The 57671-nt window shown below is 37.4% G+C and carries 63 protein-coding genes and 1 pseudogene (1 of these 64 running past the window's edge); 19 read left to right on the top strand and 45 right to left on the bottom strand.

Annotated elements, in window-relative coordinates:
* The 19 genes from H6A28_RS09810 to H6A28_RS09720 form a co-directional block, all read right to left on the bottom strand.
* Positions 1-2725, bottom strand: the 5' portion of a protein-coding gene (locus H6A28_RS09810; protein ID WP_204480026.1) for a trifunctional MMPL family transporter/lysophospholipid acyltransferase/class I SAM-dependent methyltransferase. Its footprint begins 1091 nt before the window's first position; 2725 of the gene's 3816 nt are visible here — the first part of the coding sequence; it begins with the start codon at positions 2723-2725; the stop codon falls past the left edge of the window.
* A 5-nt stretch (positions 2726-2730) separates the two neighbouring features.
* The gene (locus H6A28_RS09805; protein ID WP_204480024.1) at positions 2731-3900 is read right to left on the bottom strand and encodes a DUF2062 domain-containing protein; all 1170 of its coding nucleotides are present in this window, start codon (positions 3898-3900) and stop codon (positions 2731-2733) included.
* A gap of 7 nt (positions 3901-3907) precedes the next feature.
* Positions 3908-4261, bottom strand: a complete 354-nt coding sequence (locus H6A28_RS09800; RefSeq protein ID WP_204433729.1) for a beta-hydroxyacyl-ACP dehydratase — start codon at positions 4259-4261, stop codon at positions 3908-3910.
* Positions 4258-4872 (bottom strand): LolA family protein, encoded by a 615-nt coding sequence (locus tag H6A28_RS09795; RefSeq protein WP_204433727.1) that lies wholly within the window; start codon positions 4870-4872, stop codon positions 4258-4260. The genes H6A28_RS09800 and H6A28_RS09795 overlap by 4 nt, the downstream gene beginning before the upstream one ends.
* On the bottom strand, positions 4865-5548 hold the full coding sequence (locus H6A28_RS09790) for a polysaccharide deacetylase family protein (RefSeq protein ID WP_204480022.1): 684 nt from the start codon (positions 5546-5548) through the stop codon (positions 4865-4867). The genes H6A28_RS09795 and H6A28_RS09790 overlap by 8 nt, the downstream gene beginning before the upstream one ends.
* A gap of 1 nt (position 5549) precedes the next feature.
* Entirely contained in the window at positions 5550-6356 is an 807-nt protein-coding gene (locus H6A28_RS09785; protein WP_204480021.1) for a beta-ketoacyl synthase chain length factor, read from the bottom strand.
* Positions 6356-7531, bottom strand: coding sequence for a beta-ketoacyl-[acyl-carrier-protein] synthase family protein (locus H6A28_RS09780; protein WP_204433720.1), 1176 nt, complete (start codon positions 7529-7531; stop codon positions 6356-6358). Before H6A28_RS09780 ends, H6A28_RS09785 begins: the two co-directional genes overlap by 1 nt.
* A gap of 9 nt (positions 7532-7540) precedes the next feature.
* Complete coding sequence (locus tag H6A28_RS09775) at positions 7541-7795, bottom strand: phosphopantetheine-binding protein (protein WP_181215779.1); 255 nt, start codon at positions 7793-7795, stop codon at positions 7541-7543.
* Between the two features lie 6 nt (positions 7796-7801).
* Positions 7802-9475: a beta-ketoacyl synthase N-terminal-like domain-containing protein gene (locus tag H6A28_RS09770; protein WP_204480020.1), complete on the bottom strand. Its 1674-nt coding sequence runs from the start codon at positions 9473-9475 to the stop codon at positions 7802-7804.
* Positions 9463-9906: an acyl-CoA thioesterase gene (locus H6A28_RS09765; protein ID WP_204433716.1), complete on the bottom strand. Its 444-nt coding sequence runs from the start codon at positions 9904-9906 to the stop codon at positions 9463-9465. The genes H6A28_RS09770 and H6A28_RS09765 overlap by 13 nt, the downstream gene beginning before the upstream one ends.
* Positions 9903-10307: a hydroxymyristoyl-ACP dehydratase gene (locus tag H6A28_RS09760; RefSeq protein WP_204433714.1), complete on the bottom strand. Its 405-nt coding sequence runs from the start codon at positions 10305-10307 to the stop codon at positions 9903-9905. The genes H6A28_RS09765 and H6A28_RS09760 overlap by 4 nt, the downstream gene beginning before the upstream one ends.
* Entirely contained in the window at positions 10294-11400 is a 1107-nt protein-coding gene (locus tag H6A28_RS09755) for a methyltransferase (RefSeq protein WP_204480019.1), read from the bottom strand. Before H6A28_RS09755 ends, H6A28_RS09760 begins: the two co-directional genes overlap by 14 nt.
* Before the next feature lie 10 nt (positions 11401-11410).
* Positions 11411-12283, bottom strand: coding sequence for an acyltransferase (locus H6A28_RS09750; RefSeq protein ID WP_204480018.1), 873 nt, complete (start codon positions 12281-12283; stop codon positions 11411-11413).
* A 4-nt stretch (positions 12284-12287) separates the two neighbouring features.
* Positions 12288-12533, bottom strand: coding sequence for an acyl carrier protein (locus tag H6A28_RS09745; protein WP_204480017.1), 246 nt, complete (start codon positions 12531-12533; stop codon positions 12288-12290).
* Positions 12534-12539: 6 nt separating this feature from the next.
* Positions 12540-13763, bottom strand: a complete 1224-nt coding sequence (locus H6A28_RS09740) for a beta-ketoacyl-[acyl-carrier-protein] synthase family protein (protein WP_204480016.1) — start codon at positions 13761-13763, stop codon at positions 12540-12542.
* A gap of 6 nt (positions 13764-13769) precedes the next feature.
* Complete coding sequence (gene fabG, locus H6A28_RS09735; protein WP_204480015.1) at positions 13770-14513, bottom strand: 3-oxoacyl-ACP reductase FabG; 744 nt, start codon at positions 14511-14513, stop codon at positions 13770-13772.
* Between the two features lie 17 nt (positions 14514-14530).
* Complete coding sequence (locus H6A28_RS09730; protein WP_204480013.1) at positions 14531-16042, bottom strand: HAL/PAL/TAL family ammonia-lyase; 1512 nt, start codon at positions 16040-16042, stop codon at positions 14531-14533.
* 57 nt (positions 16043-16099) lie between these two features.
* Complete coding sequence (locus H6A28_RS09725) at positions 16100-16306, bottom strand: helix-turn-helix transcriptional regulator (protein ID WP_204480011.1); 207 nt, start codon at positions 16304-16306, stop codon at positions 16100-16102.
* Positions 16307-16906: 600 nt separating this feature from the next.
* Entirely contained in the window at positions 16907-17203 is a 297-nt protein-coding gene (locus H6A28_RS09720) for a hypothetical protein (protein ID WP_204480009.1), read from the bottom strand.
* A gap of 22 nt (positions 17204-17225) precedes the next feature.
* Between H6A28_RS09720 and H6A28_RS09715 the strand changes: the two genes are divergently transcribed.
* The 3 genes from H6A28_RS09715 to H6A28_RS09705 all read left to right on the top strand — a co-directional run bounded on the left by H6A28_RS09715 (position 17226) and on the right by H6A28_RS09705 (position 18531).
* Positions 17226-17552, top strand: a complete 327-nt coding sequence (locus tag H6A28_RS09715; protein WP_204480007.1) for a molybdenum ABC transporter ATP-binding protein — start codon at positions 17226-17228, stop codon at positions 17550-17552.
* Positions 17553-17565: 13 nt separating this feature from the next.
* Positions 17566-17802 (top strand): DUF6926 domain-containing protein, encoded by a 237-nt coding sequence (locus H6A28_RS09710; RefSeq protein WP_204480005.1) that lies wholly within the window; start codon positions 17566-17568, stop codon positions 17800-17802.
* A 105-nt stretch (positions 17803-17907) separates the two neighbouring features.
* A complete protein-coding gene (locus H6A28_RS09705; RefSeq protein ID WP_204480003.1) occupies positions 17908-18531 on the top strand; it encodes a TetR/AcrR family transcriptional regulator in 624 nt (207 codons plus the stop codon).
* 3 nt (positions 18532-18534) lie between these two features.
* Here H6A28_RS09705 and H6A28_RS09700 read toward each other — a convergent pair whose 3' ends face one another.
* The gene (locus H6A28_RS09700; protein ID WP_204480001.1) at positions 18535-19110 is read right to left on the bottom strand and encodes a hypothetical protein; all 576 of its coding nucleotides are present in this window, start codon (positions 19108-19110) and stop codon (positions 18535-18537) included.
* Between the two features lie 482 nt (positions 19111-19592).
* A complete protein-coding gene (locus H6A28_RS09695; protein WP_204479999.1) occupies positions 19593-19739 on the bottom strand; it encodes a hypothetical protein in 147 nt (48 codons plus the stop codon).
* 698 nt (positions 19740-20437) lie between these two features.
* Here H6A28_RS09695 and H6A28_RS09690 point away from each other — a divergent pair.
* The 4 genes from H6A28_RS09690 to H6A28_RS09675 all read left to right on the top strand — a co-directional run bounded on the left by H6A28_RS09690 (position 20438) and on the right by H6A28_RS09675 (position 23767).
* Positions 20438-20617 (top strand): hypothetical protein, encoded by a 180-nt coding sequence (locus H6A28_RS09690; RefSeq protein WP_087213572.1) that lies wholly within the window; start codon positions 20438-20440, stop codon positions 20615-20617.
* A gap of 2 nt (positions 20618-20619) precedes the next feature.
* Entirely contained in the window at positions 20620-21033 is a 414-nt protein-coding gene (locus H6A28_RS09685; RefSeq protein ID WP_117893660.1) for a PcfK-like family protein, read from the top strand.
* Position 21034: 1 nt separating this feature from the next.
* A complete protein-coding gene (locus H6A28_RS09680; protein ID WP_204479998.1) occupies positions 21035-22315 on the top strand; it encodes a PcfJ domain-containing protein in 1281 nt (426 codons plus the stop codon).
* Between the two features lie 1050 nt (positions 22316-23365).
* Entirely contained in the window at positions 23366-23767 is a 402-nt protein-coding gene (locus H6A28_RS09675; protein ID WP_195651903.1) for a single-stranded DNA-binding protein, read from the top strand.
* Between the two features lie 401 nt (positions 23768-24168).
* Here the strand turns inward: H6A28_RS09675 and H6A28_RS09670 are convergent, their stop codons facing one another.
* Positions 24169-24417 carry a hypothetical protein gene (locus H6A28_RS09670; RefSeq protein ID WP_204479996.1) on the bottom strand — a complete coding sequence of 83 codons (249 nt, stop codon included), beginning with the start codon at positions 24415-24417 and terminating at the stop codon, positions 24169-24171.
* A 191-nt stretch (positions 24418-24608) separates the two neighbouring features.
* Between H6A28_RS09670 and H6A28_RS09665 the strand changes: the two genes are divergently transcribed.
* Together H6A28_RS09665 and H6A28_RS09660 are read left to right on the top strand one after the other, a co-directional pair.
* Positions 24609-25175: a phosphoribosyltransferase gene (locus tag H6A28_RS09665; protein WP_087208975.1), complete on the top strand. Its 567-nt coding sequence runs from the start codon at positions 24609-24611 to the stop codon at positions 25173-25175.
* A gap of 1 nt (position 25176) precedes the next feature.
* Positions 25177-25794, top strand: coding sequence for an SLOG family protein (locus tag H6A28_RS09660; RefSeq protein WP_087208977.1), 618 nt, complete (start codon positions 25177-25179; stop codon positions 25792-25794).
* Positions 25795-26378: 584 nt separating this feature from the next.
* On the opposite strand, the gene H6A28_RS09655 is transcribed toward H6A28_RS09660, so the two are convergent.
* The 21 genes from H6A28_RS09655 to H6A28_RS09555 all read right to left on the bottom strand — a co-directional run bounded on the left by H6A28_RS09655 (position 26379) and on the right by H6A28_RS09555 (position 46939).
* Positions 26379-27392, bottom strand: coding sequence for a toprim domain-containing protein (locus tag H6A28_RS09655; RefSeq protein ID WP_195391542.1), 1014 nt, complete (start codon positions 27390-27392; stop codon positions 26379-26381).
* 94 nt (positions 27393-27486) lie between these two features.
* The gene (locus H6A28_RS09650; protein WP_087208987.1) at positions 27487-27915 is read right to left on the bottom strand and encodes a beta-barrel fold lipoprotein; all 429 of its coding nucleotides are present in this window, start codon (positions 27913-27915) and stop codon (positions 27487-27489) included.
* An 18-nt stretch (positions 27916-27933) separates the two neighbouring features.
* The gene (locus H6A28_RS09645) at positions 27934-29877 is read right to left on the bottom strand and encodes a type IV secretory system conjugative DNA transfer family protein (protein ID WP_204479994.1); all 1944 of its coding nucleotides are present in this window, start codon (positions 29875-29877) and stop codon (positions 27934-27936) included.
* A gap of 10 nt (positions 29878-29887) precedes the next feature.
* Positions 29888-30211, bottom strand: a complete 324-nt coding sequence (locus H6A28_RS09640) for a single-stranded DNA-binding protein (RefSeq protein WP_087208994.1) — start codon at positions 30209-30211, stop codon at positions 29888-29890.
* Between the two features lie 18 nt (positions 30212-30229).
* Positions 30230-31441 carry an ArdC family protein gene (locus tag H6A28_RS09635; protein ID WP_149917514.1) on the bottom strand — a complete coding sequence of 404 codons (1212 nt, stop codon included), beginning with the start codon at positions 31439-31441 and terminating at the stop codon, positions 30230-30232.
* Positions 31438-31629 (bottom strand): hypothetical protein, encoded by a 192-nt coding sequence (locus tag H6A28_RS09630; protein ID WP_117893481.1) that lies wholly within the window; start codon positions 31627-31629, stop codon positions 31438-31440. The genes H6A28_RS09635 and H6A28_RS09630 overlap by 4 nt, the downstream gene beginning before the upstream one ends.
* Positions 31630-31639: 10 nt before the next feature.
* Positions 31640-33106 (bottom strand): DUF3945 domain-containing protein, encoded by a 1467-nt coding sequence (locus tag H6A28_RS09625; RefSeq protein ID WP_204479986.1) that lies wholly within the window; start codon positions 33104-33106, stop codon positions 31640-31642.
* Position 33107: 1 nt separating this feature from the next.
* Complete coding sequence (locus H6A28_RS09620; protein ID WP_118038418.1) at positions 33108-34202, bottom strand: DUF4138 domain-containing protein; 1095 nt, start codon at positions 34200-34202, stop codon at positions 33108-33110.
* Positions 34203-34383: 181 nt separating this feature from the next.
* Positions 34384-35661 (bottom strand): conjugative transposon protein TraM, encoded by a 1278-nt coding sequence (gene traM / locus H6A28_RS09615; RefSeq protein ID WP_117893493.1) that lies wholly within the window; start codon positions 35659-35661, stop codon positions 34384-34386.
* Positions 35651-36313 carry a hypothetical protein gene (locus H6A28_RS09610; RefSeq protein ID WP_175631595.1) on the bottom strand — a complete coding sequence of 221 codons (663 nt, stop codon included), beginning with the start codon at positions 36311-36313 and terminating at the stop codon, positions 35651-35653. Before H6A28_RS09610 ends, traM begins: the two co-directional genes overlap by 11 nt.
* Before the next feature lie 5 nt (positions 36314-36318).
* Positions 36319-37368 (bottom strand): hypothetical protein, encoded by a 1050-nt coding sequence (locus H6A28_RS09605; RefSeq protein WP_087209016.1) that lies wholly within the window; start codon positions 37366-37368, stop codon positions 36319-36321.
* A 4-nt stretch (positions 37369-37372) separates the two neighbouring features.
* Positions 37373-37969: a hypothetical protein gene (locus tag H6A28_RS09600; RefSeq protein ID WP_087209021.1), complete on the bottom strand. Its 597-nt coding sequence runs from the start codon at positions 37967-37969 to the stop codon at positions 37373-37375.
* Positions 37970-38181: 212 nt separating this feature from the next.
* Positions 38182-40788, bottom strand: a complete 2607-nt coding sequence (locus H6A28_RS09595; protein ID WP_117893499.1) for a TraG family conjugative transposon ATPase — start codon at positions 40786-40788, stop codon at positions 38182-38184.
* 313 nt (positions 40789-41101) lie between these two features.
* Positions 41102-41443 carry a hypothetical protein gene (locus tag H6A28_RS09590; RefSeq protein ID WP_117893505.1) on the bottom strand — a complete coding sequence of 114 codons (342 nt, stop codon included), beginning with the start codon at positions 41441-41443 and terminating at the stop codon, positions 41102-41104.
* Positions 41444-41462: 19 nt separating this feature from the next.
* Entirely contained in the window at positions 41463-41828 is a 366-nt protein-coding gene (locus H6A28_RS09585; protein ID WP_204479981.1) for a hypothetical protein, read from the bottom strand.
* A complete protein-coding gene (locus H6A28_RS09580) occupies positions 41825-42040 on the bottom strand; it encodes a hypothetical protein (RefSeq protein WP_204479979.1) in 216 nt (71 codons plus the stop codon). Before H6A28_RS09580 ends, H6A28_RS09585 begins: the two co-directional genes overlap by 4 nt.
* 5 nt (positions 42041-42045) lie before the next feature.
* Positions 42046-42633: a hypothetical protein gene (locus tag H6A28_RS09575; protein ID WP_204479978.1), complete on the bottom strand. Its 588-nt coding sequence runs from the start codon at positions 42631-42633 to the stop codon at positions 42046-42048.
* 289 nt (positions 42634-42922) lie between these two features.
* Positions 42923-43528, bottom strand: coding sequence for a Crp/Fnr family transcriptional regulator (locus tag H6A28_RS09570; protein WP_204479976.1), 606 nt, complete (start codon positions 43526-43528; stop codon positions 42923-42925).
* Positions 43529-43753: 225 nt separating this feature from the next.
* Positions 43754-44896, bottom strand: coding sequence for a hypothetical protein (locus H6A28_RS09565; RefSeq protein ID WP_204479974.1), 1143 nt, complete (start codon positions 44894-44896; stop codon positions 43754-43756).
* Positions 44897-45786: 890 nt separating this feature from the next.
* The gene (locus tag H6A28_RS09560) at positions 45787-46245 is read right to left on the bottom strand and encodes a DUF3408 domain-containing protein (protein WP_204479972.1); all 459 of its coding nucleotides are present in this window, start codon (positions 46243-46245) and stop codon (positions 45787-45789) included.
* Between the two features lies 1 nt (position 46246).
* The gene (locus H6A28_RS09555; RefSeq protein WP_204479971.1) at positions 46247-46939 is read right to left on the bottom strand and encodes a ParA family protein; all 693 of its coding nucleotides are present in this window, start codon (positions 46937-46939) and stop codon (positions 46247-46249) included.
* A 510-nt stretch (positions 46940-47449) separates the two neighbouring features.
* Here H6A28_RS09555 and H6A28_RS09550 point away from each other — a divergent pair.
* The 7 genes and pseudogenes from H6A28_RS09550 to H6A28_RS09520 all read left to right on the top strand — a co-directional run.
* On the top strand, positions 47450-47758 hold the full coding sequence (locus H6A28_RS09550) for a plasmid mobilization protein (RefSeq protein WP_175631611.1): 309 nt from the start codon (positions 47450-47452) through the stop codon (positions 47756-47758).
* A 1-nt stretch (position 47759) separates the two neighbouring features.
* Complete coding sequence (locus H6A28_RS09545) at positions 47760-49157, top strand: relaxase/mobilization nuclease domain-containing protein (protein ID WP_204479969.1); 1398 nt, start codon at positions 47760-47762, stop codon at positions 49155-49157.
* 11 nt (positions 49158-49168) lie between these two features.
* A complete protein-coding gene (locus tag H6A28_RS09540) occupies positions 49169-50122 on the top strand; it encodes a hypothetical protein (protein ID WP_204479967.1) in 954 nt (317 codons plus the stop codon).
* 56 nt (positions 50123-50178) lie between these two features.
* On the top strand, positions 50179-50466 hold the full coding sequence (locus tag H6A28_RS09535) for an HU family DNA-binding protein (protein ID WP_204479965.1): 288 nt from the start codon (positions 50179-50181) through the stop codon (positions 50464-50466).
* A gap of 127 nt (positions 50467-50593) precedes the next feature.
* A complete protein-coding gene (locus H6A28_RS09530; protein WP_195298399.1) occupies positions 50594-50878 on the top strand; it encodes a hypothetical protein in 285 nt (94 codons plus the stop codon).
* The gene (locus H6A28_RS09525; protein WP_087209068.1) at positions 50875-51324 is read left to right on the top strand and encodes a LexA family protein; all 450 of its coding nucleotides are present in this window, start codon (positions 50875-50877) and stop codon (positions 51322-51324) included. The genes H6A28_RS09530 and H6A28_RS09525 overlap by 4 nt, the downstream gene beginning before the upstream one ends.
* Positions 51321-51602 (top strand): annotated as a pseudogene (locus H6A28_RS09520) (SOS mutagenesis and repair protein UmuC); the annotation flags it as partial. The gene H6A28_RS09525 and the pseudogene H6A28_RS09520, both read left to right, overlap by 4 nt.
* On the opposite strand, the gene H6A28_RS09515 reads toward H6A28_RS09520, so the two are convergent.
* Complete coding sequence (locus H6A28_RS09515; RefSeq protein WP_430641275.1) at positions 51585-52241, bottom strand: DUF6624 domain-containing protein; 657 nt, start codon at positions 52239-52241, stop codon at positions 51585-51587. The pseudogene H6A28_RS09520 and the gene H6A28_RS09515 sit on opposite strands and share 18 nt — an antisense overlap.
* A gap of 279 nt (positions 52242-52520) precedes the next feature.
* Between H6A28_RS09515 and H6A28_RS09510 the strand changes: the two genes are divergently transcribed.
* Positions 52521-53792 (top strand): Y-family DNA polymerase, encoded by a 1272-nt coding sequence (locus tag H6A28_RS09510; RefSeq protein WP_204479961.1) that lies wholly within the window; start codon positions 52521-52523, stop codon positions 53790-53792.
* A gap of 695 nt (positions 53793-54487) precedes the next feature.
* On the opposite strand, the gene H6A28_RS09505 is transcribed toward H6A28_RS09510, so the two are convergent.
* Entirely contained in the window at positions 54488-55318 is an 831-nt protein-coding gene (locus H6A28_RS09505) for a hypothetical protein (protein WP_204479959.1), read from the bottom strand.
* A 572-nt stretch (positions 55319-55890) separates the two neighbouring features.
* Here H6A28_RS09505 and H6A28_RS09500 point away from each other — a divergent pair.
* Both H6A28_RS09500 and H6A28_RS09495 read left to right on the top strand, forming a co-directional pair.
* Positions 55891-56106 carry a winged helix-turn-helix domain-containing protein gene (locus H6A28_RS09500; protein WP_087213221.1) on the top strand — a complete coding sequence of 72 codons (216 nt, stop codon included), beginning with the start codon at positions 55891-55893 and terminating at the stop codon, positions 56104-56106.
* A gap of 165 nt (positions 56107-56271) precedes the next feature.
* Positions 56272-56844: a hypothetical protein gene (locus tag H6A28_RS09495; RefSeq protein WP_118419706.1), complete on the top strand. Its 573-nt coding sequence runs from the start codon at positions 56272-56274 to the stop codon at positions 56842-56844.
* The last annotated feature ends 827 nt before the right edge of the window (positions 56845-57671 follow it).

The following is a 57671-nucleotide window of genomic DNA, read 5'->3' as shown; positions in this document are numbered from 1 at the left end:
TGACAATCTTTGGTGATAGAGATAGAAGTATCAATATATCTACAAATGATTGGTGGTTTGATATTATTACAGAAGGTTTGTTAAAGTCAATTTCCTTAATATTCTGGTATTTCGTATTCACCATATACATTGACTTAAGGAATATCTTAATAAAATAATAGATTATATAATGGAATACACTCCGCTTGCGTTTATCACTAATAAATGTAAATTTAAGGAGAACATAAATTGCATTAAGGACTATACATCCTATTGTAAAATACAAGAACGCATATATAGTATTAATGCATGATAATATAGTGTAAGGTTGTCCTCCTCGTTGAGTTGGTCTTAAAATCAGTAAATTAAATAAATACGGTTGGACTGTATAAGAAACAATAACAACTATACACAAACCAAGGACTGAAATTGCACCAATTGATTGAAGAGCTGGATGCTTTGCAAAAACAAGAACCCCCATTCCTATGACAGTAGTCAGTGCCGAGAAGAATATAGCAGACTTATGAGCCTCGAATAGTTTGCTTCCATTCTTATACTTGTTCAGCAAACCATCCATAGTGAATATACTGAAATCATCTCCTATACCAAAGATAAATGTTGCCAATATGATATTTACTATATTAAACTTTATATTTAATAAGGACATGATACCTAATATTATTATCCAGCTTATGCACATAGGTAAGAATGTAAGTATGGCTATTTCTATTCTTCCGTAAGTAACGAGTAAGGTAAAGAATACTAAAAATGATGTTACCAGTAGTATAAAATTAAAATCATTACTAGTTGTTTCTATCATTTTAGAAGAAAAATATGCCCTGTCAATAATTGTTGTATTTTCAATATTGCTTATTTCCTTATAAACTTTGTCCTTATTTTTCTGTTGTATAGAAATTTTACTTATCAAAGTAAGAGATGAAGAAGATGTATATATCCAATCGTCAAGTATTGATTTGCCGCAATCATGCATATTATAATCACAAACTTCATAATGTTGACTCAGGGTTTTCTTTAGTTCATCGAAAGCAGTCTCATTAAAACCGAATGACTCTCCAGCTTTGATGACCTTGGTCATACTCTCATCGGCTCTCTTTTCCCAAAATTGTGACCATTTAGATATACGAGCCCTTTGAACTTCATCATCAATGATGAAGTCCTTTATATCTGTATATTTATCTATGCAGTCCTCGTTCTTTAAGGATTCATACAGCTCATGAAGTTGTGTATATGCTTTTATTACTTCTTTATGATCATTTCCACTTGTTACGATATATATTTGTTGTTTGCTGTCTCCCAATATAGATGTGGCTTTTTTTTCTGCTTCCTTGATGGAAGGGCTTTCAAAATTGATAGAAGACATATCACTGTCAAATTCTACCTTGTTGTAATGAAAAAGGCATATAATTGTGGCAACAGCAACCCCGATTATTATATATCTGTTTTTCTCGAAAGCATAACCATTATATTTTTCAATTCCTTTTAATAGCTTACTGGTTTTATTATTATTGTTAAATCTAAGGAAATGCGGTAAAAAGACCAGACTGAATACAGTTGTTCCAATAAGCGTTAATGATGCAAAAAGCCCCATGTCTTGCAGTAAAGACGAATCTGTGAACATTAAAGCTATAAATGCTCCTATGGTTGTAAAACAACCTACAGTAAGAGGATAAGCCAAATCCCTTATAATATCTCTTGGATTTTTAATATGATTGTTATGTGATATTATATGTATGGAGTAACTTAATGAAATACCTAATACAACAGCTCCTGCTCCAATTGCTATTGCAGATATAGAACTTTTCGTTACAGATATAATGGCCAGTGCTAATATTGCTCCAAAAATTGGTGGCAATATAATGAATAAAAGACTTAATTTATTTCTGAAACTCAGATAAAGTAAAGGGAGAATTATTATAAATGCAAGAGATAAAGTTAGTACTGTATCATTCTTTATCTGTCTTGCATTTCCCACTGCTACTATTGGCCCTCCTATACATTCAACTTTAATCTGGTCATTTGAAAGTTGATTGCATTTTTTTTCAAGTTCTCTTACGAGTTCCTCATTTTCACCTGTATTCGTCATACTTTTTGTAGGCTCCAAATACATATATAGTGTCGTCATATCTTTATTAAAGATATAATCATCGTAAATCTCGTAATCGAAATCAACACTGAATCGCTCAAACTTTTTCAACATATGAGTCCCAAGATTAAGGGGATCTTTGTGCAGAATATCACTTAAAGCAAAGCCAGATGGGGATGTCAGCAAGGTGTAATATCGGTTCAAGGATTTTTCTATACAACTGTCCGCTAAATCATTCTCTATTCGGATATAATCATTCTCTTCAAGAAAGATAGGCAGGTATTTGTAAATAAAATCTGAGCTGTTATTTATTATTTCCTGATTCACACCAGTTATTACTGCATTAACCAGTCCCCTACTAATAAGAGGCTGTATGCTGTCTGAAAAGGATGAAGCCGTTTCAACCATTTCATCAGGTTCCGAACCGGAAACCATAACCAGTATTCTGTCCTTTAGTCTGAAGTTCTCTAGAATGTTGCTATCATTTTTATCCCCATCATCAAAAAAACTGGAGATATTCTCTTGCAGCTTTATTTGTGAAGCATAAAAACCACTTGCCCCAATTATAAGAATTAATAGAATATAAAGAAGAATACGTCGTTTCTCAAACCAGTCATATATATGAATGAATATATTATACATGCGTTCTATTTTTTTCTTATTATTGCCAAAACTAAGTAACTCAAAATGAAAAGTGCTAATCCTGATACGATAGCCAATAATATACTTCCTACAATATATTGAAATAAGGATGTATAGGCACTCTCGAATGTAATGTTATCAAAAGATATTTTTGTATCTGAAGGATAAATGACATATCCTATTTTCATACTTCCATATAGGATGAAAGGTATCATAGGTGGTATGCTTATATTCGAAAACATTAGTGCTATAACCTTATTTAGTTTGAAGATATGAGCTGATATTGCAGCAAATATCATCTGATAGCCCCATATCGGTATTATACCGCAGAAAATACCCCAGCCGATTGACATGGATAATCTCATATTGCTTTCCTTATTATTTATAATCTGCTCTTTAATAACTTTCTTTATATTCTCTTTTGTCAGAAACTTCAAGCATTTCCAAGGATAGTAGAAAAGCAATGCATAAATGACCAGAAAAGTATTCAATATACTAATTCTAGTAAAGTCTCTTAATGGCCTAAAATGGGAAACTCTTTCTTCTTTAGGTGGATAGTAAACATTGATAGGTACATTTTCAACGTTAATGCCTTTCCATGCTGCTCGTACAATAATCTCTACCTCAAATTCATATTTACGCGTCAGTAAATGTATTCCTTTTATCAATTTTAATGGATATAATCTGAAACCGGACTGTGTGTCCTGAAGTGTATTTCCTGTTTCTATCTTATACCAGAAATTAGAAAATTTATTGGCGAATGTATTCTTGCCAGGCATATTATCTGCCCTTAGGTTTCTAGCCCCTATCAGAATGCTTCCAGGCTTTTTCTCAATTCTATCTATAAAGGTTGGGATATCATCTGCAAAGTGTTGGCCATCAGAATCCAAAGTGATAGCATAATCAAATCCTTTCTCTGTAGCATATCTCAGACCAGTTAATAAGGCATATCCTTTCCCTTTATTTTCTTTATATGAGATATACTGTATTCCGGAATACTCACCGAGTATTGCAGATGTATGATCTGTAGAACCATCATTGACAACAATAACATCATCACAGTAATCCCTAACACTGTCAACAACTTTCTTTATAGTCTTCTCATTATTATAAGTAGGTATTATAACAGCACACTTTAACTGCTTTAACCGGTCCTTATATACAGTATATTCCATATTTATATTATTTGATTGTTGCTTTTAGTTTTAAGACTGTATTGTTGTTATTATATACTATAGCTGATATTGTATCTTCTTTTAAAAATGTAATGTCTATTGATATTAAAAGCCCTGCTTTTGGCTTAATAACTGATATAAACTTGCACTCCTTTATTTTACTGAAAGATATATTCTTATCAGAATAAACACTTAAGCAGCTTCTTATAATAGCCAAAGTACAGACTCCAGGAACGATGGGTTCAAACGGAAAATGCCCCTCATATATAGGGTGTTTCTCCATTATTTCAACAGTACACTTAAATCCATTCTCTCCTTCAACAACATGTTTGATTCTGTAGAAGTTATTTTCCCAATTCATCGTTTATCAAACTGTTTAATTTGTTTGTTAAATTCTTTATCCAAAAATTCATATAGTGTATAATCACCATTAGGTTGTGTCATTTTCATCTTATTAAGACACATATTTCGCCTGTCAAATTCAAGCATAATCTCTTTTATTTTAGATGCTACTCTCTTTTTTTTAGGCGTCATTATAATTGTATATTTAAGTTCCTCTTTCTTCAACTCATGATTAAAATCTTTTGTAGAATTCATTACCTCTCCTGTCATGCAAGCTGATAATATATTCTTCAGCTCACGAAGCATTGGATTAGATTCTACCTTCATCTCGTTTATTTTGTCTCCATTTTTCATCTGGAAATCTTCTGATGTCATCTTTATATAGTCTCCGTCATTGAACAAGAGTAATATCTGTTCTGGCCTTTGATAATAGAAGACACCTTTTTTCGACACTTTATTTGACAGAACAGATAAAGATTGAGTTTGTGTAAATTTACAGGTTATTGTTTGTATTTTGGATGTCTTACTTTCTAATTCATTTATAAATTCTTTATCATTTCCTTGGTTTCCTTGTGCATTTACTGACAAGAACATGCCCAAGCACATTAAAATACATATTATTCTATTCATAAGCATTTTTATTTATAAGTCTATTTAGTGGCACTATTTCAATACCTTTCTTTTTAATTCCTTCTATAACTGATTCCAGAAGTATATCAGATCCTTCTCTGTTATCATGTAGTAGAACGATATCACCACTCTTTATATTGCGTATTATTCTCTTGCTTATAGAAGTACGCTTTAAAAACTTTAATGTATCATATGAGCGTATATTCCATCCTATGCATACAAATCCATTGTTTACTGCTCTTCGTATAAGCGGATTGGTAACTCCGAATGGTGGTCTAAAAAAAAACGGAAACTTACCTGTTATTTTATATATAATATCATTTGTCTTCCGTATATCTTCATAAATTTTGTTACTATTCCAAAGAGTATATGATGGAGAATGAGAAAAGGTATGATTTCCTATTATATGCCCTTCCTCATAAATCCTCTTTACTAGTTCTGGATATGTTTCAATCTTTGAACCGATAAGGAAGAAAGTTGCTTTAATATTATTCTCTTCAAGTATATTAAGTATTCTGGGGGTATGAATAGGATCTGGTCCATCATCGAATGTTAATGCTACTGCTTTCTCCACACTACTCCCTCTACAAATACATCTTAAGTATATTCCACTTCTTATATCAGCGGAAGCCCATACAAAGAATAGCAAGATAAAGGAAATTATTATAATAAGCATATTACACTCCTTTCACTATAATTATTGAGGAACTCATACCAAGATAATTATTGCAAAATATCATTTCTTCATCTCTCTCCAAATCCTTGGTGAACTCATAGAATATTCGTGCAGAAACAGTTGGATAAATACCATATTCCGTAAAATTGTTATAGACGATTTTTTCTTCTTTAGATTTGGCATATCGATTGATACATTCATCCTGACTGAGTACATTACTTGAAAACTCAATGTGCTCAATTTTTATTTTACATGCCTCTGTATAATTTGATGTCAATTCCATGAAAATAGCACCTTCTCCATTCTTTTGTCCCTTATGAAAAGCCCCTAGTCGTTCTAATATATTGTTGGAACTTTCAGTTATTTCATCAAAAGTTCCTAGTAATATTCTTTCTTTTCCCTCAATGCCTATCTGCAAATATGCATCTAGTAATGCATCCTCAAAACTGTGAGATCTGTTTACATATGTAATATTCTCACAATGGTTCTTTGAAAGTAAGGCAATTTGGCCTCCTACCGTGTTAAATGTAGATTGGATAAAGGGTGTCGGATTTAATAGCTCCTCATTATTCTCTATTACATTTCTCAGGAATCTTTCGCTGTCTGCCAAACATCCGTATCCGGTTGCTGTTACTATGCTGTCAATTTCTTTAATATTATCAATATTGCCACAACATTCTACAGCAGTTGTAACAGCCATTTTTAAGATACGAGACATTCGTCTCCTCACGGCAGCTTCAGGGATTAATGCCTTGATATCTGATATAACATCATCATCAGCAATTATATTTTTTACATAACAACTCATTATTGCTTAGAGAATATTAAAGTTGAACAATTACCTCCAAATCCAAAAGAATTAGAGAGAACAGTTTTTATTTCTTGTCTATGAAGGCTTGTATTTGGTATTACTCCATTATGCATTGGCACAGCAAAATTAAGTGATTCAGGTACAAAACCTTCCTTAATTGATAATATGGAAAATACAGCTTCTATACCTCCCGATGCTGCTAATGTATGTCCTGTATAAGACTTTGTGGAGCATATTAGAGGCATTTTCTGATTAAATATGCGTGATATAGCTATTGATTCCGTTAAGTCGTTATTCGGTGTACCTGTACCATGAGCATTTATATAATCTATCGATTCCGGGTGTAAACCTGCCATCGATAGTGCTTTATTCATAGCAAGATAAGCACCTTCGCCATTTTCTGATGATGCCGTTTGATGGAATGCATCATTCGTATTGGCAAATCCAGAAAGACGGCAGTACTTTTTATTACAGTCTTCTTCTCTTTGAAGAACAATGTATCCAGCACCTTCGCCAAGATTAAGTCCGGCTCTTCTTTCATCAAACGGCTTACATAGTTCTTTGTCTAATATCATAAGGGATTTAAAACCGTTCAAAGTAAATGCACTTAAAGCATCGCAACCTCCTACAATAACTGCATCCAATACACCATGCTTTAATAAGTTATATCCTTTTATTATAGCATTGGCTGATGAAGAGCATGCTGTACTGATAGTCGTTGAATAACCATTAATGTTACAATAATTGCATATCGCTTTAGTTGAAGCTGCACAATCGTGCATGAGTACTTGCCTTAAATCACCTTTAGTATTGTCTTTAATATAATCTTTAAAGAATATTTCTGTTTGATCCATACCACCTACAGAAGTCGATGATATTAGACCAATTTTATAACTGGTCACATCTATTTGTGAGTCTATAATGGCTTCTTTAACGGCAAGCATTCCCAATAATGCTGTTCTAGATATTACTTTATTTGCTGATATACCTAGTTTTTCTTTTAGTTGTTCGTTTGAATATCTTATTTCACCAACAGGTAATTTATTGTTGGTTATTAGTATTTCAGGACAAAGAGATATACCACTTTGTCCTGAATATAATTGTGATAAGTTTTCTTCTACTCCAATGCCTAGTGAAGAAACTATACCTAAGCCGCTAACTACAATGCTCATTATAATATTTTATTTCTTGTTTTTCTCAATGTATTCAGCAAGTGTTCGTACAGAGTAAAAGATAGGTTTGGCTTCTGCTGAATTGGACAATTTAACACCATAATACTTTTCAAGTATGAGTATTACTTCCAATGCATCTATTGAATCCAGTCCTAATCCATCACCAAATAATGGTGCATCTGTATCAATATCTTCAACAGTTATTTCTTCTAAATTTAATTCCTCAATCAAATGCTGTTTGAGTTCTTTTACTAGTTGTTCCATAATTATTTATTTTTCTCTAATTAATAATTTCAAATTTACTTCATACTTTTCACTTAACTTTTCACACCATCCACAAATGACAGCCTTTGCCTTTCCTGTTTCAATCAATAGCTTCGCATATTTTTCTGCGGTTCCATTGTCTTTATCTTCAACAAAGAATGTGTTATTCCCTTTTATCTTATGGCGAATACACAGTTCTCCATTAACAACATTTGGTAAGGTATATACAAAGATTGCAGGAGAAGCCCCTTCTTCTGAATGCTTATTGATGACTTTCTGGTGCTCTATATCCGCATCAAGAGACGAAGACCTGTTTGCTAGAACTATGGATATATCTTCTGACGAATATTGATTCAATGAATACTGTTCCAACAGATTTGCCATAGAAACATATGCAGCCTTACATAAATCACTCATCTTATAAAATTTCATGTTGGTCTCACCTAACTTCTTGTATTCTGCCCTAATAAAATCATGAAATGCTTCACATGAAACTGGCAAGCTGTAATGACATACTTCTTTTACATGAATATCATAGTTTGGATGGATACCTTTATAGCATTCAGAAGAAACAGCAATGGCAGCATTGCATCCACCAAATCCGGAAGCCGTTTTTATAAATGCCTCTTTTGTAAACGTCTGTTCATTAGAACTTACGCTTATGGTACATGAAGTTCCAAGTTCCTCGAATCCTAAAGTTGCAAAAACTCTTTTTGTTAGAAGTTCTTGAATGCACAGTATGGTTTCTACCACGCCTGAAGCACCTAAAGTATGGCCTATATATGACTTAAAACTATTTATAGGCTTATCAGTAAGTCCTGCCAAAGCAATAGCCTTACTCTCCATTTCATCATTATATACAGTTGAAGTGCCATGTGCGTTTATAAAACCTATATCATTTTTATCGAGGTTGGCTTCGCTTAATGCCCTTTCAATAGCTAAATACAATCCGTCACCGGTTCTTGACGGACCAGATATATGATTTGCATCATTGGTTATTGCACCGCCGTTAAGATACAAATATGGGCGCCTGGCTTGACTTTTATCTGATGTTAAGAGTATAGCCCCACATGCTTCTCCCAGACATAGCCCATCACGATTCTTATCATATGGTCTACAAGGTTTTGAACTAATAGACTTAAATGAAGCAAATCCCTCTGTTATAAATGGACTTAGCGTATCACAGCCGACTACGATAATATTGTCATATATACCTTGTAGTATTATTTCTCTGGCTATGATTAGGGCTGACACTCCAGAAATACAAGCATTGGAAACAATCAATGGCAAATTTGAAAGTCCTAAATATGCTTGTAGCTTCAATGCAGTTGTACCTAAAAATGCATCTTCTGGGACTGGACTGACATTTTCTTCTAATTTATTGATATTACCTTTTGTCGTAGATAAAATGACTAAAAGCCTTTGGTCTTTTACGTCTAACTGAGATTCATTGATAATTGCTAATGTATTATTTATCACTAGCGATTCAAAGAATGTGCATCCCTCTTGTTGATATGCTAAAGGTAAGGCCCTGTTTATAGTCCCTACTATCATTCCATATTTTTCATTATAGCTGAGTCCACACTCCTTTTGCTCTAATGCATAGAAGGTTTGCATCTTTTCTCCTAAAGATGTTATCAAACTGTCATGTCCTATATATACTTGTTTTACTTTATCCATTTTTCTTTCCATTTCTCGTAAAACGGAGGATTGTTCAAGCACATTTCTCCATTGTTATCTATGAAAACCTGAACGGAACTGCCTCTTGCAACAATGATATTGCTATCAGACTTTCTTATCAGGTATTCAAAACAGATCTTAGCTGCAGGTGTCTGAATATACTTCGTTTCTATTATGATGTCATCATCTATTGTAAGCGGGTTTAAGTACTGTATCTGTAAATCCACTATTGGAGTCATATATCCGCTGGCATATATATCCAAATACCCTATGCCTGGATATTCTCGGCCAAATGCTTCTCTTCCATCCTCAAAATATTTTACATACGAACCATGCCAAACTATTTTCATTGAATCAACCTCACTGAACCGAACTTTGGCTTTTGTTACACCCACTAGGGACGGTGTGGAATCATATTTCCTCTTCTTCATGAATTCAAGAAAATTTTCATTTGACAACTTGCTGCTAAACGGCCATCAGTAAAAGATTCAGCCTTGATAAGAGTAATATTAAAAACTTCTTGAAGAATTTCAATTCTAGTTTCTAACATGTCATTTATTTTCGGTAGAAATACTATTTCCATATTGGAAATAGCTCCTATATAACCTATCGATATTGGCTTGTTTTCTTTTCTGCAAATATATCCTACTCTTGCTGCAGCTGATTGCGCTATGTGTTCAATAAGACCAAATTCAGTAAAACAATCATTTTCCACAAATATATTGTCATTTTTGATTGTCAACTGAGTTTCCGAGATACCGTTTGTTATACCGACAAATTTGTCTACCATAACTATCGGTTCTCTTTGTGGTATCAAATCAATTATTTCCATTTTTTTTCTTACAGATCATTATTGAATGTCCTAATCCCAATCCGTCAACAATCTCTTCAATTTCAAGACCGGCATTGTTGACACATCTTTCCATATCAGATGAATGATACATTTTACTGTTTCCGTTTGCTAGAGCTGTAAAATATATGCTTGTTAATGTAAGACAATAAGCTGCTGTTTCAAACTTCTGTCTGTCCCAGAAAGTTTCCATAATATATAATCTTGAATTTTCATCCATCGATTCAGCAGCTCTTTTACATATACTAGTCACTTCTTCTTCCGAAAAACAGTCCAAGAACTGGCTCATCCAGATTACATCAAATGCAGGAGAAGGAAACTTGACAGACTTATCTAACAAATTACATGGATATGCATGTATTCTGTCTGCACCGTCTATATTCTTTGTCTGTTCACGCATCATTGCAAGCTGTTGTGGCAAATCCATAATGGTTACTTCAACAGATGGATTATATTGAACACATTTTGTTGCCCATCTTCCTGTATTCCCACCTACATCTAATAACCTGTTTACTTTCTTTGTACCATCAAATATAATTTTCAGAGCAGCTTCAAATGATTCATCAGAATAGAAATGATCAAAGCCGAACCAGCTTTTTTGCACATGCTCAGGTAAACTTGATAAGGCTTCGTATATGGTTGGCCACTCCCCAAAAGATTTCAATCCGGATGGTTTGCCTTCCAAGAGGGCTTCTTCCAGATTAAATAGACCTTTATAGTTAACATCATGGTTGAAGTTCATATTCACCTTTGCCATATTGTCATTTAAAAGGAACCAACCTGTTTTAGACAGTTGATACTTATCTTCTTTTATCAAAACTGTCCCTATAGACAAGGACGCTTCCAGTAAAACTTGTGCAGCGTATAAACTTAGTCTTGTTTTTTCTGCTATCTGTTCCTGGGTTAAACCTTCTCTATTATTTGACAATAGTTCTAGAATCCCAAATTTTACCATAAGTCTTGATACTTGAAAGACTATTGGACCAAAGGCAATTTCTTGCGCTCTTCTTTGAGCTTCTATTGCCGTAAGTCTCTCATGGGAATATATTTTCTCTAATTGGGGTGTAAGTTTCATTTTCAACAATTTAATTCCAGAATCTATAGAAATTAAACCACTGTTGTGGATACTTTCTAACTATTTTTTCTAAAGACCTGATATATTGATTTATTAAATTCTCTGTTGTTGTGTCCTTAGTTATGTCTGCTTCTTCAAAGATAAATCTGTAAGTACAGCCCTTTTCTCGCATTGAATAATAGAACACAACTGGAACCCTACATTTATTGGCAATCTTAAACGGACCTATGGGAAATCTGGCTTGTCCACCCAGGAATTCTAAACCAATAGATGAATTTTCATCCAAATACCTATCTCCATTAAAACATACGTATTCGCCATTGTTAAGTGCCATTTTTATATTTATCATGGCACCCAATGTATCTTCATTTACTGGTATTATCTTAAAATTCTGCTTTTCTGACGCATCCTCTATTGCTTCCTTAATACCGCGATGTTCTGTATCGAACATTACAATATTGATTTTTTTCCCATAGTTACCGAAAAATGCTGCACCTGCTTCCCAGCATCCGACATGTGCACCTATCAAGATAACACCTTTACTGTTATCTATTATATCAATAAATCTTTGATAATTGTCAAATTCAAAATGATATTTACTTGATAGGCCGCTCTTTATCGCTAATTTGTCAATTAATGTCTGACCAAATACATAATAATGCTGGTACAGTTTCAAGATTGATTTAAGTGTCCCGTAATGAAGTCTTTTCCTGTTATATAGCCATATTGCATTTGTGGCTTTTGGTGCAAAAGGAATAAAATGGATAACGACAAGGGCCAAGAAACAATAGGCTATCTTGATTCCTAGTAATTTTATTGTGTAAATAAAAAACAGATAGCCTAATTTCCCTCCTCTTGATTTTCCACTCCATTTACGTTTCACTGATTTATGCATTTATTTTCTTTTCCAATAATTCATAAAAATCTGAGAAAGTTTTCACATCCACGAAGTCAGGACCAGTCAATGTAACTCCAAAGTTCTGCTGAGCCAAAACTACCACATCTACAAGATCTAGACTGTCCAATCCTAATGTGTCCTTTAAAGTTGCATCTGGTGTTATTGTATCAACATCTATTTCAAACTCTTCAGCAAGGATTGTGCGAGCTTTTTCAATAATTTCTTCTTTTGTCATATCTGTTTATTTTAATTTAGTTACTATTAATGATGAATTTGTACCTCCGAATCCAAACGAATTGCTCAGATAAGTATCAAAAGGCATGTCAATTCTTTGTGAAGGTATATTCAATAGAGCAGATGCTTCATCAGGTTCTTCAAAATTTAGGTTCATTGCTATGAAATCGTTTTGCATCATTAATGTTGAATAAACAATTTCACTGGCTCCGGCCATCCACATCTCATGACCAGTGAAGCACTTTGTTGAAGCAACAAAAGGTTTGTGATCACCAAAAACCTCATTAATCGCTTTTGCTTCATTGAAATCACCTATAGGTGTTGATGTCGCATGAGCATTTATATACTTAATATCATTGATGTTTATTCCGGCATCTTGAATAGCTCTTCTTAAAGAACGTGTTGGCCCATCTACATTAGGTACGGATATGTGATCACCGTTTGAAGAGAATCCATAACCTATTATCTCTGCTAATATGGTTGCTCCTCTCTTGATTGCCGATTCATAACTTTCAATAATTACACAGGCTGCGCCACCACTTGGTACTAAACCATCTCTGTTCTTATCAAAAGGTCGGGATGCTTTTGTTGGCTCATCTTCTCTGATGGAAAATGCGCTTAACGCATCAAAGTTCCCAACAGAGAAAACATTTACTTCTTCGGCTCCACCACATATTATACAATCCTGTAACCCTTGTTTTATAAGTAAATAACCTAAACCTATAGCATGAGAACCACTTGCACAAGCTCCGGACACTGTAAAGTTTATTCCTTTCAGATTGAAAATTGTGGACAGATTCATGGTTATTGTTGAGTTCATGGTTTGAAATATGTTCCCTGAACCAACCATGACCGTACTTTTCTGCTCCCTTATAATATCAGCACCTTTTATTACAGGTTCTGCACAACTGTCGTTACCAAACAGTATTCCTACTTCATTGTTTTTCAGATAGTCCTGGTCTATACCAGCTTGTTCCAAGGCTTCTTTTGTTGCTACAAATGCATATTGTCCTTGTTCTGGCAAGCATAACCTTTGTCTTCTATCCAATAGGTTCTTTAGGTTCGGTGTCTTTAAAATTCCAGTCAGAGAAGAGCGATATCCCATTTCTTTTCTTTTGGGATCCAAACCTATACCTGACTTTCCTTCAAACAATGATTTAAGTACCTCTTCTTTATTTTGGCCGATACAGGAATAGATTCCCATACCTGTTATTACAACTCTTCTATTCATATATTCTTAAGTATAAATACCTCCATTAATAGATATAACCTCTCCAGTGATGTAAGCTGCTGAATCTGAAGCCAAGAAATTTACAAGCTCTGCGACCTCTTCCGGCTTGCCAAATCTTCCTACTGGTATATGCGCCTTCAATTCTGATTGGTTCAAATCACTTGTCATATCAGTTTCTATAAATCCTGGTGCTACAGCATTCACTGTGACTTTTTTCTTTGCAACTTCTTGTGCAAGTGCCTTGGTTGCTGCTATTACACCTCCTTTTGCAGCTGAGTAGTTTACTTGACCTGGCATTCCTTTTATTCCAGATAAGGATACGATATTTATTATCCTTCCCCATTTCTTCACAAGCATATTCTGTAATAATGCATGTGTAACATTATAGAATCCATTTAAACTTATATTAAGCACCTGAGACCAGTCTTCTTCAGGCATCCATATGAGAAGATTGTCTTTTCTTATCCCGGCATTATTCACCAATACTGATATATAGTCATTCTCATGACTGCTTTTCCACTTCTCAATAGCTGCAATTACTTCACTCTTTTTAGAAACGTCAAACTGCAGGATTTCAGTTTCTACTCCTAATTCCTTGATTATTTTTTGAGTTTCTTCCGCTTGTTCTCTATTTGATACATAATTTATTACAATATTGTATCCGCTTTGCGCAAGTCTTATAGCGACAGCTCTTCCTATACCTCTACTGCCGCCTGTTACAAGTGCATATTTGTTAGTGTTGTATGACATACTAAATCCCTTTTAGTTTATTGTTTCAAGAAAGTAACGAGCTTTCTTATCTCTTCATATTTTGGTGTATCTTCTGCAAATGACGGAACTATATTCCTTATTTGATTATATAAACTCCTCGTTTCAGGTGCTAAGTCTTCTGCTATTTGTAAGCAATCTACAGCCTGAACTAAAGCCATCATATGAATTGCCATGACCTGAAATGAGTTTTCAATTACATGAGCACATATTAGTGCTGAGTTAGTTCCCATTGATACTATATCCTGATTGTCATTGTTATTTGGTATAGAATGTATATACATTGGATTCGATAATGTTTGACACTCAGCTGTAGTAGATGTTGCCGTGAATTGTGAAGCCTGGAGACCATAATTAAGTCCTAACTTTCCTAAATTAACGAATGGTGGCAATATTCCATTAATTCTATCATGGAATAGGTAATTCATCTGTCTTTCGGTCAACATGGTTAATTTAGTAATAGAAATCTTTAGCTTATCCATTTCAAAAGAAACATAATCTCCATGGAAATTTCCTCCGTGCAAGACGGTGTTATGATCTTTATCAACGATAGGATTGTCATCTACAGAATTTAATTCATCAATTAAAACTGTTTTTGCATTTTCCCATTCATCATAGATTGGCCCTAATATTTGCGGTATGCATCTTAATGAATAATAAGGCTGTACCTTATGTTGAAATACATTTTTATCCTGTGGATGGTAAAGTTCTTCTGTTCTATTTCGTAGTCTTTTACTACCAGAGGATATCTTTCTCATTTGTTCAGCCACTCTTTTTTGCCCTTTATGCAACTTCAGTCCATTAAGGACTTCTGACATAAAATCATCATAAGAAGATGCTATCTCATTCATCATGACTGAGGCCATTAAAGACCAGTGTATAAGTTTCTTTGCTAATAGTAGATTAACCAAACCTATACCTGTCATAACTGCTGTTCCATTAGTCAAAGCAAGCCCTTCTCGAATATACATTTTCAAAGGTTTAAGGTCTAGCTGTTCTAGTACAACAGATGATTTCATTATTTCCCCTAAATAAGAAACTTCTCCTTCTCCAATTAATGCTAAAGCCAAATGAGCTAACTGTACCAGATCTCCACTTGCTCCAACACTCCCATGCTCAGGTATAATTGGATATATTTTATTGTTGAAGAACTGTATTAATAATTCAACACTATTGGTATGCACCCCAGAATGACCTTTGATGAAAGTCATAATCCTTGATAAAAGAGCGGCTCTTACATAAATAGAGGGAAGCGGATTTCCTGCTCCCGTTGAATGACTACGAATTATATTGTATTGTAATTTTTCCAGATCTTTTTCTTCAATCTTCCATTGAGCCATAGGCCCGAAACCGGTATTGATACCGTATATTACCTTTTCCTTTGAAAATTCTTTAAGAAACTCATAAGATTCACTTATTTGTTGCTTTATATCTGATGTTAGATTTAACTCCTCTTCTTGAAGAAGAAGTTTATCTATATCTTCTAAAGATAGTTCCTCTTTTATCTCCATAATTATAATTTGTTGATTTTATCTTTTGATTAAGATAAATCATTTTAATTGAGTGTATTATTCATTCTTGCTACTATACAACAAGTCCTTAATATCTATTCCTAGTATTTCAGCTATTGCTGAGAGTGTCTGCAAATCTGGTTGAGAAGTATTAGTACACCATTTAGATACAGTTGTTGGATCTTTCCCTAATTGTGCAGCCAACCACTTCCCAGTTTTCTTTTTTTCAGCTAAAACTACTTTTAATCGATTTAATTCTTTCATCACCTATTTATTAGAGTTGACCGCAAATTTATAGAATTATTCTCTAATGACAAAAGATTAATTAAAATAACAAATTTTACTTACTTAGTGTCTTTTTCAATAAATCTTCCTGTGTGCTCATTTTTCACCTACTTTTAATTTTTTTCTACCGATGATTAAATTGTGTATATGTTACAATAGAAAGTTTCATAGTACTGCCCCCAATCTATCCCTATTATATTTCTTTTCTATTTAGGTGGAAAACCCACTTTTCATAGCAATCAGCATACAAAATGTTGAGAATTTCTCCCTGACTGAAACCTCTCCTTTCTCTTGTCAGTTCATCTTTCCTTTCAGTACTTTGATTGTGTCACAGAATCAAAGTCATTTCCCCTACCTGACTTTCCATTTCCCAGAATTCCTTTTACCTTTTCAGGTACTGTACATCCATTTTTTTTCTTCTGCACTTTTTCCAGTTTACTTCCTCTACTTCTGTTCCTTTCTCTATTCCTAGACCTTATTCATTCTTTGGTTGCTTGTGTTGATTATCACTTTCTTCTCCCGATATACTTGTCCGGTTTTTTCCTTTAGCATACCTAACTCCTTTTCACCCTTGCCGTCTTATTCCTTTCCTCCACCATTCGTTTCCGTCTGCATCTGGTGGTCGTCCGTTCCTGGTGCAAAGGTATAACCGGGCGTGGCAGCTTTCAAGGTCAGGCCTGACGGTTTGACGGAAAATATTCCCTGCTGTGCGAGGTATTTTCTGTCAAAACCTTGCTCCTGCCTCTCCCTACCTTTTTGACTGGCACCGAAACGAAACGACCGATGCGACCGGAAGACGCATAAAAAAATGTCGGAAAATGAGACGGCAGAAAGTTGAAACTCAACTCCCTCGCTCTTAGATCCGCATAAATTCATTAACTCATAAATTCATACGACTATGGCAGCAATAGCAACAAAATTCGCATTGTGGGAAGTGCCTGCACTTGACACTCTTAAGGACGCAAAAGCCTATATCCTTCGTCAGAAAGTGAACAACAAGGAAAAACTCAGCCGTGAGGAGAAAAACTGGATTTCATACCAGGTGAACCATAATACCTACTTCAAGAGCGGAATCCCGGTGAGAGGCTGGAGGTTTGATCTTTCTGACATCCTGAAGACGTTCCTCGTCAATCAGTACGGCTGCTGGTATGAATACAAGTCAATCGACAAGACAGCACTGAGAAACTTCCTTCACGGCAGAATAAACAAGATAGTACAAATCTAAAATCCCATATACCATGAAACAGAGCATAGAGAAAATCCCGACATGGGCTTTCGGTTATATCTTCAACGGAGACATGACCGGTCTGACAGATGAAGAAGTCAGGATGATTGATGAATCACTGACACGTATAGGTGCAGAACTGGTCTGCACCCAACCTGATGAAGAAGCGCAACCCTATTTCACACGATACCCTCTTTTCGGTCTGCCCACCGAAGTCGAGGATTGTGTGGTAATCATAAAAGGCTCCTGACGAGAGCCTTTACTTGCTAATAACCATTCTTTATATGTTTCTTGTTTTTTAAAATTATTATTTCCCTTGTTTTTTATATCTTTACTTCTATAATATCTTATCTTTATGAAGCAGAATAGAAAAGAAATACTTAAAACCATTTTCAAATTATTCCTTACTCGTCATTATAAAGATGTTTCTTATGACGACATGATAAAAGCTACAAATATTTCCAAGGGTGGCTTATATCATTATGCGCCTAATAAAATTGAACTTTTCCGGTTGGTTGTAGATACTTTTTTTCTTGACCTGATTAAAGTTGAAGATGATATTATGATTAAGACTTCTGGCTCTGATAAATTTGCTCTTCATGACTTTCTAATGAGTTATGCAAGTTTCTTGCACAAGCGTTTTTGTCGTATTCAGGATTTCCTTCAGCTTCCTGTTGATGAAACAGCACGTGCCTTTTCTTTTTTTATTCTTAATTCTCAAAGATATCATCCTTCTTTCTATGAAAAATACCTTTCTCTAGAAGCCAGAGAAAAAGAACTTATAAAGAATGTTCTTCTTATAGCAGAGAAAAACGGAGAAATTAAAAACAATATGAATCTTCTTTTAGTCTCTGACATGTTCTATAATTCATACAGCGGACTACTTTTTTATTCCTCATTCCATCCTACCGATGATTTTGAGAAGAAACTGCTTATGCTTTTTGAAAATGTTTACTCTCTAATAAAAGTAGATAGTTGAATTTTATTCCTCACCATCCCTTCTCCTGTCAGTCTTCACCCCACTGGCTCTGAGAATCCTGAATACTGAGCTTTTGCTTCTGAAACCAACCTGCTTTTTTATCTCATCTGTCGGAACGCCCGCTTTGTACAGCTCCACGCATTTCTCGTTGCGAAGCTGCCTGGCTTGGCTTCTGCTCCTTTCTCTTTTTTCCGAAAGTTTCCTTATCTTCCTGATTGCGTATGAATCTTCTGTCAGTGTCGATATGGCGTGCAGCAGATTTTCGGTGGAACTCTCATATTTCACTCCGAAACTGTCTATCCTGTCCCTTAAGAATATAATTCTGAGATTTTTAATTCTACTTATATTGAGGAATAAACAAAGCTGTCTTACTCCTTTAAAGGCATTTGCCATTGATAAGAAGATAACTTCATCCCTGTCGTTCAGATTGTCCATAAGTTTCTTCAGCTCTTTAGTTTTCCCCTCTACGTTGTACCGCTCCCTGTAGATGAAGTCGCAGTTCTCTTTCTGAATCCTTTGTTCGTCTTCCTCGATGCGCTGTTCTGGTAGTTCTGTCACTATATATCCTATTCTTGCCATAATCCCTTTTTCTTTCAAATTTATAAATTATGCATGAGAGACCTCGTTTCCTGATGTCATATTTCATAGGCTATAGAGTTAATTAACAGATAAAAATGGTACTTTCGGAAGAATTGCTTGAATGACAATGTGTTATGCTGCTTTTAAGTGAGTTTGATTTTTTGCTTGTATGATTCCTGAATTTCATACTTCGTACTTTGCTCGGATTTCCTTCCTGATGATGAAGGATTCTGTCGTGATATTTTGTACTGTTTATTGGGCGTTTCAGTAAACTGCCGGGCTATCTGCGTCAAGTCCTCGCCTTGCTGTGGGCTTTATTCTCCTATCCCTAACGCGGTTCTCATACTCCCACCACCCTGCTAAGGTATGTCCGGTTGCCTTTGTTCTATGGTGACACTATTTCATGGTCACCTTCGGACAGAGGCAGCGGACATCCGTTCCGCTGCATGGCCAAAGACTTCGTTTCCGACCATGCACTCCACTCATTTCTCACCCATACACACCCAGCCGGCATCTTGGGGCACAACGGCTTTGCTGATGTGCTCCGTATGCTGTCCGGGTGTGATACCATAAGGTAAGGCAGAGCCTTTCAGGTTGTCCTTGCGTACACGCAGTTCTCTTACTCCCACCACCCCATTAAGGTACCGTCTGTATTCTTGCCCTGTCTGGCACTTATCACTCTGCTCTCAGGCTCACAGACTGCTAAGAGCCGGTCAAGAAAGGCACCCATATCCCGGCACGTACCATGTCCGATACGGAGCTAAGGCATTTGCCTTAACAACCTTAATCTTTCACATGCTCCACGTACCGGTCTGATATGAGTGCCTGCTACAGCCGCATTGTTCACCCGATGATGAAGTACCTGAAGGTACTTCTTATTCCCGGCATCCTGTACCGTTTGCAGAGAGTGTTCTTTTCAGTTTCATTCTTTTTCTTCTTCCATTCCTTTCCCGTGTCTTTCCGAAGGCATCCTGCTTCCCTCGTTTTTGCTGCCCATACCCTATCTGAGAGCCTTTGTTTTTTGACGGCAAATTTATAAGGGTTAGTGGAAATGAAAGAGTTCCGGCTAAGAGCCTTTGCCCTGAAAAAAATAACGATGACGGCTTATCGCTGTCCCAACATTTTTTTCGTTCAAAACTTTTCTAATTCCACTTTTCCTGAAAAGACAATGCCGTAAAAAAAAAGGCTCAAACTCAGATGGGGAATGATTCTCAATCTAAAAAAAAAGTCAGCGGATGCGAAAGACACAGGAAAGGAAATCTTTCAAAAAAAGGTCTAAAGCTCGCTGAAGAATAATTCGATGTTTAACCAACTAATTCAGAGCGATATGGCAGCAGTTCAGTTTATCCTTTCAGTCATCATGGCTATTTGTGCAGTGGCTATGTTCCTAAGTGCAGTTTTTATACATGCTAATCCCAGTATGGTGGTATCGGCACTTCTTTTCATCATCTGTTATGGTGCATTTTTATTGGTAAAAATCAGTTACAAAGAACTTAAATCCGAATAATTATGAAAGGTACAGAACACTTCAAACAGACTATCAAGGCTTTTTTGGATAATAAGGCAGCGAGTGACGAACTCTTTGCCCAGAGCTATCACAAGCCTCACAAAAATATCGATGATTGCGTGACTTATGTGCTTAATTGGGTACAAAGTACAGGTTGCTCCGGTTTTTCTGATGATGAGATTTATGGTCAGTGTATTCATTTTTTTGATGAAGACAACATCGACATAGGCAAGGAGATACAATGCAAGGTTGTGGTTAATCATCACATAGAATTGACTGAAGAAGAAAAGGCAGAAGCCAGGCAGAACGCTATCCGTCAGTATCAGGATGAAGAAATTCAGAAGATGAAGAACCGGAAAAAAGCTAAACCTGCCCAAACTCAAACTATTGTTGCACCTACATTATTCGATTTCTGATATGAAACCTACCAATAAAATTCAAAGAGAGATAGTTTTACTTTCAAGGAAATTGAAACCTATCACAAACAGACAGATGCAGTATGCTTACAGACATTGTATTGAACCTTTCGCCAAGAGAACGGCGAAAGGTATCTATACCTGTTGCGATTGTGCGCATACATGGAAAGACACACATTCCACTATTCCGGTTTATGCAACATGCCCTCATTGCGGAAGAAAACTTAAGGTAAGTACTGACAGAAAGAGAACCTATTCTTTTAAGGTGTATTTTACTATCATCATTTCAATAAAGGAATATCAGATATTACGTCACTTCATAGTTTTCGCAGATTTCAGAGTGGGTAAGGCTGCTCAATATTCAATTAAAGAAGTTGTTCAGCGATGGCTAACCCCAAAAGGTGTTACCCATACTATTGCCCTGAAAAGAAGTATGAGCAACTATTACTATGATAGTTGGAACTTTAATAGTGAACTTGAATTGAGAAGTTGTGCTGAAAGTTTCTATTATGATATAGATGCGATGTATATCTATCCTAAAATCCAATTATCCGACACGATAATAAGAAACGGCTATTGTGGAGATACCTTCGATTTGTCTCATTACACTGTATTCAAGGCTATACTCTCAGACAACAGAAAAGAAACTCTTCTGAAATGTGGACAGATTTCTCTTTTCAAATACTTTGCTCATAAGAATAAAATATCGGATGATATTTGGAAAGCCATTAAGACCGGCATCCGGCATAAGTATAACTTTTCCGATATTGGTTTATGGCTGGACTATATCAGATTGTTGCAACACTTCAATAAGGATATTTCAAACCCTCATTATGTTTGTCCTTCCAATCTGAACAGGGAACATGACAGATTGAGTCGGAAGAAACAAGAGGAGTATGAAAAAGAACAGCTAAGGGAAAAGAAACGGAAAGCTGTTCTGCAAGAAAAACATTATCAGGAAGCAAAAGCAAAATTCTTCGGTCTTGTTTTCGATGAAGGTGATATTCGGATACGTGTTCTTGAAAGTGTTCAAGAATTTGTAGAGGAAGGAGAAGTATTGCATCATTGCGTCTTTTCAAATGAATATTTCAATGATGACAATTCACTTATTTTTTCGGCTATGGTGGACGGAGTAAAAACGGAAACAATCGAGGTCTCTTTGGAGACAATGAAAGTGGTTCAATGCAGAGGCCGGTATAATAAGAACTCTGAGTTTCATGATGAAATTCTGAAGGTGATGAACAAGAATATTCCTCTTATTGCAAAACGCATGTGCGGATAAGTGGCGGACTGATGTCTATATATGATATGAAAAGTAATTATGTTACATTGTAACGTAATTACTTTCTTACGTTATTACATAACCGAAAGTCATAATCGCTTGTAAATGAACGTGAGTTCTTTCCTTCCCACCCTATCTAAGGAATACGCTGTAAACCGTATGTTTCCTTCCTTTGGCCAAACTATGTTTAGTCCGGAGGAATAAAACATCCGGCTTGCAAATTCAGCACCTCACACCGTATGAACCTTCCCGGTGGCTCAGGATCATCCGGCGGGATCTGCTGTCCGGCAATTTGCAGCAGCCCGGTTTCTACCCGCCCTGGAAAGACCCCGTCACCTGAAGGTGCCGGGTGAAAGCGGAGTCTCGAAAGGGCATCTTTTCTGTGTGGCTGAAGCCTTCCGTTTTTAAATGTCTTCTTGTACTTTTCGGTGTGTACCGCACACCTTTTTCTCCTCTTCCTCCGATGTCGTCTCCGGCGGCTGCCACAGTCCGGTTACCGCTCCGGTTTCACGGCCATTCTTCCTGAAATATCCCTTTTTTTACAGTGATACACCCTTTTTCTTAAGTCGGTCAAGGCAGGCTCGTTCTTACGGCTTCGTCTGTCGGCCGATGTATGTTTCTTCACCATGTCCGATTGGCACGGCTGCTTTCGGAAGAACACTTGCCATAAATTCCAAAACCGGCAGTGCATCATACCGTAACCAATACGAATGAAAAACTTTTTCAGATGAATTTCCGGCGAAGTCAAATCATATTTCCTTGTGCAAATTTATGGAACAGCTTCCACTTTTTTCCGAAAGTGTCAGTGGCCGATTCGCAAATACCGTCCTTGCCTATTAATTCCAGAATCTTCCTTTTTCTGCACGCACAAAAAGCGTATTCATGGATTAATTATTTGCTGCCATCTTACCCAATAAAAAATATAAGAATCTTCCTTTTTCTGTTATACACAAAAAGCGTATTCGTACATTTTTTCATGGTTACCACTTAGTCTGTTCCAAGATAATTGCACCGTAAAATTGATTAATTAACTTCTAAAATTCATACATTATGAAAAAGATTGAAAATTCCTTCGTAGTATCAGGTTACGTTTCCAATGACGCACAGATCCGCAGTTTTGAAACAGCAAGTGTAGCACGTTTTTCGATAGCCGTAAGCCGCTCAGAGAAGAAAGGTGAAGAAACGGTCTATACATCAGCCTTCCTGCCAGTCGAAGCCTGGCGTAAGAACGAGGCAGCCGATTCATTTGACAGAATCAAGAAGGGTGAACTGCTCACAGTAAAGGGATATTTCAAACCGGAAGAGTGGACCGAGAGTGAAACCAACAAGAAGCGTAACCGCATAGTCATGGTAGCCGTCGAGTTTTATCCGACACCTGAAAAGGAGGAAGAGGAGAAACCGGCTCCATCAGAGAAGAAGCCGAAAAGGACGAAGAAGACAGAATCCAAATAGAAAGGTGGCTCCGGCCACCCTTTTTTATGCCCTTTCGAGGATTGTTCTTGCGTACACGCAGTTCTCTTACTCCCACCACCCTGCTAAGGTATGCCTGCTTCCTGTTAGCCCTCACTTATTGTTCGTTGGCTGCGGAACCAGGCATCCGGCTCGTTCACACATCATCTTTTCGGATGATGCATTCTCTCACCTTATTGCTCACCCTCTATTCCCACCCACCGCCCTTTATTAAGGTAGCCTCTTCGGGCTGGTCGCGATAGCGTACACGCAGACGTCATACTCCCACCACCCTGCTAAGGTATGCCTGTTTCCTGTTAGCCCTCACTTATTGTTCGTTGGCTGCGGAACCAGGCATCCGGCTCGTTCACACATCATCTTTTCGGATGATGCATTCTCTCACCTTATTGCTTACCCTCTTTCCCCACCCACCGCCCTTTTAGGTAATTCTTTCTTTTTCCGATTGTCTTAGAATGGTCTTTTTGTCTGTCCGCTTCCTCATTCCAGGTCGAAATATCCCCATCTGAGAGCCTTTGTTTTTTGACGGCAAATTTATAAGGGTTGGTGGAAATGAAAGAGTTCCGGCTAAGAGCCTTTGCCCTGAAAAAAATAACGATGTTGTCTGCGACTTCCCCAACATTTTTTTCGTTCAAAACTTTTCTAATTCCACTTTTCCTGAAAAGAGAATGCCGTAAAAAAAAGGCTCAAACTCAGATGGGGAATGATTCTCAATCTAAAAAAAAAGTCAGCGGACAAAAGACCAAACCAAGACAAAGGTTTTAAAAAAAAGGTCTAAATCTAGCTGAAGAATAATTCAAGGTTTAACACTCTAAAGCATACGGATATGGCAGCAACATTCGGAAAATACCCAAGTTTAGACAAGCAGTGGAGAAAGATGATGTTTTCTTTTTATCCTTATTTGTCTACAAAGAATAGAAATGCAACCCAAGAAGAATGGAAAATCAGAAGACTTATTTGGGATTTCAAAGACGGCAAGGCATTTGCAAATGTAGCCCATTTGGTAGCCAACAAGCTCATTCAACTTTATGGTAAAGAAACCAATAATATTATCTTTGCTTGTGTTCCGGCTTCAAGTGCAGAGAAGAACGAAAAGAGATATAAGCATTTTTCATCGATGGTTTGCCAACTTTGCGGAATGTACAACGCTTATGACCATATTAAGGTTAAGGGAGAAAAATCAGCCGAGCATGATAATGTTAGTAAAAGTGAAATACACAACAAACAAGAGATAGAGTTCGACCAAGATTTTTTCAAAGGTAGAAAGGTTATAGTTTTTGATGATATTCTTACTAAAGGATTTGCATATGCTATTTTCGCCAATAAAATAGAAAAAATGGGAGCAGAAGTATTGGGAGGACTCTTTATCGGTAAAACAGTTTATAGTAACTAATATGACACCAAAAGAAGAATACATAATGAAGAAAACAGGTCTCTTTCAAAATGAGACCTTGTTTTTCTATACTTATATCGCTCACAATGGACAGATATACAAGACAACTGCTGCCAGTCTTGATGTTTGTCGGAAGTTGCGGGACAGATGGCAACGCCATCTGTCCACCTCTTTTACCGGACATCGCCACATAGCTAATTATGCAGAAGTAAAAAAGAAGGTGGAAAATGCGGTTAGATTCTGTTATAAGAATGGTCAGCGATTTTTTTATGTCGGTGGTGCTATCGGATTTGATACCATAGCAGCTGAAAGTGTACTTAGATTAAAAGAGGAATTTCCTGATATTGTTCTTATTGTTGTTGTGCCATTTCCGCAGCAGGATAAGCTGTTTAATAACTCATACAGAAACAGATACTTTAATATTCTTAATATGGCAGATGAAGTTATTACCATTTCAGATAGTTTTTCAAATTTCGCATATCTGAAACGTAATGATTATATGATTTCCCACTCCTCTCAGCTTATTGCCTATTGGGATGAAATATCTTTAGGTGGTACATCTTATACGGTAAGAAAGGCATACGAAAAGAAACTAACCATCTATAACCTTTATAAATAATGGTTATTGATGGTTAGTCTACTTTTTCACACAAAAAGTAGCAAAAAAAGTACCTTAGAGGTACTAATTTAATATCTTTGTACACATACAACTGTTTAATATTCACTAACTTAATATTAAGTATGCTGGAAAAAGAATTGCTTAAAGTTGCACTACAAGGCGATTTCTATGTCATTAAGATTTACAAGACTGAGGAAGGTGTATATGTTCTTAAACAAATGTGCGCTTCTCAAACGCCAAGTTGGTGCATTATTGAGAAGTCATCTAAACTCTCAGATATTGAATTTTGTATATCCATTATGCGCCATTCATCCAAGTATATTCTTAATGCGAGTGAACGGATTAAGGTGTCTGATCTCATAAACCTTAGCGAAGCCGGTTTCCAGGTAATACGAATATCACCATCAGATAAACTTGTGGTAAAAAAATTCAACCCTTTAACAAAATCGTGGATTAAGCTATCTTCTTTTCCGAAAGTATGCCTGAGAGAAAATTTCCTGTCGGAGAAATTATGCAACAGAGATACTATCCTTATTGATTGACTATAATTAATGCTTAATTTGTCATGTAAAAAAAGACCGCCTTTAATCGGCGGCCTTTTCTATAGTTGCTGCTTTCAGGTCATCATTCCAATCTTTCTTTTGTGGAAACTCAGTATTCTGAACCTGGTAAGCTGTATTTTTTAATACCTCATTATCCATTTGCTCTACATCATGCTGCATACCTCTAAGGTTATTATCAAGCCATAGCGTGTACTTATAACCCTGCTTGTCATTATCGAATATAGTCCGTAGTGATTTCACTTCATTCTTACTGATAATGATACGAAGCAGCTGCATTTGTCCTTCGGTAAGTGTACCTTCTGTAGATACATAAACAAGATTCAAGCTTGTGTCTTTGTGACATAGTTGGTAGTGAGATATACAGTCTATGATAGATTCTCCTACGTATAAAATATCAATTGGTCTGCTTTTGTCATGGTTACTTGTTGCCAGACAATCAAACTTTCCACCGATGATTCCCTTGAATGTTTCATTTCTCTGGGAAATTGCTTGGACACCCTTGTCATTGTACATCTTTACACAGATGTTTCTGTATGTGGTGTTTTTGTTCTTAACTTCCCTAATTAGAAAGACATCTTTAAAAACCGGACTATCTATACTTTCTTCTGAGATACCGCGTTTCTGTAGATAATTACCCTTATAAGGTAAAAGCTGTTTAAGGTACATTGTCAGTTCGTCTGTACTCATGCTCGTGTTACCAACATCGTATCTGCTGTTTTCCGGAGTAATTATCTGGTTCGTATTTATGTAGTTTTGTAAGATTTCACCGACTTCTCTTAATGTCGGTTGCTTCCCGGTTGTCTCAAACAGATGTTCCTGCATCATGTCGAGAATCGTTCTGCCTCTTACATTGTCGCTGTGCACATCCCAATAGGTATATTGGTTTTGTGCATTCCGCTTGATGACAATGGTATGTGTACCATTACTCATTTTAGGGCAGCTGTTAGAAGAACCGGCCACAAATTTCCAACCCAGATTTAAGAGAAAATCAGGGAGGGAAATTTCTGTTTTTAGTCTGTTAAAATCAACTTTCATTATTGAATATCAGTGTTTTATGTATTACAAAGATACTAAAAATTATCCAGTTTTACAACTTTATAGTTCTATAATAATCATACAAAATTACGACTTATTGCGAAATTGTTGTAAACCTGAGTTCGCCTATTTTACCGGTACCAGTTTCCGGATCTATGCTTTTGCTTTCATCAAAAACAGTTTTCCCATCTTTGGTCACCTTCATTCTTACACTTGCTTTTTCGTTTGAATGTACCATGCCCTGTGCGGCAATTTCCTTAACCTTTCCTTCTGTTACATAACTTGCACTTGCCGTAAATTCATCATCTATTGACAGTGAAGAATCTCCAGTTTTCTCGTTCCTTATATTAACCTTGTCAAGATTTGTTATATGTGCAAATCCTTTTGCATCAGTTCCACTGACCTCAATTGTTATTCTATACACTCCTGCATCACTGCTTCCTGTTGTCGGATCATCATCCTTACTGCATGATACTGTCAATAAACTCACTGCTGCTAATAATGTTGCAAAATACTTTTTCATGATAATTCAATTTATTAGTTAATAAAAATTTCTTTCTTGTCTCTGATTGTGTGTAGTATCAGGATTATTGCGTTTTTTGATTTTTTCTTCAACGCCTTTCAAGACCTCGTTTACATCATTTATTATCTTAATATAATTCTGTTGCACGATTTCTTCAAGAATGTCCAGTTCGAGTTTTTCGTTACCTTCATCAAGTCTTACCGGAAGAGAGAAAGGTGGTATTTCTTTTTCCTCAAAACGGCACATGTTCATTTGTGCATTGAAGAAAGGAGGCTGTCCGCCAGCTATCTTTCCGATAAAGTGTCCTGCTGACTGTCCGGCCACTTCACGGGCTTTCAGGACTTTCTCTTTCTGGAGGCTTTCTGTTCGGCTTCCTCCACCACTTTCCTGGTGAGAGTAACTTTCCTGGGCTTCCTTCTTTTCGCCGAACAGACTTTCAATATCTTTGGCTGTTTTCTCATTTCCGGTCATGCCGTAAGCCTGTGTTCCGCAGGAGGCTTTGAGAATATTGGCACTCTTTTCTCCATAGTCCCTAACTGCCTGATTGAAGTCCTGTACGGCCAGTATGGTGGAAACATTGTGTTTTCGTGCTGTACCGATAAATGTGTCTATACCTTGCAGAAGAATTGTAGGAAACTCGTCAACCATGAATACGCTTGTTGCCTTTCCCGGATTGTTCATTTGAGACATCAGCACACTGCCAATGCAGCTGATGGCCGGTGATACAGCTTCTTTAATAGTGGGCGCATTACCAACACACATTAAAGTAGGATGTTCCTTGTTTGTTATATCTAGTGAGAACTCTTCTTCAGGCAGCGGAGACAAAACCCAAAATATATATTTGTTGTTCAATAGAACAAGTGGTGTCTGTGCTGAAGAAACAGCTCCGGCTGTCTGCTGCTGAGCTCCCAATTTCCAAGCTGTTAACATGGCTGACATATTAAGTGCTATTTCCGGATCTTCAGATAGCCACTCAAAAACAAGGTTGCTGTCAGATAAGGCAAATGCTATAACATGTGGTAGGGTACAGATACCAAGGTCTTTTTCCTTGAAGCATTTATAAGCTATCGAATATACATAATTTATTGCATTGTTCGCCCAAAAGTCTGTTTTTTCTTTCCAGCTTGCTTCCAAATTCTTCATAAGTGTCACTATTATATTCCTTATGAATAAGGACTCATTACCCTTTGACATATACTTTGGCGATAGAACATTAACCCTGACGGTTCTCGACATGTCTATAAAGTTTATGTAGGCAAAATTAGGTACCTCCCTGCCCTGCTTCCTGAAGTATTCGATACTTCCGTAAGCTATTCTTGAAAGTATTGGTGAGTTATCTTTTGTTGGATCACCCTCCCAGTCATAGATGAACCCGGCATAATTCCTTTCCGCACACTGATAAATTATTCCCTTTATCCAGCTTTCTGATTTACCAGAACCCGGACCTCCGTCAATATATATATTCTGCTGTGGCTTGTGGATGGTAAGTGGCCCATTTGCTGTCTCAAATCTGAAATAAAAGGGTGATTCCACATTACTCAGGCCGAATATACTTTCATCTGACTTGACATGTCTCCTGAAGAAGTAAGGCATTGTCTTGATGATTAACAATGTGTAGGCTACAAATATCACCGGGAAAACGAATAGATTATACCAGTTTGACAACTCACTGAAACCAACCACAAGTATAGTGGCCGTCATTAAGGTCAGACTTGTGTAAAACCATTTTTTACTTTCATCATCAGGTTTCTTATATGGAAAAAGAAAAGCTAATCCGGCGATGAGTATCACATACAGGAAACGGAACATGATTCCCTTTACCAGCAGTTTTTCCCACATGGCCTGATTCCTGACCGGAACATACAAACCGTTTACTATAGCCCACTGGAATAATACAGCTATACCTATCAGAGTAGATAGCAGTATAAGGATGAATGACAGGTCTTTCTTTTCTTTTTCCATAGTTCAATCTTTATGCGTTAGTCTCTTCTTTCTTCTCACTCTTGCCGAGCAGTTCTACACGGCTTACATTCATAGTGACAGACGGTATGCAGTTTCCGTCCTCTTTCTTGAATACATCAATAAATATATCTCCAGTCACATATACCTGAGTACCCTTTTTGATATATTCCATGATTTTTGTGTCAAAGTTTACAAAGCAAGTTATCCAAAGAGTCTTGTCTTCAGTGTCTCCAACTCCTTTAAACTTTGATGAAACAGGGAAATAAAATCCTTTACCACTCTTGTTTGAACGTGCGTCTGCACCTACATAACCGATTAATTGTCCTGTAAACATAATTCTTCGATTTAGGGGTTAAATATTCATTGTTATTTCAGCAGGCTTGACCATTTCCTTGCTCATTTCTGCTGTTTTGTTAGTTTCGAAATCTATTCCAAACACCTTGCTTACTGCCTCTTTCCCTTCATTGTTGCTTACATTGACATTTAGCCTGTCTATCATAAGCAACGAAGGGTTATAGCCGGCTTCTTTCAACTCTTTCAACTTATCTTCATCGCCCTGGCTTGCCGCCAGTAAGAATTTTTCATCATTGCTCAGTTTAGGTTCCATTCCGTAAACCTTCTCCTGTATCATGGCACTTGCCTTGGCCACATCTGAAAGAATGGTGTATATGAATTTCGGATCTTGACTCAATGCCGACAGCCAGCTCTTCAGATACATCGCATTCTCCTCCCTGATACAGGTTGATATACCCATGGTTTTACCGCATGAAGCAGAAGTTAGCTCTGCGATAAGTTCTTCCTTGGCGTATTTGGAATCTCCGAAAACCTCTCCTTTTTCTCTTTCCAGATGACCGACTTCACCGGTTGAATGTGCCATTTCATGCAGCAGTGTTGAATAAAAGGATTCCCCTGTATCAAACTGTCCCTTCAGCGGGACAATTATATGGCATCCTTCTCCACGCCTGTAATAAGCACTGTCGCTTTCTCTCGGATATATCGGACATATCCATTGCCTTTCTCTGATAAGTGCATCGAGCAACGGCATGGTGTACATGCCTTGTTCATCCTTCAGAGCCGGTGGAACAAACTGTGACTTCAGCTTTTCCCATTTCTCAGGTTGGACTTCCGGATAGTTGGTTTGAGAGACATTGAACACGTTATAGGTTTTCATATATGGTGTTACCTTATATTCCCTCTTTTCGTCCTCTGATAGATTCCGATAGTCTTCTATGCTTATCTTGTTCCCGTTCTTGTCCTTTACTGAAAAGTTCCAGTATATTACGGGGAACGATTTCTCTCCTTTTATAATTGAGGCTCCGGCTTCCTTAGCTTGCATGAATGTCATATACAATGGTGTGCTGTAACCCTTTTCTTCCGAAAGTAAGTACAGCATGAAGAGGTTTATCCCATTATATACTCTGCCTTCGATGTTCTGTGGTAAGCCCCCTCCACCTTCCGGAGAGAACCAGGGCTTTTTCCAGTCATGCTCAACCTCCTTTATTTTTTGAATCATGAGGTCTGCAAACTGTTTCAGTGCTTTGTCACCTGCTGAATCTTCTTTCATAACTGTTCGTATAAATGGTTATTCTCATATTCACATAGCCACTTGACGGCATTCTCATTATTGGGCCTCTCTCCTCTTGACTTCATGTCTTCAAGATATATTTCTGCCAAATCTTTTTGAGCGAGCAGAAACTCCAGGTCATCGATGACACCTTCCTGTCTTTTCTGTACCAGTTCATTGTAGTCCATAATTGCATTTTTATAAGTCGTTGAACATCTTGTTTACGGTATTGGCAATTGGTCTGGCCATTTCTTTTGTATTGTCTGGCTTCGGACTGCTTGCCAACTTCACATCACCCAAAGTCTTGCTTTTGTTTTCCAGACCGAATATCTTCTGAACGGCGATGATGGTGTTTTCCTGTACGCCATTTTCTCGCATGGCTTTTATATCATTCTGTGTTATCTGATATCCGGTTTTTTGGATGTCCTGAATGACTCTGTAATTTCCTACCGAGGCTGCATCTAAAAGCTTGGCAGCCTGTTTCTGATGTTCGCTCAGCTCATCCGGCTTAACCTGAAAAATCTTCTGAACTTCCTTCATTTCATTATCACTCAGATTCAGCTGTTTTCCTACACCTCTGATGTAATCTTCACTTGGCTTATAACCGTCCTCCCTGAGTTTGTCAATCGTTTCAAAGTCCCTTTTACCGACCGCTTCCTTAAACTCGCTGTCCATGTCTCGCCCTTTATCTGCCGATACCTTATTTTCTATGACGGGGTTTACAGCTTCCAGTTTAGGTCTCATCTCCTTTATCAGTTCATGAGCCTTTCCTTCTGTAATACTCTGTATGTTTGAGAACTGAATGCCTTTTTTGTCATCTGTGAGAGATATGTCGGCAAGGATATATCCGTCCTTGCTGTGCATGAGCTTACTCTCTAACGTATGACCGTTGGCAAGCAGATATTTGTCTGCTTTGGTTAACTTATATCCGTCATATTCCTCGGTCTTGCCTATCACATTAGGTATCTTAATTTCTTTGCTTGATCTCACGATTACCGAATTCAAGTCCTTGTCAACCTGAAGCATAATTGTACCTCTTTTGGTATCTAAAGGAACAATATCACCGTGTAGAAGACGCTCTTTCTCCGTTTTGTTAAGCTTGTGTCCAAGCATCCTGTCCGGAATGGTTAGGGTTTCCTTGCGGTAAAAGACGGAAATGCCGTTCTCACTCATACGCAGCTTCCCTTTCTTCTCACCTATATCCATCAGGTCTGACATTATACCCTTTTCCAGTTTTGTTCCTTTGCCGTCCAGCAGGTTGCCGGTGTTGTGTGCATATTCGTATAGCTCCTGGCCTGTATAGCATACTTTACGGTTATGGTCTATGATGGTGAAACCGTCTTTGTTCTCGCCCTTTATGTCATTCCACCGAATCACACTGATTCCTTTTTTTCTAAGTTCTTCGATGTATGAAGGCTCATTTGCCTTGTTCTTGTCAAAGAACGAACAAACCTTTTCTTTTGACTCCTCGGCTCGCTGTTCATTCCGGTTTTCTTTAGCTTTAGATCTGATTTCATCCAAAGATAATTGGATACTGTCATCCCCCTTGTGGAAAAGATAGCTTCCGTCATGATATTCTGTTTTATAGCCAAGAGTTTCCGACAAGGCTCTGAACTGCCCTATGTTATTATAGGAATAGTTCTCATAAGCTTCTTTCAGTTTCATATCATTTTTCGAATAAAGGTTCTGCCCTGATAATATACTTGTTCTCAACAGCCAGTTTCATGTGGCGGCCACCACCCTTTTCATACAGTTCTATCTCAAAGATTTTGTTGTCCGGAATTGTAAACTTGTTAAATCCCAGAACAAGCCTGTTGGCGCTTTTGCCCTTTATCTTTGTTTCAAAATCCTTTGTATAAATGGGATCTATGGTTGTTTCCTGCTGTATGGCATTCTTGCTTTTCTTGATGTCTCTTTGAAAGCATTTGACAAATTCAATGTCATAGTCTATATATGACTTGTTTTTCAAATCAAAGATGAAAAACATAAAGTCTTCATGTACATACAGGTTGGACATTGACAGCTCAAACTTGTTTTTTACCTCGCCAACACTGTAGATGTTCCTTTTCTTTGTTCTCAGCTCCTGAAGGCATTTGTCCATCACCTCACTGTTCACATCGATGTGGGCAGTATATTCACGCTTGTCATCATAGTTGTAGGTGAAGACCGAAGTCTCGTTTCTGCGGATGACAATGCTGTATGTATTCATGTTTTTGTCGATGACAAAAAGATTCGAATTTTCAACGGCATCTTTAGCTGTTGAAACCTTCAGCTGATTGTTGTAGCTCTGTAAAGCAAAGGACATTTCGTTACCTTGTGTGCCGTATATGATGTCTGAGGGGAAGAAAAACTCGGCCATGTGCATGTCACTGACATCCGCCTGATAATCGTTGTGTTCCCATTTACCGTTATCTTCATAGATATTAGGGGAAGGATCGACAAGACCGTTTGCTATATATTTCACATGGTAAGTATAGACACTGCCGTCGATACAAACGACGGTTACATTTGTCTCTTTCTCAAAGTCTTCACTCTGTGCGCACAGTCTGACAACGTGGGGTGCTTCTTCAACCCTTTCTGCCGAAATAAGCTCTTTCTCTCCTACTTCAATATCGGACACTTGTACCGGGAATACCAGATGCTTCACAAAGTCAAATGATACGTAAATGTTCTTGGCTTTGATACTCTCCTGTTCGGGACTCTGTGCTTTTAAGCCGAATGCGGCCACACATAGAACAATTAAAATATAGATTCTTTTCATAACTTTCAATTATAAAATGCGGTGAATACTGTTATCGCCCATAACAAGACAATACAGGCGAAAAATGAAACCAAAAGCGGTTTGATTTCTGTAAATTTCTTACCCTGCTTTCTTGATATATAGATTCTGTACCCGAAAAACAGGGTTGCTATAACAATTAGATAATTCAAGATATTCAAAATCATAGCTTGTCAATTAATGTTTCCAAAGGATGTGGCTGATTATTTTTGTTCTCTTCAAGCTCAGCATATAGTCTCTGCAATTCTTCCTGAACAGCTTTCCGTTTCAGCTTTGATTCTTTTGTCTCTTCCTGTATATACATCTGATAATTGCTCTTCAGATGTACCTTGACTTGCGAAAGTTTCATATTCAATATCTGTTTTGCTATCTGAGTCGTAGCATTTACAGCACTGGTAATCTCACTTGTCATTGTTCCGATAGAGGCAAGAGGCATATCAATATTCTGGACAAGTCCCTGCTGCATACGTTTGGCTGCCTGAGCCTTCATGTTGTTTGGTAAGTTCAATCCTTCCATTGCATCATTGTCGAAGATGACAAAGGAAACAGGGCTGATCGTATTTCCTACCTTCAGGTTGTTTACCACTACCTCCAGCCGGTTTGCTCCTAATGTCGCCACACCGTAAAAGAGTGTGTTAGCCGGTATTTTCATGCCACAGACAACGGCATCTTCCAGCATACGCATTCTTACTGTACTGCCGGTAACGACTGTCTGGTCTCCATGTATGCAGGCCTTGAATAAGGTGTTGCTGCTTGGCATACTTGCCTGTTGCCTCCTTGTCCTTTTGCCATTCTCGGCTATATATATAGGCTGGTTGCTTACAAGGCTGTCCATTGCACTGCCTGGTTTGGGCTTTGTGGGATTTTCGGCTTTTTTCTTTTCCTGATCATAACCTATAATCCTTTTATATATCTTTTGTCTATAGACATTGTTCTGCTCCAGTTCCTTTCGGATTTCAGCATTTTTCCTTGCTTCCCTTATAATCTCCTTCAACTCTTCTTCATCCTCAATGCTTGCAAGCTGCTTTTCCAGCTGTTCCGAGAGGTGGCTGTCGCTGCTGCCATATTCACCCATTACATCAGAGTATGGATCTCTTCTCATTTTCCGTATTTTCTCCAGTGTTGCCTGGTCATATTTTTCATTTCTGTTCTGAAGGTCGAAGTAGAAATCCGAACCTCTTACCTGTGATTCATCCATGATTCTTTGTTTCTCCTTCTCTTCTCTTTCATCCTGTTTATAGGCTTCAATCTTATTGAGAGCTTTGTCCTTTGCTTCCGAATCCGGCTCCAGCAATACACTTTGCCTTTCTTTTTCATTTTCCGCAACTTCCTTTGATGATGTGTCGTGAACAAAAAACACGTAGAGAAATAGACCACCTAATACGATGGGTATAATCATCAGAAGCTTGTTTTTGTCTTTTAAAAAATTATTAGTTTTCATGTTCGTCAGATTTTTCTGGTTGGGTATTATTATATACTTCCTGGTTGTCTTCAATTGGTGCCGAATAATGCACGATCCAGTCCTCTATCTTGGCTCCGTGTGCATTTTCCTCACTTCTTGATACATCGTAGATGGAGAACTCTGCTTCTACCTTTCTTGAAATCTTTCCTCTGGCCCTATATCCCGTCTGTGTGAAAAGTATTTTCCCTGTTACAGGGATAGTTCCCATATCAATGACTATTTCGTCAATTGATACTCCGTATCTGATGTTCTTCTGTACCAGTGAATTGAGCATATTCACATCATTGTATTCGTTCAACAGCTCTTTCCCCTTGTTCCCAATGAGATTCAGGGCACTTGTGATATTTTTCTCATAGGTATTTTCGTCAAAGGCATACCATTTTCCGACAAAGGTCTTGACATGATTGATGTATTCGAACCTTCTCATATTTGATGCCGGCATACCACTTGCCTCATATACTTCCCCATTCTTGTCTATGACCAATGCCTGGCTGTAAGCTTTTTCCAGCTTCATCGTCTGATAGATGATGCATGTGATAAAAGCTATCGTAAGAACGACACAGTAGCCTATCGAAAGTCTTATAGTCATCTTTACGGCATTGTCTACACCTTTAAATTTCATCAAGTCCATATCTGCTATTTTTTATCATCGATTATACTTTCTCCAATTGATGCCGCAGCTCCTACATTTGTTGCTTTGGCTGCTGCTCCAGCTCCACCAAGCAGGGCTATGGTGGCTGCTGTCGTTGCTATCGACATAACCTTTGAGATAACCTTGCCGGCATCACTGTGTCCGACAATTTTTGACGACAGCCAGAAACAGCTGCAATATGCGCCGATTAGAGCCAGATCCATGCCCAGATATTGCAACTGTTGTGTTGCCATATCAACCATGTCGGCCGGTGATTCGCATAGTGCTTTTAATGTCTGCCACATAATCTGATTGAGTATGTTTATCACAGTGAACACCATACAGGATGAACAGAGAGTACCGAACCAGATGGATAGCTGTTTCTGAAATACCGGAAGCATACTGAACGCGAAGACAAACGGGCCGAGTATAACCAGTATCTTTACAATAACTACACCTAAACCCAGGATGATGATTTGTATGATACCTACAACCAAGGCTGCCGCAGCGTGTAATACAAGTGCTACAAGGTTTGCCGGATTAAGGATATTGACAAGTTTCTCTATACTGGCTCTTAATCCTGTAGTCTCATCCTCTTCCGCTTTTTTATCAAGCTCATGCTGCATGGCTCCTGTTGTGTCCTCTCCGGCTGCCACTTCCGCTTCAAGTGAATTGGTCTCATATTCTGCTATCATTTCACCCTGCTCGTTGCTTGCCTTGGCCATAAATTGGGCAAATTCATTGGCTCTTTCTGAAGATAACGATGTAGCTTCGTTTATGACTTCCATTGTTCCTACAATGGTCTGTGCGATTGGCTTATACATTGTCAGACAGAAAAACAGTACCAGACAGCGGCCGATTTCCATCATGTCCGGAAACTTGTCTTCATTTGATGTCAACAACTGACTGGCTCCGTGATACAGATAATTATAGGCCAGATTACATATAAAACAGATGACTGCAACTCCAAATGCTATAACTGTCATCTTTGAAACTAATTCCATAGTGAGGCCGTCTGTTATTTGGAGTCCCCACAAAAAATTGTCCTGGTTCATAGGCTTAGTTGGTATATCTTGTATAGGCTGAAAGGCGACCTTGATAATAGGTCTTCCGGTTGTGTCCTTTCATCGATTTATAAATAACTGTGCTTCTGACTGTTTCGTTAAACTCTCTCATTTCATCTGCTGCCTTTTCAACAGACTCCTTTACCTGTTCGATAAAGGAGATTCTTCCTTCAGAGTTCATCGAGAAATAACTTGTTACCGTTGCTACCTTCATCAGGAGGTCGGTACTGACGCTGAGATTGACTGTTACTCTTTGAAAATTAAGAAACTTCAAACAGTGGTAGTTGGATCCTACATTCATATAAAAGCTGTAGTCCTGACTCAGACAGGCAACGTCATCCAACAGATCAGCAAGCTCTTTCAGAGATTTCAGTTCCTTCATTCTGTCTATGTTCTGTAAACCTTCCCTTAATTTCTGGGCTGCTTCCATCTCCTTTATCTGCTCTATCCATTTCTTTACGTTGGTGTACCACTCTGTTGAATTAAGGAAGGTATGTCCCGGATCATGCACAACCCACTGGGCATCTGCCTTCCCTGCACCTATAAACAGCATGGCTGTCGTGATTATGATTATTCCAAATAATTTCTTCATAAGCTTAAATGATAAATGTGATAGTAAATATTACGCATACTACCCAAGCTATCAGGTATGTACGTGCATTTTGCTTTTTTGTGGCCAAAGCCCAAACCACAAAGATGAGGGCTATGCCTAATAATGCTGCTGCTATACTGGGTGCTACACTGTTCATGCTCGTGTTCATGTCAGTGCTGTAGTTTAACAACTCCGTTAATCCTGCTGTTGCATCATCCATATTGCTTTCTCCTTTCTTCCAGATATAAGTTTATGGCCGTATAGGTCGAGCCTGTTTCTTTGAATAATTGCTTAATCCTGACTACGGTTGATTGTTTTGAGTCAAATGCTACCGCTGCAAAATCTGATACCTCATTTCTGAAAATGAATGCATCATTGGACATCTTGATGAAGAACTCCCTCCAGCGGTCTGTCCTTTGCAATGACTCTATCATATAGATTTCTTCGTCATTGATGGACAAGACGGACTGGATTTCCGGCAGGTTCTGGCGGTGCTCCGAGTGATCCAGGATTATCTTTGTAGCACAGTTGATGATAATTGAATCCTTTATTCCTGAAGGCATGTTCTTCAGGAAAAGGATATTCTGTGCTGCCAGAGTGATGCTTCCCTCTTTCTTTCTGAATGTACGGTACAGATAGGCTATGAAGTCTCCGAACTTTTCATCCTGAAGGAAATCCAGGGCTTCATCGATAATCAGTTCCTTCATCATTCCCTGTCGTTTCTTAATCTTATCGACAATCATCTGAAGGGTAATGATGGCCACAAGCGGAAAGTATTCCTTCTTTGACGCATCTTCCATATCAAATGCGATGAGCTTGTCATGAACAATATCCACGTTTTCCTTTGCGTTGAGCAGGAAACTGAGTTCACCGTCTGTATATGGTTCCAGCAGAAGAATAAGCTCTTCAATCTCGAATTTCTGCTTTTCAAAATCACTCATTCTTTTTTTGAATACTTCCTGAAGATATTTTCTATATGCTTTCATATCAGGAAAGATTCTTTCATTATTCTGACCTACTGAAGAATTGTTTACATAGTCATAAAAGCCGATGATGGATTTCCTAAGAATCGCCGTCTCAGCCGGCATCATCTGTTCCCTGGCCTTCCAGATATAGCTTATTATGGCTACGATAGTCTTTATCTGGTCATCTGCTGATTCTGCGTCCGTTGTGTCGATATAGAGATACTTACCGTTCTTGTCACGGTCACATAGAAATGGATTGAAGGCAAATTTCTTCTGTTCTGTAGAATCAAAATATTTCCCTCCATTCAATGCTATCATAGAACGGTATGAACCACCGATGTCGATGATCATGATGTCTCTACCCAGCTCATAGCTTTGCAGAATGTAATTGTTAAGCCAGAAAGATTTTCCTGAACCTGACGGCCCGATAACTATCCTGTTCTTGTTATTCAATGTCGGATAATCCCAAAGATTTATCTTGACCGGTGTTCCGAAACGGTCATTGTATATGTGCCCTTTCGTATCTGAAACATACATACCTTCTTTTTGCAGATAGCAGATTGCCTGTTTGGTTGTATTGATGAAACCTCTGTAATTTGCCCTGGCGTTACCGGGTATGTTTGTAAAGAAAAGGTTACACAATTCCGCATTTTCAACATAACAGCTGCTTTGGTTCATGAAGGAGAATCCTTGCTGTACAAGGGCTATCTTACGCATCAGTGAAGTTTTGTCCGTATCATTGAGAATGACATTGAACGAAGTGTAAGCGGTCTGATAGTCAAATTTCGTAATCTCTTCACAGAACAATCTTTGCTCCTTCTGCTTTTCTGCTGCAGGGGGATAAAAGTTGGTGATGTAGTTCAAGGCATCCTTCTCTGCTCCTATTGCTGTTACTGTCGCATCAGGATCTGTTATCTCGATGACCACATTGACAATATGATTAAAAGGCAATCCGAGACCTACGGGGTATAACATCGAGCACTTGCTCTTGATACTGTCCGGTATTTCAATGTTTCCACCGTATGAACGTGCTTTACCGGTGTGAGGAACTGAGAGTTCATGCAGATGCTCCCCCTCGATTGTCAGTGATAACATCGATACATACTGCTGGCCGATTTTCATTTCACCGTTCTGTGTGATGGCCATCGGATTCACAACCTTTTCCGTTGCATCTTCTACAGGTGTATCATAAGATAGATTGATGTAATCATAAACAGCATTGTTCAACTCTTTGCTGTTCATCTTCCTGATTTCGAATTGCTGGATAGATGCCAGACCATTCTCAAAATTAAGAAGCGATGCTTCCATCTCTGTCATTCGTCTCTCATAATCCCTATATGGCTGCTTAAACGGGTAATGTAATCTTCTTAACAGTGATGTGTTGGTCGCACTTTTTCTTATCTTGCCGTTCTTTTTCCCATTGGTAAATGTAAGATACAGATTAGTATAACTGTTCAGAATCTCCTTGCCGTCAAAATGCCGGTTGTTCTCTGCTATCAGAGCATTGTTTGAATATTCCTGATTGTTATACTCTCCGGTATAATAAAAAATCTGCTGATGTATGACAGTTCCGGCCGGAAGCATCTTCAAGAGAGCTTCAAGTCTCTCATGGATATATTCTGCTTCTTTTTCCGAAAGTGTGAACACTTCAGGAAGAAGCATTCTGTACCCTACTGTGATGTCACCGTTCCCATTGATGATTGCATCCTGGGTGATGGTCTGTATAGGCAATATGTCTGCCAGATCTGTGGCCTTGTCTGTTACTTGCACTTCTTCATTGCGCATATACAATATTGCAATGAGAAGAGCCAACAAACAAATGACAACGGCTGTTAGGATGATAAGTGTGACCATTGGCTGTTCAGTTTAGAATGAAATTGAAAATCTTTTTTTTATCTACTATTTTTCTTGGTGTTGCGCTCCGTACACTCAAACCTGTGAGAAAATCCGGATTTCCAGCCTTATGTTCCTTTTTCAAGGTATTGAACAGTAGCCCTGACAGAAATACTATTCCGCTGAGTAGAAGCGTTATGACCAGCGGATGCAGCTGCTTGAATATGCAGACGATAATCGTGATGGCTACTATAAGCATGAATATTCCGAATTGCCCGGATGACAAGCCGAAAAACTTGATAGGCTTGTTTATTTTCCTCATGGTTCTCATGGTTCAGATAATCAGGAAGGCAACCATAATCACTACAACTGCAATGATCCATCCTAACAGGTATTCTTTGGCATGTGGATTATTTGTTGCAAGAGAATAAATCACGAACACCAGTGCGATACCCAAAACGGCTGCGAGAATGTATTTTGCGACATCAAGGATTGTGTCAGCACCTTCCTTGGCTGTGTCCGTTACTTCCGAAAGACTGCTTATCTTAAGGCCACTCTGTGCTTCTAATTCAATCGGAGCTGCCACCATGAACAGAAACATAAGACCTACTGCCCACCTGCTTACACTGTTGTTTACGTTCTCAAATCTCTTTCTTAATTGCTTTAGTACTTCCATAATTCTTCAATTTTAAAGTTTATACTTGTATTGTTTTAATTAAATTCCATTGTACATCTTCAAACCTTACGAACTTTTCCATTTCAGTGTCTTCCGTTTTTTCTTTTGTTTCTTCCGGCTTTTTCCCACTGTAATAGTAAGTTCTCCCATCTAAGAACATGTCCGCTATTTCCTTGGCAAGGTCATCTTCCTCGGTGTTCTCAACTTGAAAGATTACCCTGATGACCGGCGCTTTTTCCTGTATATTTTCCCTTTTGTCTTTCTCTACTCCAGGTTCTTGTTTCTTTTCATTATTTCGCCCGTCTTTCGGGACTTTTCTTTTATTCAGAAAATGATAGATACCAAGAGAGATGACAATAAGTATAATAACATCTGCTATGCTCATATCAACGACCATATTAATAGCCAGACAACCAATGCTACTACATAGGTAATAATAGCTTCCTTTGTTTTTTCATGATTGGTTATCAGCTTTTTAAGTACAGATAATCCTGCACAAATAAAGCCAATACCAACCAGCATTGTACCTACTTCACGGTACAACGATATCAGGCCGGATACATCTGTACTGGCTTGCAATAAGACAATAAGTAACATGATTTTTATTTATAAAGGAGAATCTTCAATCCCGCATTCCATACGGTGTTCCAGTTCTTTACAGACAACGGACTCCACATTTCTTTTATTCCGATGGTGAATGCGAGCTTTGGCAATATGAAAAGTTCTATTTCAGTCCCTATTTCCGGACCAACGATAAATTGATACTCTTTTGATGGATGTCTGGTGTATTCTGTGCCCAGAAAACATCCTATACCTATATTCCAGTAGATTGATTTAAGGTTACTGGCTATTGTTCGGTTATAACTGCCGTTTACAAACCAGTTCCGGGCTGTTTCTTCCCTTTGTTGGTTCTGCATTACCGGCATTATACCTAAAGGCTGGGTTGCTTCAGTATTGACTGAATAATCGAAACTCTTTTCAAAATAATTCAATCCGGCTTTCCAGTAGGATGTTCTGTCAATGTATTTTGAGAATGATATATTTGCCATGTTATCAGCTTTCCCGAATATATTGGTACCATAACTACCTTCTAAAGCTGAAATCCTCTTGTAGTGTCTCTGTGCTTTAATCACACTGCCTCCAGTAAACAGGAGGAGAATCAGTATTACGATTTTCATGTTGCTGTACATAGTGCTTTCTATTTTTAAAGTTAATATTATCCAGTTTATTATTTTTATGTTTTATCATATCCTAATTTAGTAATTGTATCAAATCCTGCTCATTATGTCAGGAAATTCAATTGATTCTGTCCAAACATATAGATAATATGCAAAACCGCAAATAAAAAGACATTTTAATTCCGCAATATGCTGTTTTATTAATCTAGTTTCATTTTTTGTTATGATGTAAAACATATAATGGCAAGCACAAAAAAAGACAGGATACTAGTTGTGTAAAAGTATCCTGTCCTTTTGTAAGCTATCTGAAGATCTTTTTTCTGGCTTTACTGAGAGCCTGTGGTGTTATTCCGATGTACCTTGCTATTTCCTTTAACGGAACATGTTTAAAAAGCCATTTTTCTTTATTTAATACCTTTTCATACCTTTGGTCGGCAGTCATGCAGTGTATTCCTTCTTCTCTTTCTATTCTGTGCATAAGAGATTTTTCAAGGTGGAAAATAGCCAGCTTACAGAAATTGAAAGATTCTCCGAACATCTCATAAGCCTTGTGCTTTTTCATTCGCCATACCTTACAGTTTGTATTGGCTTTGATACTGTAACAGGCTTTGTGTTCCGGATTATGCAGGAAAAAAGGATTTATGAATGCCCTGTCATCCATAAATCGTGCATTAACAAAGCCACCCTTTGCGTCAGGAAAGCAGATGTTCAGGATTCCTTCTTCCAAATAGTAGAAATGCTCAACCAATTCATCTTTAGTAATCAGATAATGTCCTTTTTTTAAATGAAATGGTTCGAAATTCTCTTCAAAATAGATTTTTTCTTCTTGCGTAAAACGGATGTGTTCTTGAAGCCCCATCTTCTCGATGGTTTCTTCAATGAGTTTAGTTATTTGTCTAGGTGCCATAAATATATATAATGGCACGGTTCCGCCGTGCCAAACGAGGGAGTGGTGTCGCCCTTATAAAGCACTGCTTCCCCGCGCCGTATTATTCGGTACGGGTTCGCAGCTGCTTTATAGTTTAACTTCTGACACCACTCTTCCGTTTGGCAGCTGTACGTATGTAAAAAACGGATTCCCATATTACATGGAAATCCGTTGCAAAGTTATTAAAAAATATTCATTTATTGCCTAAAATGGCCTAATATCTGCCATATTTACAATACAATTTTCTTTTGGTGGCATCTTCAAAACGTGGATATAAGTATTTCTATATATCTCGTTTTTTATTTCCATATCAGCATCACTGTATGCCCACTCAGTAAATTCCTCATTAAAGCTTCCGCTGCCGAATATGAAACAATCTTTATATTTATAGGTCTCATATACTTGTACGCCTTTTTTTCTTAAGAAGGCATCTTTGAGCCCTTCATAATATTTTGCGGTAATTATTGCTTTTGCTTTTTCATCAAAATATTTGAGGGTTTCTTCCGAAAATCTGAATTTTACGCTATAGGCCCACTTTTCATTTTCCTTTTTCACAAATTCGTATTCGAATTTTGTTTGTGTCAGATTCTTGTTTATTGCATTTAATGTTGCAATTACTTTTTTCTTGCGATCATGGTTGTTTGCTATGTTTATATCGAAGTGCTTGGCCAATTCATCTACTGTCAATGTAAACTCTGGTTCCTGACCTTGTTGTATCTTATGTTTTATAAGTAAAATCATTTTGGACAAATTCAGATAGAATTTCCGGTATGCTCGTTTATTGGGCAGGCACCTATAGTCTTTAAGGTCTATCAGATTATATCCGGTGAACATCATATTCTTCAAATCTTTGCTAAGATTTACCTTATACAATCGCTTTGTCCTTTTCTTTGTCCCAAAATTGTCCTTGATGTCGAAGCTTTCTAAAATAGGAATAAATTTGAATTTAGTTACTCCATTTACAGTATAGCCAACACTGAGTGTATTCTTACCTAAACTGAATAAGGCAGACTCAAAAAATGTCTCTATAGGATGTTCTATCTGCTCACCCTCATATTCAGTTTTATAAATAGGCGTTAACTGGCCAAATGTTTTTGCTTTCTGTTCTTCGGTCAACTTGCGCTGGAGTTTTGTCCTGTCATACCCCATAACCGTGCAGAAGTCTTCAATTGAAAACCACATGTCGCCGAACAGATCCTTCATTTGCGTGTTAGCGGCAAAAATTATGATATCATGCATGATTGTTCCTCCTGATTCAATTAATAAATCAAGACTAGCACCATTATTGGGTTCGCTTAGTGTTCGTGGTACCCTGCTGAGTTCTTTGTATTGTTCTGTTTCAACCATAATTTTACCGTTTGTTTGCAAATATAGCGATTTTCTATTCATTTAGTGTATTATTTATACACTAAATAGCTAATAATGAAATAATTCATTCGTCCAGATGTGTAAAAGTGTCCCAGTTGCTCTTTTCTATTCGTACAATAAAAATTATGCCACAAAAGGGGCAGTTACAAAAATTAACATAAAGTTTTTACCTGGCTTTTATTCAAAGTATTTCCATTAGTTGTGTAAAACCGTCCTAAAACGATGGTTTTATGCCTTCCCAGATGTGTAAAAGTGTCCTGATTACTTCTCCCAGATGTGTAAAAGTGTCCCAGTTGCTTCTCTCAGATGTGTAAAAGTGTCCTGATTACTTCTCCCAGATGTGTAAAAGTGTCCCAGTTGCTTCTCTCAGATGTGTAAAAGTGTCCCGGCTTCGAAGCCAGTTGTGTAAAAGTGTCCCATTCTTAGTTTTGCGTTTATTCCCCGAAAGCCTTTCGCCAAGCGGTATCTACGGTTTTTCTGTTTTTGCCAGATGTGTAAAAGTGTCCCACATATTCATAATACCCTAAAAACCTAAATAAAGAAATGCTTCGACTTGTGTAAACATACTTTCGGAAAAATATTATCGGGTTAAATGCTAAATTATTTACATATATTAACTATTCTCCTTTAGCGATATAAAAATTAGGGGCACTTTCCCGCAGTTGTGTAAAAGTGTCCCACTTACCCCTGATTTCACTAATAGTTGTGCAAAAGCGTCCGGGTTATACAATCATCAGTTTATGCTACCTCATATGTTCATCTATGACATGCGCGATTATGTTTAAGTTAAAAAAAACGGGTAAAACAGGATTCTTATACTCCTGCTTTACCCATTACCTGGCTTTTGATTCTGTAACAGATTCAAAATACTATAAACTCATATATTTCTTTACTGCTGCTTGAATTTCTTTATTGTATTTTTCAAATGCTATTTCCAGAATATTAGTTGCCAATACGTGCATACTTACATCAGATACATTGGCAAGTCTCTTCAGTTTAGCATGAGTTTCTTTTGATATGCGGATCATCTCCACTTCTTTTATTTTCCTTTCCTGGAATAATAAACTGTACTCTTCCTTTCGATTGCAAGACTTGTTCTTTTCCTTATCCTCTTGTTCGTCCTTGTTCTTTTTTTCCGAAAGTACGTTTTCTTCAGGTTTGATAACTTCTTTTACTTCCTGTGGTTGCTCTTCGCCATTCTGTTTTGTCTGCTCTGTTTCCACAGTTATTGTAGGAGCCACGTTTTCTGTTTCCTTTATTTCCTTTTCCATCTTGGATGCATTAGCCAAGAGCTTGCTCATGCCGATTGAAGTTGTTTTATTTCCCATGTTACTCCTCCTCTATATGTTTGCTGATTAATTCTATAACTTCCTCACAAAACTGGTCACACGGATGATGGTAATTACTGCTCAACGTTGACAAGTTCCTCTGATAATCTACTCTTGAATCTTTTATAAAGCTTTCCATGAGCTGGAAAGGAAGGTTTTCCTTTTTACTGACTAACTCTTTGAACTCAATGACATTCGTCATTACCCTATTCATTACACCTCTTACAGTTGTCTTTAAGCCATTTTCTTTTCTTGCCTTTATTATATTTTTATACACATTATCGTAGAAATATAGTGTTGCGCTTAAATCCGTATTGTTTGGTTCAAAAGGCATAATTACGATGTCTATGAAATGTAAAGCCTCTATAACGCCGTTTTGTTTCAGGTTGCCTGGGAAGTCTACTAATATGACATCAAAACTTTCCTTCAGCATATCAAGCTGATTGATAAACTCTGAAGAAGATATGTTCATCACTTCATATTCTTCCTTCAGGTTATTGCTTTCATCACTTTCTGACTGACGTAGCCTTCCCATTGTATTCTGCATGTCGTCTATATCTACAACCCCAATATTAATGCCATCCTCGCCCATTGAGTGTACGTAACCGGCAAATAACGCAGTAAGGGTTGACTTTCCTACCCCACCTTTGGGGTTCTCAAAAGCTAAAGTAATACCAGGTAATTTTTTTCCCATATGCTATTAAATTATGTTCTTTTGCAAATATATACTTTATAAATTACTTATGCAAGAAATCACATTATTTATTACTTGAAAAAGTAAGATATTTATTCATAACGTAAGATATTAATAAATAACATATAAACTATATTATGATATTAACAACATAAGAAATTATGTTATAAAGTAAGTAAGTAATAAAGTAATAATGTAACAATGTTATAATATTACATTGTTACTAATGATACAAAGTGATGATGTAACTAATAAACGTATGTAATATTGTATATATGTAACATATGTTATTCTGTTATATATTTACGTTTGTTACATAATTACTTATTATATCCTTGATTTTTTAATCCAGATTAATTAAATCAATAAAACCCCCAGGGTTTATTGCTTATCATAATTATCTTGATTACTTTAGTACACGCAAGGTATGTTTTTGTACGTACAAAAACACCTTGCATCAACCGAGTTGATGTTTATAACTCACTTTGTTCATTATAATAATATAATTTCATGAATGAGAAAAGAACAGCTCGTTTAGAGTTAAGACTAACTTTTGAGGAGAAGGAAAAGTTGAGTAAAATGGCTCAAGAAAGAGGTAAAACTATTGCTCAAATTATAAGAGAATTAGTTATTAATGATAAATTAGTTACTAAAACTGATATTCAAACTGTTATAGAATTAAAGAGAATAGGGAACAATATCAATCAGATAGCGAAACAAATTAATCTGATTCCTCATGAAGATAATATTAAACTTTATCTTCAGGAACTACACGATATTTTAAATATGCTATCAGTAATAACAAAAAAACTTGTTTGATATGATTGCTAAAATTGAACCGGCTTTTTCATCCATGTCAACATTAAGCAGAAAAATAGATTATCAGTTGGAGAAGATTTCTTCTGGTGAAGCAAAAGAATTATTCAACTCTACGGGTGATTCTTTATCTTCTTTTTCTGATTATATGTTTCTTTTCTCTTCGCTTAATGACAGGGTGAAATTACCTTATTCTGAAATCACCTTGAATCTTTCTCCAGGTGAAAGATTGTCTGAGGCTAATTGGATTAATCTCTCTAAGGAATATATGGAGAAGATGGGTTATGGGAACTGTTGTTACTCCATTATTTTAAATAAAGACAAGGAACACTCTCATGTCCATATATTACACAGTCGCATAGATTCAGAAGGTAAATCCGTATCAAATTCTTTGGATTACAAACGCTCTGAAAAGTTAGCACGGGAACTTGAAAAGAAATATAATCTTGTCAGCCTTAAAGCAAACGAAAGAACTAAAGAACGATTATCCTCAATATCCGGACAACGCTACTATTTTGATAATGCTTTAAAGAAAGCACTCAGAAATTATGCTGTTAAAGAAAGGGTGATGAGTATTTTATCTTCTTCAGGTGCAGCTGAACTGCTTGGCGACAGATTACAAAAATCAAAGCTGAGCAATGAAGAATGGATGTCAGTTCTTGGCAATCATGAATATGATTCAATTCTTTCTATCCTTAAAAAAGGTGGCTTCCTGAAATCTTTATATAAGGATGATCTTTTATCCAGACTTGATAAAGCTTTTGCTTCAAGTACCACCTTTCAGGAGTTCAGGGCCAATTTGCAGAAGGAAGGAGTGTATATGCGTCTGACAAGTAAGAAAGACAAGTCCTATTATGTTTATGGTCTGTCCGAAGATTCATTTTATATTAAGGATACATCCTTGCCTCAGAAATTCAGATATGGATATATGAACTTTGATGCAAAGTCAATGTCATACGATGAACAGAAACATTACTTGTTCAATAAACTGAATCTGATATTGGATAAATCAGATTCTTATGATGAATTTAAGCGTTTATTGAAAGAATCTGGTATAGGTATAAAGGAACATGTGAATAGTAAAGGCATATATGGACTTACTTATTCCGTCATGGATACAGATATTCCATTTGAATTTAAGGCTTCCGATATATCTCGCAAATTTACCTATGCTAATATTCTGAGTCATTTCTCCAATGAATCGTTGTTGCATGACAACACGATTCACAGAGTAGGGGAGTGGCGAGAGTCTTTAGAACGCGATAATGAGTATATGTCACATTCTGCTCTTCCTTTTATACCGGATATTGATATTACCGGCGGTAGCAGGAAAAATAGAGAAGATGATCTTCCGCCTTTGAAACGGAAAAAGAAACATAAAAATAATGATTTGTCACTTTAAAAATATCAAATATGAATTTCCAGTCGCTTTTCAAAGAATATACTCCAGTAGAGTATGGTGATTTTTTTCGCCTTTATAGAATCAACAACAGGGGTTATGTCATTTACTGTAATGAAAATAACGTAATTTGCTGTATGGAATTATACGGTTTTACGGATATTTCGGTTATTATGCTGGCTGAATTACTGAAGGTTAATTTAGAAGAATTGGAAGATTGCGAAGAGTTTTCCCTGCCTGTTCGTTGCAACAGACAACAAATAATAGATTATTTGTTTGATGTTTCGGCAAAAGAAACAAATGTGAAACTAAAGCATGTATCTGGACTGCATGGCTATTTGCTCAAATCTATACATCAAGATAAATCAGGGCTGGATGCCTATCGCAACCTATTTCAATTTGATTCTGTTAAGGGAACTACAAGACTTTTGTTTGACGATAATCAGTGCCTGGCTTCAATACGCACAGATAAGTCTGGTTCTGTATATATCTGCTGGAATCCTGTCTTTTTCTTTGGTCTGGATAAATCCGGTGATCCAGACTCAACAGGATATTTACTTGCTTCATCTTCAACTTTACTGATTGATTATGTTTTGTCCAAAATTTCTTGTGAAAGAGATATAATAGTAATGGCTGGTAGCAATTATTTAGAGGCTCTGCTTTTTATTTCTTCTTTCGTTACCTCACAAGATCTTTCTTATAAATTATCTGTTTGTTATGATGATATGAATGTGACCATTCAGTTCTTGAACTGGCCTACTCCTCAAAAGATTATTAATTTTATCTCACAGCTTAATAAGCATATCCCTAACGGTTATGAAAAGCTTTCGTGTGTTATGGTAAATAAGAAAATATATTTGCAGGTTCCGGCTATCCGTTCTTATTTAAAACCGTTGCTTTACTTATACTATGATTTGTTGTGTGATGGCTCTTTAAAATTGTCATTATTGAAATCTGATGCTTCCTAATTATTATCTTTGTGCCTATTTTAATGCATTTATTATAAACCTTTATAAATAGCTATATGACAAAATCTGAATTGGTTAAACAAATATCTTATTCTACTGGTATTGATTACGCAACAGTATTAACAGTAGTAGAGGCATTCATGTCTGAAGTAAAATCTTCATTGGCAAATCAGGAACCTGTCTTTTTAAGAGGCTTCGGCAGCTTTATCCTGAAGCATAGGGCAGAGAAAACCGCTCGCAATATTTCCAGAAACACTACAGTAATTGTACCGGAACATGATATACCAGCTTTCAAACCTGCCAAAGAGTTTGTCGCTTCAATAAGTAAATTGAAAAATATTTAATAGGGACGGTTTTACACAACTATCCATTTATCTGTATCACAACTATCTGTAGAGGGTGTATGATTAGGATAAAATTACACAACTAAATTATTCTATGTTATTTTTGAATTTGTAACATAATCAAAACATGAAAGATCAACTTGCTTTATTACGAAAATGCGTCTTAAATCAAATACCGGCTACTGTCTTTCAAGGTGATGATACCTGTACGGTAGAAGTATTGGAAGCAGCCATTGAAATCTACAGAAGACATGGCGCTTCTCGCGAATTTCTGTATGACTTCCAGAATGTGATTGAGGATGTCAAGGCTTATCAGAAACAGAATCCCCACAGATTAAAACTGGCTGATATGACTGAGGTTGAGAAAGAACTTCTTCGTAAGGAAATGCTGGAGAAAGGGCTTCTGGGATGAGCATAAAACTTACCATGTACTCTGCCGACCTGAGCAGCGAATTGCCATTGCCGTTTGCAGATCAGGGTGTGAGAGCTGGATTTCCTTCACCGGCTCAGGACTACATGACTGATAGCATAGACCTGAACCGGGAACTCATACGCCATCCGGCCACCACCTTCTATGCCCGTGCTTCCGGAGATTCTATGAAGGATTGCGGTATCGATGACGGTGACCTGCTTGTCATAGACAAAGCCCTGGAGCCTCAGGACGGTGACATCGTTGTGGCTTTCATCGATGGAGAGTTCACGCTTAAAACGGTGCGCTTTGACGATAATGAGAAATGTATCTGGCTCGTTCCGGCCAACGAGGAATACACTCCGATTAAGATTACAGAGGAGAACAACTTCCTGATATGGGGAGTTCTTACCTACAACATAAAAAGACAGCTTAGAAAAGGCAGATGATAGCCCTTGTTGATTGCAATAACTTCTACTGCTCATGCGAGCGCGTGTTCAATCCGCTGCTCCGTGACAAACCTGTCGTTGTTCTCTCGAACAATGACGGCTGTGTCGTGGCCAGAAGTAATGAAGTTAAGGCGATGGGCATCAAGATGGGGACACCTCTCTATCAGATCTGTGAAGTCTTGGAGGCAAACAATGTGGCTGTCTTCAGTTCCAACTACAATCTGTATGGTGATATGAGCCGCCGGGTAAAAAAGATATTTTCAATTCTGCTTAAACGATTTAAACCATGAATCAAAAATAGATTCATGTAGTTTTATATTGTTTTTGTAAAACTCTTTACTCCAGCCGGTTTTAAGTCCGCAGTCTTTCATATATTCACTCAAAGGCTCAAGCCCTATTTCCTTTCTTAGTGAATCGACCTTATCAATATCCTGTAGAGGGACCAGATAATCCACTCCATCCCTGGTTATTCTCTGCGTCCCATAAATCTGTTTTTGTCCTTGGTTCATAAGGCACCTGTCAGTCAGAAAAGCATATTGCCAGCCCTTAGCCGCACCATCTCGGACGGCTTCTTTCAGTATAGGTAAATACTTATTCTGGATTAAAGAATCTTGGGAATGTTGAATACAAAGGAAAATAGCCTCGTTCGCTTCATATCCAATATCATCGGGAGAAAGCCAACCGTATTGGTCAATGATCTCAGCAACTCTGACAGCATTTCTTCGGTCTATGTCGTCCATTATCCTTCTTATTTTATTTACATTTTGTTTCTTCTTCGAAGCATCAAGCAGTAGCAATCGTATGCTTTGATCTTCAATTCTCATCTCTTTTAATTCTTCCTCAATAGAATGTAGTTCTGCATCATACTCTTTTTCATAAGCATCTAGAATTCTGATGTAGGTCTTATTAAACGACATAGTATCTTGCTTATCCAAATAATAATGACAGCTATCAATGATACTTGACAAATTTTGTGCTTCTGATTTATTACAGAACAACAAAAGCAAACAGATATAAAACAAGTTCTTTAACATACTTCAAAAAATTAGACATAAAATACCTAACGTAGGCTTTTTTTTGTTTATCAAGCGCAAAGCTACATATATCCTGACACTTATTCAATACCCTGTAGGGTAGTTTTGATTATTGATGATTATAGTTTGCTATACTATTGATATCTTTGCAACAGAATATTTATGATAGCCCTTGTTGATTGCAATAACTTCTACTGCTCATGCGAGCGCGTGTTCAATCCGCTGCTCCGTGACAAACCTGTCGTTGTTCTCTCGAACAATGACGGCTGTGTCGTGGCCAGAAGTAATGAAGTTAAGGCGATGGGCATCAAGATGGGGACACCTCTCTATCAGATCCGTGACATCTTGGAGGCAAACAATGTGGCTGTTTTCAGTTCCAATTACAATCTGTATGGTGATATGAGCCGCCGGGTTATGATGCTGCTGTCCGAGTTTACGCCGGAACTGACACAGTACTCGATTGATGAAGCGTTCCTGGATCTCTCAGGCTTCGGAGAAGGGGAGAAACTGGTTTCCTACGGTCGGAAGATTGTAAAGACCATCGGAAAGGGTACAGGCATCCCGGTTACAATGGGCATTGCACCGACAAAGACTCTGGCGAAGGTGGCAAGCAGATACGGGAAAAAGTACAAGGGTTATGGAGGTGTTTGTATCATTGATACGGAAGATAAACGAATCAAAGCTTTACAAAGGTTCGAAATTGGCGAAGTCTGGGGTATCGGCCATCGGAGCTTGGATAAGCTGCGCTATTATGGTATAAATACCGCCTTAGATTTCACTCAGAAAAGCGAGAGTTTTGTGCGAAAATTACTTACAATAACCGGTGTCCGCACTTGGAAGGAGCTTCGTGGTGAATCTTGTATCGATGTCGAGGAACTGCCTCAGAAGAAAAGTATCTGTACCAGCCGCAGTTTCCCTGACTCTGGTCTGTCAGAACTCTCCAGCTTAGAGGAAGCAGTCGCCAACTTTTCTTCCGAATGTGTCCGTAAGCTCCGTATGCAGCACAGCTGCTGTACAGAGATAACAGTCTTCGCCTATACCAGCCGTTTCCGTCTTGATCTTCCACAACACTGCATCAACCGTACCATTCACCTGCAAGTACCTACAAATGACCTTCAGGAACTTGTAAGTACCGCAGTCCGGGCACTCCGCATAGATTTCCGCAAAGAAGGCGGTTACCAGTACAAGAAAGCCGGTGTCATTGTCTGGAACATAGTTCCTGATTCTGCCATACAGACCAACCTTTTCGACACCATTGACCGTGAGAAGCAGTCACGCTTGGCCGCTGCCATAGATGCCATCAACCGCAAGAACGGCCACAACACAATAAAGGTAGCAGTCCAGGGCACCACAGACAAATCGTGGCACCTCAAATGCGAACACATCAGCAAGCAGTACACCACCAACCTCGATGATGTCATCACGGTTAAATAAAAAAGCCCTCTGACAGACAGAGGGCATAGGATATCAAGCACACCCGAGAAGGATTGTTTAAAAGGAATACTGTCTTTATCCTACATCACAAATATACGCAATATTAAAAAATAAAACAAGCCCTCATTGGAGGGCTTGCATGACACTTTTAACCTCACGGTTATCTTGCATCATTAGAGCTATTTTTAATGTATTTATTCAAAGGTGTATGGTCTTATTACAACTCCAATATAGTGATTTTAAAAGAAAATCAGACTTAATATTCTCTGTTTTAAAGCATATTAATCCATTTGAAAAACTAAAGAGCACCCTTCTGTGGATGCTCTTTAGAGTTATCATTTGAAAAACTCGGACCTCACGGCTGGAAAAGTTTGCTGTGTACTCTTATTTTGTTTAACTGATACAAATGTACGTGTTTGCAATATCTTCCTACGAGTTTCTGAAAAGAAATTTATAACATCATGTAGATTTCTTTTTTGCCTTTCTCATTTATCGTGACTATACAGCAAGACGGATATACAGGTTCGTTCTTTAACTTTCTATATAGTCTTCTTATCTTGTACTTCTTTATGGCTTTCATTATGGCATTCATATCTTTTCCTTTTTCGGTAAAGATATGTTCGTTCTCTTTCTCTGTAAGTTATCACTATGTTATTGTATTGTTAATGAATTTAGTATGGTTACTCCTGCCAACCTTATAATTTCTTTTCTGCCATATTGAGATAGGTTGTATCAATCATTTTAAGGCATCTATTGTATTCATCCATGTTCTTTATGTATATCTCCTGACATTCTTCTGCCGCCTTTATCAGTCTTTGATTATCTCGCTCAAACAAGAACTTGTCCCACTCTTCATGTTTAAAATATGTGTCTGGTATGTATTTTATCAGTTCCTTTTCTAACTCAAACCCTTTTCTTGCTTTGAACATGTCCTCTATAATCCACATCTTGAAGATTTCAAAATACTCTGCAAACTGGTTTATCTTCATTTCCTGTCTTGATATGAATGTTTTAACAATACCTCCTTCTCCTCCAAACCAGTCTCCTAAGAGAATACCGTCATAGCAGAATCCCCTGATATTATCCTCTTTTTCTTTGTAGCAGAACCAGCAGTTACTGTTGAAAATGAAGAACACCTTCATTATATCTTTGTCAGTAATAAGACGGTTTTCCTTATGTATTTTGAAGAACCTTTCCTTGTATCTGTCAAAGAAGTGACCAGAAAAAATAAAGGCTTCGTCTCCTTTAACCGTACCGGTCAGCAGTTGACCTTTATACTTGAATATCATATTGAATGTTGCATTTATTATACCAACCTCTTTTTTTGATTCGGCATAAAATGATATGTACCATTCGTTATATTTCTTTGTTTTTATAGTAGTCTCCCAAAGCCATGGGAATGACTGCCTTTTCAGTATAAGTTTCCTGAATTTAGTAGAGAATTTTCTCCATCTGGCTTTTACTTCCCTTGAGTCTGATTTAATTTCTCTCAGTACCTCTTCTGTTGTCATTGTGTCCAGTATCATATAAATTATATCTTGGGTTTATAAAACTTATTTTATAATAATATTGGTTCTCCCTTCAGGTATAACCAAATATTGTAAAGAAGTATATACATTAGCAGAGAAATCAGACCAGGGAGGAAGAAGAAAAATAGCTGATTTACTTTGTTATTACAAAACTAATATTTTCTCCTGATGATGATAATTTAAATGGTTATATTTTTAAGTTATCCATCAATTATTTGCTTTTGTCAGATGTTCTTCGTAATTTTATGAAACTCAGGTGGAGGTTCTGGTAATAGCCTATTACGGAAGACGTGCATGGCTCTGGGCGGTTAAGGCAACTTAACCGCTTTTTCTTTTCAATTTTTCTTTGATGATAGAAAATTTCTGTATCTTTGCCTCGTTATAAGACACTTATAACACTCCAATACTGTTATTCCCTTTTCATCTCTTATATTCTTGACAGTAAATCAAAGCACATTATAATTTAAGTTTATAGCTGCATCTGCGGCACGTCTATCGTATCCTTTCCAGGTTGTGATAGACATTTCCTCATTTTTTTACTTTTCATTATTTATTTAATCAATTTCAATATGGAACAGGTATTAATTGGTCAGAATGCCGGCGTTATCTGGCATATTCTCGATGGTAAAAAGAGTGTTGAACTTGCACACCTTAAAAAGGAATCTAAACTTTCAGACGCAGAGTTCTGGGCTGCTATCGGTTGGTTGTCTAAAGAAGACAAACTTTCCTTCTCTACAGAAAAAGTAGGTAAGAAGATAGTGAAGACATACTCTCTGAAAGACTGATTCATTGCGCATTTATGCTGTAGGCTTGCTTGATTCCTGATGGGATAGGCAAGTCTTTTTTTTACAATAAATTTTACAACACAATACGTTCAAATTATTTAATTTTGATTTTGTGACATAATCAAAATTCACTATTTTTGTCCCAAACCACACAAATCAGCTTATATGGAAAATAAATTTGAACTAGTTGAAAAATATAATATTGATGTGGATGTCTTTATTGATGAAGACGGTGTAACTCCTGTTGGAAAACTCCCTGACAACCATCTTACCAAAGAGTTTCTTCGCCTGTATTTTACTGGACAGATTACAAAGGTCTGGAAGAGATGGCTTTCTGATATATATTATGCGATGACTTCAAAAGGAAAGGAAATCTTTCTTCCTAAAACTAATCTTACAGCCTGGGATATTGAGAAGATTATTAATGACAAGCGTGGCGGAAAAAGAGCAGGTGCGGGCCCCAAGCTGAAGACTGGTTATGTAACGACAACTTTAAGGATACCTTCTACCCTGAAAGAGAGTTTCAAGTGCTATATCGATATGTACACTCAGTACTTCAAAGGTGATGAAGAAAACATTCCATATTTCACAAACGAAGAAGATAGGCTGAACACAATCAGGGATATGATGAGTGTACTAAAATATGAAGAGCATCTGATATATGAACGTAGAAGAAGAGCTGCCGAGGAAGAGGAAAACAAACGTCAGCTCAAACTCTTTGGTGACGAAAATCAATGATATTATAGCTTTTGAATCTGTAACACAATCAAATCAGATTAGGGTATGCTTGGTTGTTCCTTGCATACCTTTTTTATGTCCTTTGCTTTCTTTTCCCTTCTATCCCATATAAACATTATTCTTTCTGGTACCTCCAACATTTACTACAAAAGTAACTCTAAGGATGTCCCTTACAGTTGCCTTATAATCCTAATGCTCGAATTATCAACACTATACATTTTGCCATCTTTTTTGTCTCTCACCAACATTCTGTACAAAAGTAACTCTAAGCTTTCCCTACGAGCAATAAACTATTTCCTGGTGTAGGTAAATATGATAAACAAAAAGCTGTTCGTCACACCTTTCAGGAAGACTAAAGCCTGTCCGTTACTGGTCTACTCTCTTTACAGTGAACCTTTGTTCTTTTGTCCCAAATCTCTTAATCGGTATAACTCTTTTTCCGATTGTCTTAGAATGGTCTTTTTGTCTGTCCGCTTCCTCATTCCAGGTCGAAATATCCCCATCTGAGAGCCTTTGTTTTTTGACGGCAAATTTATAAGGGTTAGTGGAAATGAAAGAGTTCCGGCTAAGAGCCTTTGCCCTGAAAAAAATAACGATGTTGTCTGCGACTTCCCCAACATTTTTTTCGTTCAAAACTTTTCTAATTCCACTTTTCCTGAAAAGACAATGCCGTAAAAAAAAGGCTCAAACTCAGATGGGGAATGATTCTCAATCTAAAAAAAAAGTCAGCGGACAAAAGACCAAACCAAGACAAAGGTTTTAAAAAAAAGGTCTAAATCTAGCTGAAGAATAATTCAAGGTTTAACACTCTAAAGCATACGGATATG

The organism is Bacteroides mediterraneensis (assembly GCF_016900355.1).
Lineage (GTDB): Bacteria > Bacteroidota > Bacteroidia > Bacteroidales > Bacteroidaceae > Phocaeicola.
Note: the sequence above shows the minus strand (reverse complement) of the source record. Positions and strands in the feature narration are given on the sequence as shown.

What these genes read in the sequence shown, in the direction of transcription:
- H6A28_RS09805 (WP_204480024.1), bottom strand. Translation starts at nt 3,900, where the DNA reads ATGGAATATACTGTATATAAGGACCGGTTAAAGCAGTTAAAGTGTGCT.
- H6A28_RS09800 (WP_204433729.1), bottom strand. Translation starts at nt 4,261, where the DNA reads ATGAATTGGGAAAATAACTTCTACAGAATCAAACATGTTGTTGAAGGA.
- H6A28_RS09795 (WP_204433727.1), bottom strand. Translation starts at nt 4,872, where the DNA reads ATGAATAGAATAATATGTATTTTAATGTGCTTGGGCATGTTCTTGTCA.
- H6A28_RS09790 (WP_204480022.1), bottom strand. Translation starts at nt 5,548, where the DNA reads ATGCTTATTATAATAATTTCCTTTATCTTGCTATTCTTTGTATGGGCT.
- H6A28_RS09785 (WP_204480021.1), bottom strand. Translation starts at nt 6,356, where the DNA reads ATGAGTTGTTATGTAAAAAATATAATTGCTGATGATGATGTTATATCA.
- H6A28_RS09780 (WP_204433720.1), bottom strand. Translation starts at nt 7,531, where the DNA reads ATGAGCATTGTAGTTAGCGGCTTAGGTATAGTTTCTTCACTAGGCATT.
- H6A28_RS09775 (WP_181215779.1), bottom strand. Translation starts at nt 7,795, where the DNA reads ATGGAACAACTAGTAAAAGAACTCAAACAGCATTTGATTGAGGAATTA.
- H6A28_RS09770 (WP_204480020.1), bottom strand. Translation starts at nt 9,475, where the DNA reads ATGGATAAAGTAAAACAAGTATATATAGGACATGACAGTTTGATAACA.
- H6A28_RS09765 (WP_204433716.1), bottom strand. Translation starts at nt 9,906, where the DNA reads ATGAAGAAGAGGAAATATGATTCCACACCGTCCCTAGTGGGTGTAACA.
- H6A28_RS09760 (WP_204433714.1), bottom strand. Translation starts at nt 10,307, where the DNA reads ATGGAAATAATTGATTTGATACCACAAAGAGAACCGATAGTTATGGTA.
- H6A28_RS09755 (WP_204480019.1), bottom strand. Translation starts at nt 11,400, where the DNA reads ATGAAACTTACACCCCAATTAGAGAAAATATATTCCCATGAGAGACTT.
- H6A28_RS09745 (WP_204480017.1), bottom strand. Translation starts at nt 12,533, where the DNA reads ATGACAAAAGAAGAAATTATTGAAAAAGCTCGCACAATCCTTGCTGAA.
- H6A28_RS09740 (WP_204480016.1), bottom strand. Translation starts at nt 13,763, where the DNA reads ATGAATAGAAGAGTTGTAATAACAGGTATGGGAATCTATTCCTGTATC.
- fabG (WP_204480015.1), bottom strand. Translation starts at nt 14,513, where the DNA reads ATGTCATACAACACTAACAAATATGCACTTGTAACAGGCGGCAGTAGA.
- H6A28_RS09730 (WP_204480013.1), bottom strand. Translation starts at nt 16,042, where the DNA reads ATGGAGATAAAAGAGGAACTATCTTTAGAAGATATAGATAAACTTCTT.
- H6A28_RS09725 (WP_204480011.1), bottom strand. Translation starts at nt 16,306, where the DNA reads ATGAAAGAATTAAATCGATTAAAAGTAGTTTTAGCTGAAAAAAAGAAA.
- H6A28_RS09720 (WP_204480009.1), bottom strand. Translation starts at nt 17,203, where the DNA reads ATGAATTTATGCGGATCTAAGAGCGAGGGAGTTGAGTTTCAACTTTCT.
- H6A28_RS09715 (WP_204480007.1), top strand. Translation starts at nt 17,226, where the DNA reads ATGGCAGCAATAGCAACAAAATTCGCATTGTGGGAAGTGCCTGCACTT.
- H6A28_RS09710 (WP_204480005.1), top strand. Translation starts at nt 17,566, where the DNA reads ATGAAACAGAGCATAGAGAAAATCCCGACATGGGCTTTCGGTTATATC.
- H6A28_RS09705 (WP_204480003.1), top strand. Translation starts at nt 17,908, where the DNA reads ATGAAGCAGAATAGAAAAGAAATACTTAAAACCATTTTCAAATTATTC.
- H6A28_RS09700 (WP_204480001.1), bottom strand. Translation starts at nt 19,110, where the DNA reads ATGGCAAGAATAGGATATATAGTGACAGAACTACCAGAACAGCGCATC.
- H6A28_RS09690 (WP_087213572.1), top strand. Translation starts at nt 20,438, where the DNA reads ATGGCAGCAGTTCAGTTTATCCTTTCAGTCATCATGGCTATTTGTGCA.
- H6A28_RS09685 (WP_117893660.1), top strand. Translation starts at nt 20,620, where the DNA reads ATGAAAGGTACAGAACACTTCAAACAGACTATCAAGGCTTTTTTGGAT.
- H6A28_RS09680 (WP_204479998.1), top strand. Translation starts at nt 21,035, where the DNA reads ATGAAACCTACCAATAAAATTCAAAGAGAGATAGTTTTACTTTCAAGG.
- H6A28_RS09675 (WP_195651903.1), top strand. Translation starts at nt 23,366, where the DNA reads ATGAAAAAGATTGAAAATTCCTTCGTAGTATCAGGTTACGTTTCCAAT.
- H6A28_RS09665 (WP_087208975.1), top strand. Translation starts at nt 24,609, where the DNA reads ATGGCAGCAACATTCGGAAAATACCCAAGTTTAGACAAGCAGTGGAGA.
- H6A28_RS09660 (WP_087208977.1), top strand. Translation starts at nt 25,177, where the DNA reads ATGACACCAAAAGAAGAATACATAATGAAGAAAACAGGTCTCTTTCAA.
- H6A28_RS09655 (WP_195391542.1), bottom strand. Translation starts at nt 27,392, where the DNA reads ATGAAAGTTGATTTTAACAGACTAAAAACAGAAATTTCCCTCCCTGAT.
- H6A28_RS09650 (WP_087208987.1), bottom strand. Translation starts at nt 27,915, where the DNA reads ATGAAAAAGTATTTTGCAACATTATTAGCAGCAGTGAGTTTATTGACA.
- H6A28_RS09645 (WP_204479994.1), bottom strand. Translation starts at nt 29,877, where the DNA reads ATGGAAAAAGAAAAGAAAGACCTGTCATTCATCCTTATACTGCTATCT.
- H6A28_RS09640 (WP_087208994.1), bottom strand. Translation starts at nt 30,211, where the DNA reads ATGTTTACAGGACAATTAATCGGTTATGTAGGTGCAGACGCACGTTCA.
- H6A28_RS09635 (WP_149917514.1), bottom strand. Translation starts at nt 31,441, where the DNA reads ATGAAAGAAGATTCAGCAGGTGACAAAGCACTGAAACAGTTTGCAGAC.
- H6A28_RS09630 (WP_117893481.1), bottom strand. Translation starts at nt 31,629, where the DNA reads ATGGACTACAATGAACTGGTACAGAAAAGACAGGAAGGTGTCATCGAT.
- H6A28_RS09625 (WP_204479986.1), bottom strand. Translation starts at nt 33,106, where the DNA reads ATGAAACTGAAAGAAGCTTATGAGAACTATTCCTATAATAACATAGGG.
- H6A28_RS09620 (WP_118038418.1), bottom strand. Translation starts at nt 34,202, where the DNA reads ATGAAAAGAATCTATATTTTAATTGTTCTATGTGTGGCCGCATTCGGC.
- traM (WP_117893493.1), bottom strand. Translation starts at nt 35,661, where the DNA reads ATGAAAACTAATAATTTTTTAAAAGACAAAAACAAGCTTCTGATGATT.
- H6A28_RS09610 (WP_175631595.1), bottom strand. Translation starts at nt 36,313, where the DNA reads ATGGACTTGATGAAATTTAAAGGTGTAGACAATGCCGTAAAGATGACT.
- H6A28_RS09605 (WP_087209016.1), bottom strand. Translation starts at nt 37,368, where the DNA reads ATGAACCAGGACAATTTTTTGTGGGGACTCCAAATAACAGACGGCCTC.
- H6A28_RS09600 (WP_087209021.1), bottom strand. Translation starts at nt 37,969, where the DNA reads ATGAAGAAATTATTTGGAATAATCATAATCACGACAGCCATGCTGTTT.
- H6A28_RS09595 (WP_117893499.1), bottom strand. Translation starts at nt 40,788, where the DNA reads ATGGTCACACTTATCATCCTAACAGCCGTTGTCATTTGTTTGTTGGCT.
- H6A28_RS09590 (WP_117893505.1), bottom strand. Translation starts at nt 41,443, where the DNA reads ATGGAAGTACTAAAGCAATTAAGAAAGAGATTTGAGAACGTAAACAAC.
- H6A28_RS09585 (WP_204479981.1), bottom strand. Translation starts at nt 41,828, where the DNA reads ATGAGCATAGCAGATGTTATTATACTTATTGTCATCTCTCTTGGTATC.
- H6A28_RS09580 (WP_204479979.1), bottom strand. Translation starts at nt 42,040, where the DNA reads ATGTTACTTATTGTCTTATTGCAAGCCAGTACAGATGTATCCGGCCTG.
- H6A28_RS09575 (WP_204479978.1), bottom strand. Translation starts at nt 42,633, where the DNA reads ATGTACAGCAACATGAAAATCGTAATACTGATTCTCCTCCTGTTTACT.
- H6A28_RS09570 (WP_204479976.1), bottom strand. Translation starts at nt 43,528, where the DNA reads ATGGCACCTAGACAAATAACTAAACTCATTGAAGAAACCATCGAGAAG.
- H6A28_RS09565 (WP_204479974.1), bottom strand. Translation starts at nt 44,896, where the DNA reads ATGGTTGAAACAGAACAATACAAAGAACTCAGCAGGGTACCACGAACA.
- H6A28_RS09560 (WP_204479972.1), bottom strand. Translation starts at nt 46,245, where the DNA reads ATGGGAAATAAAACAACTTCAATCGGCATGAGCAAGCTCTTGGCTAAT.
- H6A28_RS09555 (WP_204479971.1), bottom strand. Translation starts at nt 46,939, where the DNA reads ATGGGAAAAAAATTACCTGGTATTACTTTAGCTTTTGAGAACCCCAAA.
- H6A28_RS09550 (WP_175631611.1), top strand. Translation starts at nt 47,450, where the DNA reads ATGAATGAGAAAAGAACAGCTCGTTTAGAGTTAAGACTAACTTTTGAG.
- H6A28_RS09545 (WP_204479969.1), top strand. Translation starts at nt 47,760, where the DNA reads ATGATTGCTAAAATTGAACCGGCTTTTTCATCCATGTCAACATTAAGC.
- H6A28_RS09540 (WP_204479967.1), top strand. Translation starts at nt 49,169, where the DNA reads ATGAATTTCCAGTCGCTTTTCAAAGAATATACTCCAGTAGAGTATGGT.
- H6A28_RS09535 (WP_204479965.1), top strand. Translation starts at nt 50,179, where the DNA reads ATGACAAAATCTGAATTGGTTAAACAAATATCTTATTCTACTGGTATT.
- H6A28_RS09530 (WP_195298399.1), top strand. Translation starts at nt 50,594, where the DNA reads ATGAAAGATCAACTTGCTTTATTACGAAAATGCGTCTTAAATCAAATA.
- H6A28_RS09525 (WP_087209068.1), top strand. Translation starts at nt 50,875, where the DNA reads ATGAGCATAAAACTTACCATGTACTCTGCCGACCTGAGCAGCGAATTG.
- H6A28_RS09515 (WP_430641275.1), bottom strand. Translation starts at nt 52,241, where the DNA reads ATGTCGTTTAATAAGACCTACATCAGAATTCTAGATGCTTATGAAAAA.
- H6A28_RS09510 (WP_204479961.1), top strand. Translation starts at nt 52,521, where the DNA reads ATGATAGCCCTTGTTGATTGCAATAACTTCTACTGCTCATGCGAGCGC.
- H6A28_RS09505 (WP_204479959.1), bottom strand. Translation starts at nt 55,318, where the DNA reads ATGATACTGGACACAATGACAACAGAAGAGGTACTGAGAGAAATTAAA.
- H6A28_RS09500 (WP_087213221.1), top strand. Translation starts at nt 55,891, where the DNA reads ATGGAACAGGTATTAATTGGTCAGAATGCCGGCGTTATCTGGCATATT.
- H6A28_RS09495 (WP_118419706.1), top strand. Translation starts at nt 56,272, where the DNA reads ATGGAAAATAAATTTGAACTAGTTGAAAAATATAATATTGATGTGGAT.